This window comes from Pseudomonas sp. GW821-FHT07E12 (genome assembly GCF_058986605.1).
Window position 1 is genome coordinate 1 of sequence record NZ_JBYSVX010000012.1, and the last position, 56,059, is coordinate 56,059.

Genomic DNA, 56,059 nt, shown 5'->3' on the forward strand with positions numbered 1-56,059 from the left:
GGCTTCAGCCGCGATGGGGCTTTCCTAGGGAAGCCCCATCGCGGCTGAAGCCGCTCCTACCGAATCACCCATCACGAATCACCCATCACGGCTCCTCCAACGCCCTCGCCACCGCGCGAAACACCCGCCGCATCTCCAGCGGCTTGTGCAGCACATGCACCGGGATGTCGGCCGGGTAGTGCTCGCGTTGCAGCGGGGAGCCGATGTCTTCCAGGACGATCGCCGGGCCCTGGTAGCCCAGTTCCTGCATCGTCAGCAGCAGGCTCACCGCCGACAGCAGGATGATGTCGCTGTCGACGATCACCAGATCCGGCAGCACACGCTGGCGGGTGAACTGCAATGCGGCGGCGCCGTCGATCGCCAGTTGCGGCTGGTAACCCTGGCTCGACAGCGCGTTGCCCAGCAGCGACAACCGCGTGGCCTCGCCGTCCACCAGCAGGATGCGCTGGCCCTTGCCCGGCACCAGCGGCGCGTCGGGCTCCACTTCCGGCGCTGTACCTGCGCGGACCGGCAGCAGCAGATCGAAGCGGGTGCCCTGTCCCGGCGCGCTCTTGACGTGGATGCTGCCGCCGTAGGACTCGACGATGCGCTTGCACGAGACCAGCCCCAACCCGGTGCCGTCGACCTTGGTGGTGAAGAACGGGCTGAACAGGCGTACGCGGGTTTCCTCGCTCATGCCGATGCCGGTGTCGGCCACGTTGATCCGCACGCGGTCATCGCCCTCGGCAACGGCCGACAACGTCAACACACCACCCTTGGGCATCGCCTGCAACGCGTTCAATCCCAGGTTGAGCAGGCACTGCTGCAGCTCGGTGTAGTTCGCCTCCACGCTCAGCGCTTCGTCGACCTCGTCCAACTGCAGCCGCACGCCTTCGGGCAGGCTGCTCTTGAGCAGCATCTGCACCGCCTGGAACAGCTGCGCGATCGCCACTTTCTCGCGTGGCTTGCTCGACCCGCGCACGAACGACAGCATCGACTCGGCCATCTCGTGCCCGCGCCGTCCGCATTCGGCCACGACGCTGGCAAGCTGGCGCAGCTGCGGATCATCGGTACGCCCGGCCAGCAGGTCGGGCACGATCAGCAGTGGCTGCAGGATGTTGCGCAGGTCATGGCTGAGGCCCGCGGCCAGCAGTGCCAGGCTCTCCAGGCGCTGCGCGCGCATCAGCTCGGCCTCGACGCGCCGACGGTCCAGCTCCGCTCGCGCCTCGCGCACTGCCCGCACCACCGCGGTCGGCAGGCGCGTCGGGTTGTGCTTGATGATGTAGTCGTTGGCGCCGTCCTGCAGCGCCTTGATCGCAGTTTCCTCGCCCATGGTGCCGGAGACGAAAACAAACGGCGTCGCCGCATTGTTCTCGCGCACCACGTGCAGCGCCTCGTAGCCGGAGAAGCCCGGCATGCTGAGATCGGACAGCACGATGTCCGGCTCGAACGCCTCCAGCGCCAGGCGCAGCGACTCCTCGTTGTCCACCCGCTCGAACGTGGCCTCCAGGCCGGCTTCGATCAACTGGTCCGACAGCAGCTCGGCATCTTCCGGCGAATCCTCGATCAGCAGGATGCGCAACGTCCCAAGCTTTGCACCTTCGTGCGACATCGCGATCAAGCCTGCTCCGGAGCCTGGTTGATCACCGCCCAGAACGTGCCCAGCGTCTTGACCGCATTGAAGAACTGATCCACGTCCACCGGCTTGACCACGTAGGCGTTCACGCCCAGGTCCCAGCTGCGCGCCAGATCGCGTTCCTCGCGCGAGGACGACAGGATCACCACCGGCAGGCGCTTGAGCTGCTCATCGGCGCGGATCTGCTTGAGCACTTCCAGCCCATCCATGCGCGGCATCTTGATGTCCAGCAACAGCACCGCCGGCAGGCCTTCCTCGCGACCGGCAAAGACGCCGCGGCGCAGCAGGTAATCCATCGCTTCCACGCCATCCTCCACGTGCACGATCGGATTGGCGAGCCGGGCTTCGCGGAGCGCATCGGCGGCCATTTCCGCGTCGGCGAGGCTGTCTTCGGCAAGCAGGATGGTACGGATGGCGGTCATGCTCTGGACTCTCGATGGGGCGCTTCAAGCGCCGTGGGCAGGACGAAATGGAAGGTGGCACCCTGGTCGACGGCGCCCTCGGCCCAGACGCGGCCGCCGTGGCGCGAGAGCACGCGTCGCACGCTGGCCAGGCCGATTCCGGTGCCGGGATACTCGCTGGCCTTGTGCAGTCGCTGGAACACGCCGAACAGCTTGCCAGCGTAATCCATCTCGAAACCGGCGCCGTTATCACGGACGGTGAAATGATGGCTGCCGTCGGGCAGCACCTCGTAGCCGACCTCTATACGCGCCACATCGCGCTTGGCGCTGTACTTGACCGCGTTGCCGAGCAGGTTCGTCCACAACTGCCGCATCATGTTCTCGTCGGCCACCAGGATCGGCAGCGGCGCGATGCGCCAGTCCACGCGATGCCCGGCATCCTCGCTCTGCAGGTTGGCATCCAGGATCGAACGCGTCTCGGCCACCAGCGATTGCATGTCGACCGCCTGCATCCGCAATGCGCTGCGGCCCAGGCGCGAATAGACCAGCAGATCATCGATCAGCGACGCCATCCGCCGCGCCGAACTGCTGATGACCTCCATGTAGTGGCGTGATTTCTCGTCGGCGCTTTCATCCAGATGACGCGAGAGTTTGTCGGCGAAACCGGCGATGTGGCGCAGCGGGGCACGCAGGTCGTGCGAGACCGAGTAGCTGAAGGCCTCCAGCTCGCGGTTGACCTCCGATACCTGCTCGATCTTGCCTTCCAACTGCCGGTTCAGTTCCTGGATGCGCTGCTGCGCGGCTTTCTGCAGGCTGATGTCGCTGACCGTCATCAGCACCACTTCGTCGTCCGCATCCGGCAGCGGCATGCGCCGTGCGTTGAGCAGCATGGTGCGGGGCACGCCGTCGGCGCCGCGCTGCTCGTGTTCGAAGTCCCACAGTTCGCGTCCGCGCAGCAGGATGTCCGACAACCGTTGATGGATCTGTACGTCGTCCCAGGCGCCTTCGCCGATGTCCTTCAACGGCACCTGCGCGGGCGCACCTGGACGTTCGTCCAGCCCATACAGCTCGGCGAACGCCGGGTTGTGCAGGATCACCCGCTGCCTGCCATCGAGCAGCACGATCGGTTCGCGCACGGTGTGCAGCACCGCCGACGCGCGGCCGCTGGCATGCAGGAACGCACGCTCGGCCAGCAGGCGGCGACGGATCTGCCGCTGCAGCAGCCAGATCACCGTGCCCAGCAGCAGCAACTGCACGATCAGCGCGCCCCAGCTGAGCATGCTGTAACGGGTGCGCTGGCGCTGTATTTCGCGCTGCCGCTGCGCCAGCAGGCGTTCCTCTTCCAGTTGCAGGTCGTTGATGAGGTCGCGTATCGGGCTGCCGACCGTCATTTCCTCGAACAACGCACGCACCCGCGCGGGGTCCTGGGTCGCCGCGATCTGCTCGACCATCGCCATCCGCCGCTCGACGGTGGCCTGGGCGCGGCCGATGCGCAGCAACTGGTCGCCATTGTCGCGGGTCAATTCGGCCAGCCGCGCCAGCGCGGCTTCGGTCTGCACGCGTCCCTCGGCCATGCGCTCACGCAGGATCGGCTTGTCGATGCCGTATGAACGCGCCAGCGCGGCCGACTCCAGATCGCGCAACGCTGCTTCCACCCGCTGCGACTGTTCGCGTACTTCCTGGCTGTGGGAGGCCCAGTTGGCCGCGACATTGGCGTTCCTGGCCATCTGCTGCAACAGCAACGAGGGCACGACGACGATCAGGAACACCGCCAACGCCAGCAACGGCAGGCGCCAGCGGTCCCAGACGTCTTCAGTGGTCGTTGCCTGCATCGATTCCTGTTCCGATTGCCCACACGTTCCGTGACGGCGAAGCATTGTCCGCCATCACTTACGCCCCCGGGTGAACGATTAAGTCTCCCCCGCTCATGACATTCCTGAACGGAGTGAAAATCATACGTGGACAGCGTGTGAAGATGGTGCAGAGAGATTACGCGCCAAGCTCCAGAAAATTCGCGGGAAATCTTTTGTCGGCAGTTCTTTGTGGGAGGGACTTCAGTCCCGACGCTTTACCGGTAAAGCCCGTCGGGACTGAAGTCCCGCCCACAGGATCGCCACCCACCGCGACGGAACCAGGAAAAAGGGCGCGTCGATGACGCCCCCTTCACAGCGAACTCCACGAAAGCCGCCTCGTCCCGCCTGCCGGAAGCGAATCGACGGCAGGCGTTACTTCTCGGCCGTCTTGTGCGGCTTACCGGACTTGCCGACCACCTTGAGCTGAGCAGCCTCCACTTTACGCACGCCCTTGATGTGCCTGGCGGTGGAGAGAGCCTGGTCGCGCTGGGCGCGGGTGTTGACCTCACCGGACAGCGTCACCACGCCATTGACGGTATCCACCTTGATATCGCGACCGGGCATGTGCCGTTTCGCCAGCAGCTCGCTCTTCACCTTGGTGGTGATCCAGGTATCGGTCACCGGCTCATCCGATGCCTTCGACCACTCCGGCGGCGGATCGACCGCCAGCACCTGCCCTGCAACCACCAGCAGACCCAGCGACAACGACGCAGCCAGCATCCTGAGAATCAACGGATCGCGCTTGCTCATCCTGGTTCCCCCTTGACGCGTGTCGCGCAGTGTTCCGTGCGCTCCGTGCAACGCGCGTGAGCGGTGCATGCAGGCGCTGTGAACCCTTCGCGCGAAGCCGGCTCGCTTATCATCCAAGGCCCTGTCCACGCTTCGGCAACCGATGACACGCTCCGGACCATTCAACGTCGCCCTGTTGGGCTACGGCTACGCAGGACGCGTGTTCCACGCGCCATTGATCGCCGCCACCGATGGACTGGCGCTGCACAGCATCGTGTCCAGCCAGGCCGCGGCCGCCGTGGATTTCCCCTCCGCGCGCGTGGTCGAGCGGGCGCAGGCGCTGGCCGATCCGGACATCGATGCGATCGTCATCGCCACGCCCAACGACACCCATGCCGCGCTCGCCTGCGAGGCACTGGCCGCAGGCAAGCACGTACTGGTCGACAAGCCGTTCGCGGTGACCGCCGGCGAGGCCCGGCGCATCGTCGCCGCAGCCGAGAACGCAGGCCGCATCGCCAGCGTGTTCCAGAACCGTCGCTGGGATGCCGATTTCCTGACCGTGCGTGGCCTGATCGAAACCGGCGAGCTGGGCCGCATCACGGAGTTCCATTCGCACTTCGACCGCTTTCGTCCGCAGGTGCGCGATCGCTGGCGCGAGAGCGATGCACCCGGTGCCGGGCTGTGGTTCGATCTCGGCCCGCACCTGCTCGATCAGGCGCTGCAATTGTTCGGCACGCCGCAGGCGATCCAGGCCGACATCGCCACGCAACGCGATCACGCCCGCAGCGACGACTGGTTCGACGTGGTCCTGCACTACCCACGCATGCGCGCGGTGCTGCACGCCGGCTCGCTGGTCGCCGATGCACGGCTACGCTTCGCAGTGCATGGCGATCGCGGCAGCTTCGTCAAACAGGGGCTGGATACGCAGGAGGACGCATTGCGTGCCGGGCAGCGCCCAGGCGGAGCTGATTGGGGCCTGGACCCACGGGACGGCAGCCTGACCCGTGTGGACGAGGACGGCCACACCAGCACGATCACCATCACCAGCGAGCGCGGCGACTATCGGCGTTGCTATGCGCAGTGGCGCGATGCGATGGCCGGTATCACGCCGCCGCCGGTCACCGCGGCCCAGGCGTTGCAGCTGATGGAGCTGCTGGAACTGGCGGTAAGCAGCGCACGGCTGGGGCGGCGGCTCGACGTGCCTTCCATCATCTGATCGCTCGACTGCTGACGCAGGAGCGGCTTCAGCCGCGATGGAGCTTTCCCATTTGAATCCCCGCACATGGATGTGCGGGCTTTTGCAGAGGGATCTGCATGAAAGCCCCATCGCGGCTGAAGCCGCTCCTACGCTAAAAACCGACTTATCCGCCGTCGGCCTCGGTCTTCATCACGTGGCCGCCGAACTGGTTGCGCATCGCCGACAACAGCTTGTCGGTCAGCGAGTCCTTGTCGCGCGAACGCAGCCGCTCCAGCAGCGACAAGGTGATCACCGGCGCCGGCACGTCCAGATCGATCGCCTCGGCCACGGTCCAGCGGCCTTCGCCGGAATCGGCCACGTACGGCGCGATGCCATGCATGTCCGGATTGTGCTTGAGCGCCTCGGACGTGAGGTCGAGCAGCCACGAGCGCACCACGCTGCCGTCGCGCCAGATCTCGGCGACCTGGTGCAGGTCGAGGTTGAACTCCTGCTTGCGCTGCATCAGCGCGAAACCCTCGGCATAGGCCTGCATCAGCCCGTACTCGATGCCGTTGTGGACCATCTTGGTGAAATGGCCGGCACCGCTGGGGCCGACACGTCCCCAACCGGCGTCCGCTTTTGGTGCAAGCGTGGACAGGATCGGCGCCAGCTGCGCGACCACCGCCTCCTCGCCGCCGACCATCAGGCTGTAACCCTCCTGCAATCCCCACACGCCGCCGCTGGTGCCGCAGTCGACATAGCTGATGCCCTGCGCACGCATTGCTTCCGCACGCCGCTGCGAATCCTTGTAATACGAATTGCCGCCGTCGATGACGATGTCGCCGGTGCCGAGCAACGGCTGCAGCTTTGCGAGCGTGTCATCGACCACCTGGCCGGCCGGCACCATCAACCAGACCACGCGCGGCGCGGGCAGCGAGCTCACCAGTTCGGCCAGCGAGGCATACGGCGCGATGCCCTTGGCCTGGGCCGCATCACGGGCGGCCTGTCCCAGATCGAAGCCACCGACATGATGACCGCCGCGCACCAGCCGCTCGGCCATGTTCGCGCCCATCCGACCCAGCCCCACCATTCCAAGTTGCATACGTCACCTCGATCCGGTTGTTGTGATTAGGGTGGCACGAACGCGTTGCACTGGCGCTTGCGTGCCGTCAATGATCCGTTCCAGCAGCAGCCTCTTCGCATGCGTCCACGCGGCTGTCGATCCAGCGACGGTACAGCGTCGTGTGCAGGTTGTGCAGCGTCAGGTCGATCGAATACGGCGTACGCGGGTTGCGATCGAGCAGGCGCGCGACGTGATAGCCGATCGGGTGCACGCCCTGTGGATGCACGTAGACCATGAAACCGCGATAGAACGGGTCGTCGAGCAACGCCAGCATCTGCATGACCAGCGCCTGCTGCGCCGGCGGCAGGTTCGCACGCAGCCCGGCATCACGCTCGTAGAGCAAGCGTTCGAAGCGCCGATAGCTCTGCTGCGGCATTTGCCGCGCCAGTTCCCAGATGCGCCGGTTCATCGTGTCGTAGTACGCCAGCCCGCCATGCACGGCCAGCGCATCGGCCGCCTCGGCACTGACATCGACCACGATGAAGTTCTCGGCCTGGTTGTTGATGTCGTCCAGATAGGTTTCATCGAAGACGTGCGCGATGAAACCGGGTGCGCCCATGAACGCCTGTCGGCCCAACGCGGCGGTCTTCTCGGCCTTGCCGTCGGCGAACAGCTCACCGGCATGCCGACCCAGCAGGATGCTGTCGGTGTCGTGCAGGGTCATGAACGTGCCGATCGACAGTTCCGGGGCAGTGAACGCACGGTCGAACGCAGCATCGCCATACAACTCACGCTGCGTAGCGAGCTGGGCCACCTGCCGGCCGACGCCGCAATCGGAGCGCACGTACCCCGAATAGAAGGCCTCCAGCGCGCGCGCATTGCCATCGACGGGCCGGTAACCGCGTCCGAAGCTGCGGAACCGCTCCCAGCCCTGTGCGTGCGCGCCGCGCAGGCCAAATCCGATCCAACCGAGCTGGATCGCGCTGAATCGATACCCCGGGTTTTCCTGCAGGCGCGCAGCGGCATGGCGTGCGGCATCGCCCAGTTTGAACGCGTAGGCGCACTGACTGGCCTGACCGTCGAGCACATCGCGCAGCAGCCGGCGGCGTTCACCGTCATCGATCTTCGCCGGCAGCATCAGACGCAGATCGCCGGCTGCCTGGGCCTGCGCCAACGAATCGCGTCGGCACGGCGATCCTGCTTCGATCCGGACCTGCGTCGCGCGCTCGTCGATACGCCAACCCAACTCGCGCAGCACCGCTTCCAGGCAATGCGAGGACGCATCCTCCAGCGTCGAGGCCTCGACCAGCCCGCCGACCCAGCACAGCATCAGCCATGCCGACATCCGCCAGGCACGGCGCCACCACGCGATCCTGTGCTCATCTGCACGTCGGCCCATCGATACGATTGCCGGAAAGGGAGCGGAAGCATCGCGTCGAGCGCGTTCAGGCCATGCGAATGCAGCAGGCCGCGCGCAGGCCTCTTTCGCTCGTCATCCCCGTGCACGCAGGGGTGACGAAGCCCCTCCCGCTATCGCGCGCGGATCAACGCCGCACACGCTCGCACACGGTCTCGACCACGCGGTCGCCGTTGTTTTCCTGGCGCTGCCCCTGGATATAGCGACCGGTCGCACCGCCGGCCACCGCGCCGCCGACGGTGGCGAGCTTCTTGCCGCTACCACTGCCGAACCGGCTGCCGACCAGCCCACCAACCACCGCACCGGCCACGGTGCCACCCACCCGATTCGGGTCGGAGCTGTTCTTGTGCACTTCTTCTTTGTGGCACTTCACCACCGTGCCATCGTTGAAGCGGCGCCCTTCGTCCTGCGGGCCATAGCTCTGCGCCTGCACGGCGCCCACCATCAGCATCGACAACAACGACGCACCGACAAACGTCTTGCGGATACGCGTATTCATGACCGCACCTCCACACTGCGCCGACGATTCGCCGGCCCGTGTGATCACTGTGCTGGCTCGCCGGCGAATACCCCGTGAAGTGCACGCACCCGGTTAAGCGCACAGCCGGAGGCGTGAACGCCGCCTCACGACCGGCTTGCGTCTGCCGCCGGCGTAACATCCTGTGATGCCGCCGGCGCGGCCACCGGTGCAGGCGCAGCTTCGACCGGAGCAGGTGCCGGTACGGATGCAGGCGCTGGCTTGGCCGGTGCAGGCGGCAGGTATGTCTGCAAGCGCTCGAAGAAACGGTCATAGAACGCCGCATCCTGCACCGTGCTGCTGGCGACCTTGACCAGCGAATCGTCGGTGCTGCCGATCGGCAACGAAACCGAGCCGAGCACGCTCACCCCCACGCTCGCCGAGGTCGGGCTCTTCTTCAGCGCATAGCGATCCTGCAGCGCACTGACGAACACCCACGACTTGCCATCGCCCTGCGCCACGCACGAAACACGCAGATCCAACTGTTCGTGGCTGTCGTCCTTGGGCTGGAAATTCTTGCTGCCCTCCACCGCCGCCGCATCCGCACGCGAGACGATGTAGCCCTGGCTCAGCAGCACGCGCCGCGCCGCTTCGCACACCCCGGCCGGCGTGGCATTGAAGCTGCGCGAATAGGTGTTGTCGGAATTGAACGTCTCGCGCATCAGCATCGTGTCGCCCTTGCCGGCGCAACCGGACAGCCCGGCGGCCAGCAGCAGGCCGAAGGTCACTGACGCTTGGCGGGAAAGACTCATGGCGAACATCCGGTCAGTCGATAACAGAGGCTGGAGATTATCGCGCAACCGCCGTGAGGATGATCCGCCGCCACGACGGCACTTACGCCCCGGTTAGCGAACGCCCACTTGGACACATCCGCGTAAACACGGACATGGCACCCTTGCCGCTTTCGACCATGCAAGGAACCCGGATGTCCGGATACAGGATGGCTTCACGTCTGCCGGCCATGCTGCTGGTGCTGTTCGGTGTACTCGCTGCGGGCCAGGCGATGGCGGCGGATGCACTGCGGGTCATGTCATTCAACGTACGCGTGCCCGTCGATACCGACGGCGACAAGCGCTGGGAAGTCCGCCGCAGTTCGATGGCCGAGCTGATCCGTCAGCAGCGACCCGACATCTTCGGCACCCAGGAACTGGTGAACAAGCAGGCCGACTACCTGGCGGCGCAACTGCCTCACTACCACTGGTTCGGCCGCACCCGCGACGGCAGCGAAGACGGCGAGCGCATGGGCGTGTTCTACGACACCCGTCGCCTGAAACTGTTGGACTCCGGCGACTTCTGGCTGTCGGACACGCCCGAGGTGGCAGGCAGCATCAGCTGGGGGCACCCGCTGCCACGGATGGTGACCTGGGGTCTGTTCGAGCGCGTTTCCGATCATCGCCGCTTCTATCTCTTCAACACCCACCTGCCCTATCGCGGCGAAGACGAGCCGGCACGCACCAAGGGCGCGGCGCTGATCGTCTCGCGACTGAAAGCACTACCCTCCGATATTCCGGTGGTGGTGACCGGCGACTTCAACACCACGCCCGACAGCCCGACCCACCGCACCCTCACCGCGATGCTCACCGATGCACGTGAGCAAGTACCGCACCCGGCCGGCCCGGAAGCGACCTTCCACGATTTCACCGGCCACCCCGATCGACGCATCGACTGGATCCTCAGCCGCGACCTGACCGCAACCCGCTACGCCACGCTCGACGCCCGCCCGGAAGGCCATTGGCCCTCCGACCATTTCCCGGTGATCGCCGAATTTGCGTGGCCATGACGAAGCCATGAACACCGCTGTTGCTGTTGCTGTTGTTCGTGCTTTTGCTTCGGCTGTTTTTGCGGGGACGACGGTAGAGAGATCGCGAAGGTGCCGCCCGCGTGGAAGATAGCGGCTGAACGGGTACGACGGTTGATCGATGCCGTGGAAAGGAAAGTACGCCCCCTTCCACACGAATACGACGAACACGAAAAAAGCCAACTCCCAACCCCAACTAATCACAACCCCTCACCTCAGCCAACCAATCCCGCAACCGCCCCACCGGCGTCCCCCCAACATCCTGCGCCCGAACCACAATCCACAACTGCCGCGGCGCCCAATCGTCACGCAGCTGCACCGTCGCCAATCCCTCACGCACCTGCGAACGGAACGCCGCCGCCTGCGGCAGGATCGCGATGCCGGCACCCCGCGCGACCATCCGGCACACCGCCTCCACGTCCTGCACATGCGCGCGCACCCGCAGCCGCCCACCACCGCGCGCCGCCTGCGCGACCAGATGCCGCTGCAGCGCGCTGTCGCTGGCCAGCCCGATGAAATCCTCGTCCAGCAATTCCATCAGCGACATGGCCGCGCCCGCAGCCAGGCGATGCTCGCGCGATACCACCAGCACCAGCCGATCCTCGCGGAATGGCAGTGCATCCAGGCCATCGAACGCGGCATACCCGGCCACCACCGCCAGATCGGCACGCTCCTCGCGCAATGCCTCCACCGCGGCCTCACTGCCGCGCTCGGCCAGCGCCAGATCGATGCCCGGATGCGCCTTCAGGAAATCCGCCAGCAGTTCCGGCAGCCATTCCGACAGCGCCGCGGTATTGGCCAACATCCGCACCGTCGCCTTGCTGCCACCGGCATGTTCGGCCATTTCCGCCTGCAGGGCATCGACCTGGCGGCGCAGCTGACGCGCCTGACGCAGCAGCGCGCGTCCGGCGCTGGTCAGCTCCACACCACGGCGCCCGCGCTCCAGCAGGCGCACCCCGGCCTGCTGTTCCAGTTCGCGGATACGGGTGCTGGCCGCCGCCAACGACAGCGCCGCGCGCTCGGCACCCGCGGTGATGCTGCCAGCCTCGGCGACGGCGACGAACAGCCGCAGATCGGTCAGATCGAAATGCATGGCATCGCTCCAGCCTTCGCCAATCCGGAAGGCTGGCTCATGATATTCCGCATTGTCCGCCTCCACACCGACGCGGAAGCTAGGCACCATGAACACTGCACTGGCCTCGCACCTGGTTCCGATCCTGCTGGTTTTCCTGCTGGCGGGCACCGTCAAGGGCGTCACCGGGATGGGCCTGCCGACCGTGGCGATGGGTCTGCTGTCGCTATGGCTGGCGCCGGTGGAAGCCGCCGCCCTGCTGGCACTGCCTTCGCTGTTGACGAATCTTCAACAGGCCTGGGGAACCCACACCGGTACGCTGCTGCGTAGGCTCTGGCCGATGCTGGCCGGTATCGCGATCGGGACCTGGGCCGGCGCCGGTCTGCTGACGGGACAGGACCCGACCCCTGCCCGATTCGGCCTGGCGGTGCTGCTGGTGCTGTACGCGCTGCTCGGGCTGGCCCGCTGGCAACCGGTGCTGCCGGCACGCTGGGAACTATGGCTGGGACCGATCGCCGGCACTGCCACCGGCCTGCTGACCGGCGCCACCGGCGTGTTCGTGCTGCCCAGCGTGCCTTATCTCGGCGCATTGCAGCTGAAGCGCGATGCGCTGGTGCAGGCACTGGGGCTGTGCTTCGGTACCGCCACGCTGGCGCTGGCCGCAGCGCTGGCAATGCGCGGTGCAATGTCGCTGGATTCGCTGCCGGCCTCGCTGCTGGCACTGTTGCCGACCGTGGTCGGCGTCGCGCTGGGCACACTGCTGCGCCGTTACCTGTCGCCGCTGATCTTCAGGCGCGTGTTCTTCCTCACCTTGCTCGCACTCGGCCTGCATCTGGGCTGGCAGTCGCTGCGCTGATTGCCAGGATGTTCTCAACTGTAGGAGCGGCTTCAGCCGCGAGAAGCTTTCCCAGGAAAGCCCCTCGCGGCTGACGCCGCTCCTACGCAAGAAAAAAGCGCGCCGCTGGAGGCCAGCGGCGCGCTTTGGGTTCACCCGGAAAAACAGACCTCAGTCGGCCCAACGCCCCGGTGCCGTCGACTGCGGCAGCACCTGCGCCGACAGCGGGTGATCCTGCTCGAGCAGGTTCACCGCATCGGTCAGGATCGCCGCCGACTCATGCAGCAGCGGGTCCGGACGCTTGTCGGCCAGCTTCTCGCGTGCGGTGTCCTTGGCGATGTCGCGCTCGCTGCCGGTCAGGCCGTCGTCGGTGTCGTCAGCCAGCGGGTCCAGCGGCAGGCCCAGCTGCTTGCGGATCTGCTGACGTTCCTTGCGCTGGCCTTCCTGCTTCTCACGCTCGGTGCGGCGATCTGCCTCGTTGAGCGAGACGTACTTCTTGGCCTTTTCCTCGCGGAACTGGTCCACATCCTGCTCCCACCACTGGAACTCCTTGTCCTGGGCGATGCGGGTCTTGTGCAGCGTGTCCAGCTTCGGCAGCAGCGCCGCGAAGTTGCCGTACTGGGTGTGCTGTACCGCGGCGATGCGGGTCCACGGCAGCGCGTTGTCGTAGGTGCTCTCGCCGAACTCGGTGGCGTCCACGCTGGCCGGGAACGCGATGTCGGGCACCACGCCCTTGTGCTGCGTGCTGGAACCGCTGACGCGGAAGAACTGCGCGATGGTCAGCTTGACCTGGCCGAAGCGGTCGCCCTCGCTGGCCGGCCAGCGGTCCAGGTCGACGACGTTCTGCACCGTGCCCTTGCCGAAGCTGGTCTCGCCGATCACCAGGCCACGCCCGTAATCCTGGATCGCGCCAGCAAAGATCTCCGAGGCCGAGGCCGAGCCGCGATTGATCAGCACCGCCAGCGGACCATCCCACGCGACCTTGTCGTTGCGGTCGCCGTTGACCGTGACGCGGCCACCGGACTCACGCACCTGCACCACCGGGCCCTGCTCGATGAACAGCCCGGTCAGCTCGATCGCCTCGTCCAGCGAACCGCCGCCGTTGTTGCGCAGATCCAGCACCACGCCATCGACCTTGTCGGTCTTGAAGCCTGCCAGCAGCTTGGCGACGTCGCGGGTAGCCGAGGCGTAGTCGGTCGCGTTGCGGCGACGGCCTTCGAAGTCCTGGTAGAAACCGGGCAGCTTGACGATACCGATGCGCCGCGCCGGGCCGCCGTCCTCGGCCGGGATGGAAATGGTCTCGCCCTTGGCGGCCTGTTCGGCCAGACGCACCTTCTGCCGGGTCAGCGTCAACGTGCGCGGCGCGCCATCGATGCCCGCCTCGGCCGGGATGTACTCCAGCCGCACCTGGGTGTCCTTGCTGCCGCGGATCTTGCCGACCACATCATCGATGCGCCAGCCGATCACATCCTCCATCGGCCCGTTCTTCTCCTGACCGACGCCGACGATGCGGTCACCGGGCTTGAGCGTGCCGTCCACCGCAGCCGGACCGCCCGGGATGATCTCGCGGATCACCGTCATGTCGTCCTGCTTCTGCAACTGCGCGCCGATGCCTTCCAGCGACAGCGACATCTGCTGGTTGAAGTTCTCGGCGGTGCGCGGGGTGAAGTAATCGGTATGCGGATCAACCGCGCTGGTGTACGCGTTGAGGAAGAACTGGAACACGTCCTCGCCCTTCAGCTCGCCGACCGACTTGGAGAGATTGGCGTAGCGCTTGTCCAGCGTCTTGCGGATATCGTCGGGCTTCTTGCCGGCAAGCTTGAGCCGCAGCCAGTCGTTCATCACCGACTTGCGCCACAGATCGTCAAGCTCCTTGTCGTCCTTGGCCCACGGCACCTTCTCGCGGTCGTACTCGAACTTCTCGTCACCGTTGAATTCGAAGTCCTGCTTGAGCAGCTTGCGCGCATAGGCCACGCGCTGATCGACGCGCTTCTTGTAGACACCGAACACCTCGAACGCCGGTGCCAGGTCGCCATCGCGGATCGCCGAACCCACCCCGGCCTGCGCCGGCGCGAACGCGTCGATGTCGGCCTGGGTGAAGAACTGCTTGCCGCTGTCGAGCGCTTCCAGATAGCGCTTGAACACGTCCTTGGACATCGCATCGTCGAGCGCGCGCGGCCGGTAGGCATAGCGGCTGTCCGAGAGCAGGCCGTACACCAGCTTGCTGGCGGTGGCCTGGTCGGGGGTGGCGGCGGCCGGCAGCGGCACGGCGTTGTCCGCCCATGCCGGCAACATCAGCGGAACCGTCAACGCCAGCGCCAGCACGCTGGAGGTAAGCAGGGTCTTGGCCTTGTATTTCATCAGGATGCTCTCGGCGCCGGGGCCGTGGAAGGTGCGGTGTTGACGTGGGACAACGTGACAGTGCCCAAAGTTGCGGCGCTTGTCATCCGGTTCATGATCCAGCCTACGGGGCGTGGCGTGACCGCGCGTGAACGCAACGGCGGCGGCGCGCCTGCACGCCGCTGGAGACAGCGAGGGTTTATCTGCCAGGCGCGCGTGGCGCTCAGGCGGCGACGCCGGCGCCGGCGGCCTGCTGGTCGGCGTGATAGGACGAACGCACCATCGGACCGGAGGCGACGTGGCTGAAGCCCAGCTCGTAGCCGTAGACCTCCAGCGCCTTGTAGTCCTCGGGCGACCAGTAGTGCATCACCGGGTGGTGATGCGCGGTCGGCTGCAGGTACTGACCGATGGTGATCATGTCAACGTCATGCGCGCGCAGGTCGCGCATGGTCGCCCGGATCTGCTCCATGGTCTCGCCCAGGCCGAGCATGATCCCGGACTTGGTCGGGATCGACGGATGCTGCGCCTTGAACTGCTGCAGCAGGGTCAGCGACCACTGGTAATCCGCGCCCGGACGCACGTTGCGATACAGGTCCGGCACGGTTTCGATGTTGTGGTTGAACACGTCCGGCGGGTTCTGCGCCAGGATCTCCAGCGCGCGCTCCATGCGGCCCTTGCCGCGGAAATCCGGCGTCAGCACCTCGATGCGGGTGCCCGGCGAGCGCTCGCGGATCGCCGCGATGCAATCGACGAAATGCTGGGCGCCACCATCACGCAGGTCGTCGCGGTCGACGCTGGTCACCACCACGTACTTCAGGCCCATGTCGGCGACGGTGTTGCCGAGGTTGGCCGGCTCGTTCGGGTCCGGCGGCTTGGGCCGGCCGTGGGCGACGTCGCAGAACGAGCAGCGGCGGGTGCAGACCTCGCCGAGGATCATGAAGGTGGCGGTGCCGTGGCCGAAGCACTCGTGGATGTTCGGGCAGCTGGCTTCCTCGCACACCGTGACCAGGCGGTTCTCGCGCAGCTTGGCCTTGAGGTTGGCCACCGCATTGCCGGACGGGATGCGCACGCGGATCCACGATGGCTTGCGCAGCACCGGCGCGTCGGCGAACTGCACCGGCGAGCGGTTGATCTTGTCGCCGCCCAGCTGCTTGACGCCGGTCTGCAACGGGGCGGACGGCGCGGTCTCGGTCGAGACAATCTGCAGGGGAATCGAACGGCTGATCGGCTGGTTCATGGCGATATGCGCGGTCAGTCCGCGTCGGAGAGATCGGGGAATTCTGAGAGGGCGCGCAACTCCAGGCCGAACTGGCGACCCAGTTGCTCCAGCAGCACGCGCTGGACGGCTTCCAGCCCGGAAGGCCCGCCCAAGTCTAGCACCGTGGTCACCTGCAGGCCCTGATAGCCGCAGGGGTTGATGCGCTGGAACGGCTCCAGGTCCATCGCCACGTTGAACGACAGGCCATGGAAGGTGCAGCCACGGCGCACACGGATACCGAGCGCGGCGATCTTGGCATCGCCGACGTAGACGCCAGGCGCGCCATCGCGGCGTAGCGCCTCGATGTTCCATTCGGCCAGGGTGTCGATGATCGCCTGCTCGATCCGGCACACGTACTCGCGCACGCCGATCTTGAGCCGGCGCAGGTCGAGCAGCGGGTAGACCACGATCTGGCCGGGCCCGTGATAGGTCACCTGGCCGCCGCGATCGACGTGGATCACCGGGATATCACCCGGCGCCAGCACGTGTTCGGGCTTGCCGGCCTGGCCGAGGGTGAACACCGGCTCGTGCTCGACCACCCAGAGCTCATCCGGCGTGTTCTCGTCGCGGGCATCGGTGAAGCGCTGCATCGCGCGCCAGACCGGTTCGTAGGGCTGGCGACCGAGCTGGCGCACCAGGCCGGGCCACACGACTGCATCGGGCACGGCGGTGTCGCAGGCCGTTGCTACAGCGTCCACTTCACTTCCGGGTGGTCGCGCAGCACCGCGTGGGCTGCGTCGTACTGCTCGCGCGAAGCGGCGCGAAAGCCGATCCGCACCGACACGTATTTGCCATTGCTGGAGTGCTTCCAGCTGATGCTCTCTTCCAGCAGCTCCACGCCGGTGGAGACCAGCAACCGCGGCAGCTCGGTCTCCAGACCCTTGTCGGCGGTACCCATCGCGCTCAGCTCGAACACGCCCGGGAACTGGAAGCCATGCTCGGGATTGTCGGATTTGATTTCCATGCCGGCCATTATCGGGCCGCGAGAAGGCAAACCCAAGCCCGTCTGGTCCACCACGGATTGCAACGGACTGGTGCAGCACGCGAGCTGGCGCACTGGCGCCAAGAGCAAATAAACTCCATAGTTCAATAATTAATTTCCATATTTGGCTGGCACGGTTGCAGGCGGCCTTGCCCTCCTTCCCCCAGGATCCCCCATGCCCCCACTGCGCACGTTGCCGCTTCTGCTGGCAATCGCCCTGTCGAGCACCACCACGTCGGCCCTGGCCGCCGAGCAATGCCGCCAAAGCACCCTCAGCCAGACCCCGCCAGCGGTCAATTTCCGGGTCGACAATGATCTGTTCGGCGGCGAGCACCAGGACCAGGGCTATACCAGCGGCGCGGTGCTGACCTTCGTCTCGCCGAATCTGGTCGACTACACCAGCGACCCCTGCCTGCCGGCGGCGGCGCGCTGGATCAACCGGTACCTGGAAAGGCTGCATCCGGGCGAGTTCGAGCAACAGAACATGGTGTTCTCGATCGGCCAGGGGCTGTACACGCCCACGGACTACACCCGCCACGACGTGATCCCGGACGACCGTCCGTATGCCGGCATCGTGATGGCCAGCTTCGGCTACAACGCCCGCAACGCCGACCACTTGCGCACCACCCAGCTGCAGTTGGGCCTGATCGGCCCCTGGGCGCTTGGCGAGGAGACCCAGAACGCGGTGCACAAGGTGCTCGACGACAACAAGTTCGAAGGCTGGAGCCACCAATTGCACAACGAGCCGCTGATCGGGCTGGTGCACGAGCGCATGCGGCGCTGGCCACGCGATGCCAGCCTCAATGCCGGCGGCTGGGGTTGGGATGCGATCAGCCACTGGGGCGGCGCCCTGGGCAATCGCGCCACGTATGCCAACGTCGGTGGCGAAGTGCGCTTCGGCTGGAAGCTGCCGGACGATTTCGGCAGCACCCCGACCCGCCCGGCCGGCGAGAACACCGCACCGAGCGGCAGCGCCCGGCCACGCGGCTGGTCCGCGCACATGTTCGTGACCACCGACGGGCGCTGGGTACTGCGCGACATCACCCTGGATGGCAATACCTTCCGCGACAGCCACAGCGTGGACAAGCGTCCGTTCGTGGCCGACATCGGCTACGGCATCGCGGTGATGCGCGGCCGCTGGAAATTCGCGGTCGCCCGCTTCCACCGCACCCGCGAGTTCGACGGGCAGCGGCACACACCGGCCTTCGGCAGCTTCACGATCAGTCGGATGTTGTGAGGTAGGGAATGGGGGAAACGGGAATGGGAGAAGCAGAAGCGTGGCTTCTGCTTCTCCCATTCCCTGTTCCCGTCTCCCCTATCCCAACAAAAAAGCCGGCTTGCGCCGGCTTTTCGTGATTACGATTTCCACCACATCCAGAAGCTGTCCCACAGGCGCTTGAAGAAGCCCGCTTCTTCGATCGCCGTGGTCGCCACCAGCGGCGACTCCGCCACGACCTTGCCGTCGAGGGTGACCTTGACCGTACCGATCTGCTGGCCCTGCTTGATCGGTGCGACCAACTGCTTGGGAATCTCGATGCTCGGCTTGAGCGCGTCGTAGCGGCCGCGCGGCACGCTCACCAGCAGCGGCGCGGCCACGCCCAGCTGCACCTGGTCGCTGGTGCCCTTCCATACCTTCTGCTGCGCGACGACCTTGCCCGGCTCGTACAGGCGGTGGGTCTCGTAGAAGCGGAACGCCCAGTTCAACAGCGCCAGCGAGTCGGTGGCACGCTGTGCCTCCGAGGTGTCGCCGAAGATCACGCTGATGATGCGCTGGTCACCGCGGATCGCCGAGTTGACGATGCAGTAGCCGGCCTCGGAGGTGTGGCCGGTCTTGAGGCCGTCCACCGACGGATCACGCCACAGCAGCCGGTTGCGATTGGGCTGGTGGATACCGTTGATCGTCAGTTCCTTGATCTTGTTGTAGGCATAGGTCTCCGGGTAGTCGCGGATCAGCGCGCGTCCCAGCAACGCCATGTCGTAGGCGCTGGAATAATGGCCGGCGGCCGACAGACCGGTGGCGTCCATGAACTGCGAGTCCTTCATGCCGATGCGCTGGGCGTAGCTGTTCATCAGCGCGACGAAGGCCTCCTCGCTGCCGGCGACGTGCTCGGCCAGGGCGATCGCGGCATCGTTGCCGGACTGCACCACCATGCCCTTTTCCATGTCCTCCAGACGCGCGGCCTGGTTGACCGGGAAGCCGCTGTAGCTGCCGTCGGTGCCGGCTCCGCCCTTGCGCCACGCGTTCTCGGTCATGGTCACCTGATCGTCGCGGGTGACCTTGCCGTTCTTCATCTCGGCAGCGATCACGTACGAGGTCAGCACCTTGGTCATGCTGGCCGGGGCCAGCCGCTCATGGATGTTCTCGCCCGCCAGCACCTGGCCGGACGCATAGTCCATCACGATCCAGGACTTGGACACGGCCGGCGCCGGCGCCGGCGGAATCTGGACCTGTGCGGCCGCGGCAGGCGCGGCGGCGACCGGCTGCGGCGTCGGGGTCTGTGCGGAGACCAAGCCGATGGCCAGGGTGGCCATGGCGGCAACGGCAAGAACAAGTCCCCGGCGCAAGGATGCGCCGTGCTGTTGTGAGGGACTCACAAAACGGAATTTCATCGAAGAACAACTCCTGGCGGCCGGGGCGGCCGTGACTGACAGGTGGTGGACCGCGCGGTCCGGCGACGGGAAGCGGGCATTGTAGGCAAGTAAAACGCGATCAGAGTCGCTTTTCCTCTGGCGTCCTGCCGATTTGCTGCGAGTCCAGAGGAAAAGCGGGCCTGGCCCCGGGGTGTTGCGTGCAGGACGATTCAGCGCGTGACGATCTGCGGTTGTCCGAATCCCAGACCCGCAATGCGACTGGCAAGTTCCGAAGCACTCGCATGGTCACGCGCATTCACGCGCAAGCGCCACATCGTGCGACCGCCGCTGGCGATGTCGCTGATCGTGGCGCCGACGATGCCGGCCGAGGCGAGCTGGGCCAGCGCGCGGTTGGCGTTCTCGCGGCTGGCGAAGCTGGCGACCTGCAGCAGGATGCTGCCGAGCGCAGCCTCGGCCATGCTCGGCCTGGCTTCCTCGACGACCGGCTCGACCTTGACCACCGGCTTCTCATCAGCGACGGCAAGCGTCACGACCGGCGCACCCGCAGCGGCGGCAACAGCGGTGCGGGCCGGTGTCGACGGCGCAGATGCCGACGATGCGACTGTGGCCGGCTGGCCGGTCGCCACGTGCACGCCCTGCGCCTTCATCCAGGCATCGAAATTGTCGGCATTGCCCGTCGCCTTGGCATCGGCGACGCGGTAGCGCCAGCGCTCATCGGAGCCGGTAGCCGCCGCTGTTGCGGCAGCGGGCGCGACCGGCTTGGGCGGCAGCTGGCCGACCAGCTTGTCGATCGCGCTGTCCTTCGGCTTCGATTCGATCTTCGCCACGGCAACCGTCGCTGCCGTCGTGCCGCCGCGGTTCTGGCGCCGGGCCAGCAGCGTCGGGTTGTCGGCTTCGGTCAGCCCGCGCACCTCGACGTTGCCGGTGCCACGTGCAGTGATGCCGAGCTTGACCGCCGCGGCATAGCTCAGGTCGATCACCCGCCCGTCGTGGAACGGACCGCGATCGTTGATGCGCACGACCACCGACTCGCCATTGTCGAGATTGGTGACCAGCGCGAAGCTCGGCAGCGGCAGCGTCTTGTGCGCGGCGGTGAAGGCGTACATGTCGTACACCTCCTTGTTCGACGTGAGCCGGCCGTGGAACTTCGAGCCGTAATAGGAAGCGGTGCCGCGTTCGACGTAGCCACCGGGATCGTCCCGCACCACGTAGCGCTTGCCCAGCACCTCGTAAGGCGACTTGTTGCCGACCGCCGAGCGCGGCTCGCGCGTCACCAGCGGCTCGGGGATGCAGGCCACGTTGGGCACGTGGTCGGGCGTGGAATCCTTCACCCCCGGCTTGTACAACCCGCCGGCGACGTAATCGCCACGCGTGGATGGATCCTCCTGCGCCGGTGCGTAGGGCGAGTTCGGCGGGCAGTGGGTGGCCGTGTAGGCCCTGCCCTCCACCTTCACGCCCTTCGATGCGACCGACGATGGCTTCTTCGGCGCACTGCTGCACGCCGCCAGGCCGAGGATCATCAGTACCGGGATCAGCGTTTTGATGTTCATGCCGGAGGTAGCTCCTTGCCGGCGATGGCCTCGGACAGCTGGAACACGGCCATCGCGTACATCTTGGAGATGTTGTAGCGGGTGATCGCGTAGTAGTTCTGGAAGCCCAGCCAGTACTGCTTGCCGGTGCCGTCATCCAGGCTGATCGGCGTGGCCGGTGTGCCGGCCACCACCGGCGCGGCCGGGTGATAGCCACGCTGCGACAGGTCCGCCAACGTCCAGGTCGGGGTCCAGTCGGTCGGATTGAATTCTTCGTGGCCGGGCGCCAACGTCGCCGGGATCGCGACCTGTCCGCCGCGCACCCAACCGCCCTTCTTGACGAAGTAGTTGGCGATCGAGGCGAATACGTCATCGAAGTTGTTGAACAGGTCGCGGCGGCCATCGCCGTTGCCGTCGACCGCGAACTGGCGGTAGCTGGACGGCATGAACTGGCCCATGCCCATCGCGCCGGCGTAGCTGCCGGTCAGCGTGGTGACGTCGAGTTTTTCTTCCTTGCCCAGCGCGAACAGCTGCGCCAACTCGTCGCGGAAAAACAGCTCGCGGCGTACTTCGCGTTCGAGCTTGTCCGGATCGCCACTGCGCGGGTAGCGGAACGCCAGCGTGTACAGCGCATCCAGCACGCGGTACTTGCCGGTGTTGCTGCCGTAGCTGGTCTCCACGCCGATGATCGCCACGATCACCTGCGCCGGCACGCCGGTGGCGGCTTCGACGCGGCTCAGCTCGTCGCGATGGCGGGTCAGGAAATCACGACCGCCGTTGATGCGCGCGGGGGTGATGAACATCGGCCGGTATTCGTTCCACGGCTTGACCCGCTCGGCCGGCCGCGACATCGCCGCGACGATCGCATCCTTGAACTGCGCCTGCGCCAACGTGGCTTCGATCATCGCCGGATCGAGGCCGTACTTGGCGGCGGTATCGCGTACGAAGTTGGCACGCGCGGTCTCGAACGGGACCGGGGTGAGATCGACCGGCGGCAGCGCCGGCGCCTCGGGCGCGGCCTCTGCGGGCGTGGCGACCGGCCGAGCAGAGACGACGGGCGCCACCTGCGGCAAGGACGGAGGCTTGGCCTGGCTGGCGCAGGCCGCCAGGGTGAAGGAGGTCAGGCAGATCAGGGCACGTCGGATCATGGCCCGGAGATTAGCAGGTTGAAGATGAATTACCACCAATAAGACCATGAAACAAAAGAGCTTTAGGTGATACCGGATCCTGAATTCGGGAAACCGGCAAGCATGCATTTGTCACCACGATACCGACGGTATCGCACTGATCCAACGGCTACGCCGCCGCCTCAATAACCATGCACCGGCCGATGCGTGCGTACCGCCATCACCAGGCCGAGGCCGGCCAGCAGCGAGACCGCCGAGGTGCCGCCGTAGCTCATCAGCGGCATCGGTACACCGACCACCGGCAGCAGGCCGGAGATCATGCCGCCGTTGACGATCACGTAGACGAAGAACGACAGGCCGATCGCGCCGGCCAGCAACCGCGAGTAGGTGTCGCGCGCCTGCGCGGCGATCCACAGGCAGCGCCCGATCACCACCAGGTACAGCGCCATCACCGTGGCCACGCCGATCCAGCCGAACTCCTCGCTCAGCACCGAGAACGCGAAGTCGGTGGTCTGCTCGGGGATGAAGTTCAGATGCGACTGCGAACCCAGGCCCCAACCCTTGCCGCTGAACCCGCCCGAGCCGATCGCGATCTTGGACTGGATGATGTTCCAGCCGGCGCCGAGCGCGTCGTTCTCGGGGTTGAGGAACATCATGATGCGGTCCTTCTGGTAGGGCCGCAGCAGCCAGAACCAGGCCACCGGTGCGATCGCGGTCACGCCACTCACGCCGATGCCGACCCACCACCACGGCAGCCCGGCCAGCAGCAGCACGAACACACCGGAGGCGGCGATCAGCACGCCGGTGCCGAAATCCGGCTGCAGCATGATCAACGCGGTCGGCAGGCCGATGATCGTCATGCTGACCAGCACCGTCATGAAGCGTGGCGGCAGCGGCATGCGGTGCAGATACCAGGCCATCATCATCGGCAGGCTGATCTTCAACAGCTCGGCCGGCTGCAGGTAGAACAATTTGAGGTCCAGCCACTGCCGGCCGTACTTGCCGGTGCCGAGCACGAACACCGCCAGCAACGGCAGCATCGACAACGCATACACCAGCGGCGTCCAGGCGCGCAGGCGCAGCACGGAGGTGCGCGAGATCGCCCACATCGCCGCCAGCCCCACCAGGAAGCGCGAGCCCTGTGCGATCACCAGCCGTTCGCTGCCGGTGGTGGCACCGCCGGCGCTGTGCATCACCATCAGGCCGATGGCCATCAGCGCGCCCAGTGCCACGCACAGCGGCCAGTCGAGCGTGCGCGCGAAGCGCATGCCCAGGTCGAGCAGCCAGCGCAGGAAGTCCCTCACCGTCCGTCCTCCGGCAGCGCGTCCGGAATCTGCGGTGCCTCGACCGGCGGCGGCAGGCGCGACGGGTCCAGATGCAGGGTCTGGCTGCCGATGTTCACCGGCAGCAAGTCCAGCTTCAGCGCGGCCTGATCGCCGGCCTGGCGCAGGTTCGGTGCCTCGGCGTCCACCTGCACCACGCCGATCGCGGTGCTGCCGCGCTCGGCATCGAGCGGCTCCAGGCCCTCCGGCAGGCGACCGAGCAGCCAGGCATCGAAGATCTTGCGCGCGATCGGCGCGGCGGTACTGACACCGTAGCCGCCGCCTTCCACCGCGATCGCCACGGCGATGGTCGGGTGATCGGCCGGGGCGAAGCCTTCGAACAACGAGCGGTGACGCAGATGCATCGGCAAGCTGCGCGGATCCACCGCAGCGTTGCCCTTGCGGCTGACTACCTGCGCGGTGCCGGTCTTGCCGGCCATCTGGTAGGGCGCGCCGGCAGTCACCGCAAAGGCACCGCCGCCGGGCCGCATGGTGTCCATCATGCCCTCGCGCACCCACTGCAGGTTGCTGGCGTTGTCGCTGATCGGCTTGCTCGGGCCGCGCACCACCGGCGTCCACGGCTGGTCGAAACCGCTGCGCTGGTCCATCACCAGGTGCGGGGTACGCAACTGGCCGTCGGCCAGACCCGATACCGCGCGCACCAGCTGCAGCGGCGTCACCTTCCAGTCGCCCTGGCCGATGGCGATGTTGACCGTGTCGCCGGGATACCACTGCTCCTTGCGACTTTTCATCTTGTACGCCGGCGACGGCACGATCCCGCCGATCTCGCCGGCCAGATCGATCCCGGTCGGCGAGCCGAAACCGTACTTGTACATGTACTTGTCGACCTGGGTGATGCCCATGTCGATGGCGAGCTTGTAGTAGTAAGTGTTGACCGACTGGGCGATCGACTTGCGCAGGTCGGTCCAGCCATGCCCGCCGCGATGCGAATCGCCCCAGCCGCGGCTCACGCCCGGCAGGTAGAACATGCCGGTGGAGAGGATCTTGTCCTGCGGCCGGCGCGTGCCGCTGTCCAGGCCGGCCAGGCCCATCAGCGGCTTGATCGTCGAGCCCGGCGCGACACCGCCCAGCACCAGCCGGTTGAACTGCGGGCGCGAGGGGTTGTCGTTGAGCGCCTTGAAGTCGGCGTGCGAGATGCCGTTGACGAACAGGTTGGGGTCGTAGGCCGGCAGGCTGACCATCGCCAGGATCTCGCCGGTGCGCGGATCCATCGCCACCGCCGCGCCTTCGTGATCGCCGAATGCGGCAACCATCGCGCGCTGCAGATCGGCATCGATCGACAGCCGCAGGTCGGCACCGGACTGCGCCGGCACCCGGCCCAGGGTGCGGATCGCACGCCCCTGCACGTTGGTCTCGACCTGCTCGTAACCGACCTTGCCGCGCAGCGCCTGCTCGTAATAACGCTCCAGGCCGGACTTGCCGATATGGGTGAGCGCGGCATTGCCCTCGCCCAGTACCTCCAGATCCTTTTCGTCGACGCGGCCGACGTAGCCGATGATGTGCGCGAACAGCTCGCCGAACGGGTAGCGCCGGGTCAGGTAGGGCTCCAGCTCCACGCCCGGAAAACGCCAGCGCTCGACCGCGAAGCGCGCCATTTCCTCATCGCTCATGCGCAGCCGGATCGTCACCGGCAGGAACCGCCGCCGGCCCTTGCGCTCACGGTTGAAGCGCTCCAGGTCGTCCGGGGTGATGTCCACGACCTTGCCGAGCTCGGCCAGCATCGCGTCCATGTCGGCGACCTTGTCCGGGGTCACGTCCAACCGGAACGCCGGCACGTTCTCCGCCAGCAGCCGGCCGTTGCGGTCGTAGATCATCCCGCGCCCGGGCACCACCGGCCGCGGCTTGATCCGGTTGGCCTCCGAACGGGTGGCGTACTCCTCGTGGTCGAGCACCTGCAACTTGAAGTACCAGCCGCCCAGCCCGACCAGGCACAGCAGCACCGCGAGAAAGCCGAGCACCGCACGCCGGCGGAACTGCTCGGCCTCGGCATGCGGGTTCTTGACCGGACGACGGGAGGACATGTGGCAGGCCCTACTTGCCGCGTTTGCCCAGACGCATCGCGTCAAGCAGCACGAACAGCAACGGCCACAGTCCCATGCCCAGCAGCGGCGCCCACCAGTAGCTCCACGGCAGGGTCGGCTCACCGACCGCCAGGTGCACCGCCGCCGAAACGATGCGGTCGTTGACCAGCAGGCCGCCGATCGCCAGCGCCTGCTGCGACATCGGGAAGAACCGCAACCGCGCGCGGAAGCGCTGCAGGATGAAGGTCATGACCAACAGCCGCAGCGCCTGCTCGCCGAGCAACGTGCCGTAGAGCATGTCCGCGGCGATCCCCACCGCGAACGCCAGGCCCAGCCCGGCCCGGTCCGGCTCCTCGATCACCCAGAACGTCAGCACCAGCGCCAGCCAGTACGGCCGCAGCGGCTGCACCAGCGGCGGCAACGGCAGCAAGCCGAGCAGCAGCGCCACCACCAGACTGGCCGGCAACACCCAGCCTTTGCTGCGTGGACGGCTCATTGTGGGGGCTCCTTTGGAGCCGGGATTGGGGATTGGGGATTGGGGATTGGAGGTGCAGGCGCAGCGCTCCTGCTTTTATCGAATCCCGAATCCCGACTCCCCAATCCCACTGCTGCGGAACGCAGCAGCAACACATCCCGCCCACGATCCAGCTTGGCCGCCGGTTTGATCTCGCCGACCAGGAACGCGTGCGAATCGTCCGGACGCAGCGCCGATACCGTGCCGACCGGGAAACCGGCCGGGAAGCGTCCACCCAGCCCGGAAGTGACGATCTGGTCGCCGACCTCGATCCCGGCGCTGAGCGGGATGTCGCGCAGTTCCAGCCTGTCACCCCTCCCGTAGACGATCAGGCGCACGCCGGTGCGGGCGACGCTGACCGGCACCGCGTGGTCCGGGTCGGTCAACAGCAATACGGTCGAGTGCAGCGCGCTGGCTTCGATCACCTGCCCCATCAGGCCGCCGGCGTCGATCACCGCCTGCCCGACCCGCACGCCGTCGCGACTGCCGGCGTCGAGGATCAGCCGCTGCCGGGTCGGGTCCAGGTCCACATCGAGGATCGGCGCCAGCTGTACGTCCAGCCCGCTGCGCTCGGCGACGTTGAGCAGCTCGCGCAACTGCGCGTTGTCGATCGCCGCGGTGCGCATCCGGGTCAGGCGCGCATTGGCGATCAACAATTCATTGCGCAGCGCGCGGTTCTCCTCGACCAGTTGCGCATGCGTGGCCGCACTGTCCTTGACCTGGGTACCGATCCGGCCGGGCAATCCGGCCAATGCCCACACCGGCTGCACCAGCACGTTGGCCTGCGTGCGCAACTGCGTCAGCCAGCCACCACGGCTGTCGAGCGCAATCAGCACGATCGCCACCGCCAGATAGGCAAGCAGGCGGATGGTGCTGGCGGCTTCGCCACGGGTGGCAAGGGGAGGACCGGCGTAGGGAGGCACGGGCTAAGGCCGGGAATAGGGAATCGGGAATGGGGAATCGGACAACAGCAGCGCGCGCCCAGCCCGATCAGACCGGGGCGCAAGCACAGAGCAGGACAGGAAGTCGGCAATGTGATCGATCCGGACAAGCCCCTCGATTCCCCATTCCCGATTCCCCATTCCCGGCTTCATCACTCCGGCGCGAAGAACTCGTTGCCGTGCATGTCGACCAGCTCCAGCGCGCGGCCGCCACCGCGGGCCACGCAGGTCAGCGGATCGTCGGCGACCTGCACGTGCAGGCCGGTTTCCTCGGAGATCAGCCGGTCCAGGTCGCGCAGCAGCGCGCCGCCGCCGGTCAGCACGATGCCGCGCTCGGCGACGTCGGCGCACAGTTCCGGCGGGGTCTGCTCCAGCGCCAGTTTGACCGCGCTGACGATGCCGGACAGCGGCTCGTGCAGCGCCTCCAGCACCTCGTTGGAGTTGATCTTGATCATCTTCGGCACGCCCTCGGCGAGGTTGCGGCCGGAGATCTCCATCTCCTGCACCTCGGTCTGCGGGTAGGCGCAGCCGATTTCCAGCTTGATCCGCTCGGCGGTCGCCTCGCCGATCAGCATGCCGTGGTTACGGCGCACGTAATTGGTGATCGACTCGTCGAAACGGTCGCCGCCGACGCGCACCGACTGCGAGTAGACGATGCCGTTCAGCGAGATCACCGCGACCTCGGTGGTACCGCCGCCGATGTCGATGACCATCGAGCCACGCGCCTCGGTCACCGGCATGCCGGCGCCGATCGCCGCGGCCATCGGCTCTTCGATCAGGTAGACGTCACGCGCGCCGGCCTCCTCGGCCGACTCCTTGATCGCGCGGCGCTCGACCTGAGTGCTGCCGGCCGGCACGCACACCAGCACGCGCGGGCTCGGGCGCAGGAAGCGCGACTTGTGCACCTTCTTGATGAAGTGCTTGAGCATCGCCTCGGTGTAGGTGAAGTCGGCGATGACACCGTCCTTCATCGGGCGGATCGTGGTGATGTGGCCCGGCGTGCGGCCGAGCATCTGCTTGGCCTCCGCGCCGACCGCCGCCACCGAGCGGGTACCGCCGATTGCGCGATCCTGACGCACCGCCACCACCGACGGCTCGTTCAGGACGATGCCCTGGCCGCGCACATAGATCAGAGTATTGGCCGTGCCCAGGTCGATGGACAGGTCGTTGGAGAACATGCCGCGGAGCTTCTTGAACATCGGGGAAGTCGATCCTGAGAAAGGTGCGCGCCCAGACGCCGAATGGCGAAAAAATGGGCAGAAAACGAAGTCGGCTAGCCTAGCAACACCCCCGGGTACGGGCAAGGAAAAATCCGGGCAAATCCCGGGGTTTTCAGGCCCCGCTCACACCCGCACGAACCTGCGGTTCTGGCCCTGGACCGCCCCAGCCGTTAACCTTTGCGCCGCGGCGCGCCCGCCGCCCCCTGGTCAGGTCCGACGATCAGCGGGATTTTCCCTTCGCAAAGGCCTGATTTCGAATGTCCGCACTGATCTGTGGTTCCCTTGCCTATGACACCATCATGGTGTTCCCGGACCAGTTCAAGAACCACATCCTGCCGGACAAGGTGCACATCCTTAACGTCTCGTTCCTGGTGCCGCGGATGCGCCGCGAATTCGGCGGCTGCGCCGGCAACATTGCGTACAACCTACACCTGTTGGGCGGCAAACCGTTGCCGATGGGCACGGTCGGCCAGGATTTCGGTCCGTACCGGGCGCATTTCGAGGCGCTGGGCATCAACCTGTCGCACGTGAAGGTGATCGACGAGCTGTTCACCCCGCAGGCGTTCATCACCACCGACCACGACAACAACCAGATCACCGCCTTCCATCCCGGCGCGATGATGCGCAGCTACGAGAACCACGTGAAGGACGTACCGGGCGTGACGATCGGCCTGGTCGGACCGGACGGACGCGAGGGCATGCTGCAGAACGCGGTCGAGTTCCGCGAGATGGGCGTGCCGTTCATCTTCGACCCCGGCCAGGCGATGCCGCTGTTCAACGGCCCGGAGCTGCGCGAGTTCATCGAGCAGGCCGACTACGTGGTGGTCAACGACTACGAGTCCAACCTGCTGCAGGAGCGCACCGGCTGGTCCGAGCGCGACATCGTGCAACGCGTGCAGGCCTACATCACCACCCAGGGCCCGAAGGGCGCACTGGTGCACACCCCCGAGAAGACCTACGACATCCCGCCGGCGCACGAGCGCCGCGTGGTCGATCCGACCGGCTGCGGCGACGCCTTCCGCGCCGGCCTGCTGTACGGCATCGAGAAGGGCTACGACTGGCTGACCATCGGCCGCATGGGCAATCTGATGGGCGCGCTGAAGGTCGAGCACCCCGGCACCCAGAACCAGCGCTTCGACTTCGCCGAGTTCAACGAGCAGTTCCGTCAGCAGTTCGGGTATGCGCTTTGACGGCGGGGATTCGTAGAAGCGGGATCCCACTGGCGCGGTGACTGAGCGCATTTCGTAGCGTCGAGCTTGCTCGACGTGGGCTTTCCCTGGAGAGCCAAGCGGCGCCAGCTCTGCTCTACGACGGTGACATCGAAACCGATCTTCGCGACGGGGCCGTACCTGACGGCCCCTTATGCTCACCACCCCGGCATCTGCGTGGTATCCAGACCGGCGGTCTCGAACACCGCCGTGCGGGTACCCCCAGCCTTGACCGGGAAGCTGATGCTCAGCGCCCTGGCCTGCTTGGCCAGCGCCCACAACGCCTTGTTGTCGTCGATGAACATCGCGATCGCCTCGTCGGTGTCCGGTCGATGCGCCGGCAGTGCCTTGGGCTTGCCGCCATCGACCGTCACCTGCACCTTGCAGCCGCGATAACAATCGAAGTCGCCGGCCTGCAGCACCAGGTAGGCATGGCGCTTCCACTGCGGGTGGTCACGGAACACCAGTTGCACGCGCTTGGCGCCACTACCGTCCACATCGACCGGTGACTTCGCATCGATCATCGCCGCGCGCTGGGTTCCGCCCTTCACCGATGTCTGGTTGTACTGCCACAACGCCTGCAGACGACGCTGCTCACGCGCCTCCTCGCCCTTGGCCTTGACCTCGGCATAGCCCGATTCGACCCGAGTAGCCGCCTCGGTACCGGGATAGCTCTGCAGCAGGTCGGCCCCGAACGAACGCGCCATGTCCCAGTTCTTCTCCTGCACGGCATGGTCGTAGCGCTGCGCCAGCTCGGCGGCCGCCTGTTCCTTGACCTTGGCCTCGGCGGCCAGTTGCGCCTGACGCTGCGCTTCGCGGTCGGTGCAGGCGGACAACAGCAGCAGGGACAGCACGGCAACGGGCAGGTATCGCATCAGGCACTCCGGTAACGATCGATCTGCCAGCCAAGATAACAGCCACTCCTGCGTCCGGAAACGACGACGGCGGACCGAAGTCCGCCGTCGCGCGTCAAGCACCGTTCAACTTGTGGAAGCGACTTCAGTCGCGACGAGCGGAGCGGCAAGCGTTCCGGCGCCGGACATCGTCGGGACTGAAGTCCCTCCCACACAAACATGCTCACGACTGTCACTTGCCTCCCATCAGGCACCCGGAATGCAGCAGCCGAGTCGCGCAGAGGGAGGCGGGACAAGCCCGGCGTTACGGTTTCTCGGCCTTCGCCAGCATTTCCTCGACCGAAACCGTGGTAATCGGGTGATAACCCGGCTTGGCCTTGGCGAAGGCAGCCTTGGCGAAGGCCAGGCCTTCCGGCGTCTTCACCAGTTCGGCGTAGACCGGCAGGATCAGCTTGCGACGGCCGACGCGCTCGATGAATTCGCCTGCCGCCGGCCATGCCTCGGTGTAACCGCTGCGGATCGCCAGCGGGTACCAGCGCATCGCGATCTCGCCGTTCGGGGTGCCGGTGAAGTGATAGGCGGCATCCAGCTGCTTGAGCTGCTCCGGCTTGAGCGTGGCGCCCATGCCGCTGAGGAAATGCACCCACTGCTGGGTCACCCACTCGCGGGTGATCTGGGCGTTCGGCAAGGTGCCCGAACCCGACCAGGCGATGCGCGCGGTATCGACGATCGTAAAGCCGCGCGAACGCGCCTTCTGCGCGAACGTGGGGATGCCCGGCTGGTTCAGCCATGCGTCCAGCTCGGCCGCGGTGACCGCGTTCGGGTTCTTCGGCAGCAGGTTCTTGCTGAGGTAATCGACGAACTGGTCGGTGGTCGCGCTCTGGAACGCGTGATCGTCGAACCAGCCGCGCAGGAACGGATCGAACACCTCGCGGCCGAAACGCTGCTCCAGGAACTGCAGGAACCAGGCGCCCTTGACGTAGGCCACGCTGCTCAGCGCGTCGTCCGGATCACGCTCGGTCAGCGGCGGCAGTGCCAGCGCCTGGTCGGCCGGGCTCATGTCCTTGACCTCGGCCAGCAGGTCGGTCTGGTCGATCTCGCGCTCCATCTCGGCCATCTCCTGGCCGTACAGCGCTTCGGTGATGCGACCCTGCACGTAGGTGGTGAAGCCTTCGTTGAGCCAGATGTCCTTCCAGCTGGCGTTGGTCACCAGATTGCCGGACCAGCTGTGTGCCAGCTCGTGCGCGACCAGCGACACCAGCGACTTGTCGCCGACGATCACGGTCGGGGTGGCGAAGGTCAGGGTCGGATTCTCCATGCCACCGAACGGGAACGACGGCGGCAGCACCAGCATGTCGTAGCGACCCCAGCGATACGGGCCGTACAGCTGCTCGGCGGTGCCGATCATCTTCTCGGTGTCCTCGAACTCCTTGGCGGCCTTGTCGACCATGGTCGGCTCGGCCCACACGCCCGAGCGCGCCGAGATCGGCTTGAACACCAGGTCACCGGCGGCGATCGCCAGCAGGTAGGACGGGATCGGGTGCTCCATCTTGAAGGTGTAATCGCCGTTGCGCGCGGCCTTCGGGTCGCTGTTGGCGCTCATCAGCACCATCACGTCCGGGCGGCTGCTGACATGCGCGCTGTAGGTGAAACGCACGCTCGGCGTGTCCTGCAGCGGCACCCACGAACGCGCGTGGATCGCCTGCGACTGGCTGAACATGAAGGGCAGTTGCTTGCCCTCGGTCATCGACGGCTCCAGCCACTGCAGGCCCGAGGCCTGCGGCGAGGTGTGGTAGGCGATCTGCAGCTTGGCCGGACGGCTCGGCGCCTGGATCGTCAGCTTGCTGCCGAACACCTTGTCGACCGGGGCCAGCGCGTACTGCAGCGGCGCCAGCGCGCCCTTGCCGTCATCGGCCTGCACGCTCTCGATGGTCAGGTCGCGGGTGTCCAGCACCAGTTCGGTGGCGGCCTTGTCCTTCCAGTCCAGCGTGTAGGTGGCGGTACCGGCGATCACCTTCTTGTCGAAGTCGAGCTTCAGGTCCAGCGCCAGATCCTTGATCACGACCTTGTCCGGCTCGGCGTAGGAGCTTTCGTCGTGGCTGCGGGCGGGGGCCTTCACGGCGGCGGGCTTGGCAGGCTGGGGCTCAGGGGCGGGCACGGGGTCTTTCGAGCAGCCGGCCACGGCGACTGCCATGGCCAGGGACATCAGGAACGGGGAGCGCATGGCGAGACACCAGAGCGGGAAAGCTCGGGATTTTACCGGGCTTTCCTGTGGGAGGGACTTCAGTCCCGGCCGCTTTCCCGGGAAAGCCTGTCGGGACTGAAGTCCCTCCCACAGGAACCCCTTCGTCAGACCTTGTAACCGGAATGAATCGCGACGATGCCGCCGGTCAGGTTCTTGTAGTGGCAGCGCGCGAAGCCGGCCTCGCTCATCATCCCCTTCAGCGTGTCCTGCGGCGGATGCTTGCGGATGCTCTCGGCCAGGTACTGGTAGCTGTCGGAATCCCGCGCGAACAGCTTGCCCAGCTGCGGCAGTATCTTGAACGAGTGGAAGTCGTAGATCGGCTTGAACCAATCCGCGGTGACCTCGGAGAACTCCAGCACCCGTGCCTGGCCGCCGACCTTGAGCACGCGGTACATCTCGCGCAGCGCGGCGTCCTTGTCGGTGACGTTGCGCAGGCCGAACGAGATCGTCACCAGGTCGAAGCTGGCGTCCGGGAACGGCAGCGCCTCGGCGTTGCATTGCACGTAGTCCAGCCCCGACACCAGGCCGCGATTGGTCAGCCGGTCGCGACCGACCGAGAGCATGCCGGCATTGATGTCACCCAGCACGATCGAGCCTTCCGGGCCGACGCGATCGCGCAGCAGCACCGCGATGTCGCCGGTACCACCCGCCAGATCGAGCACGCGGTCGCCCGGCTTCACCTGCGCGGTCGCCACGAAATAGCGCTTCCAGGCCCGGTGCACGCCCAGGCTCATCAGGTCGTTCATCAGGTCGTAGCTGCGCGCGACCGAGGTGAACACCTCGCCGACCAGCTTCTGCTTGTCCTTGGCGGCCACGTCGCGGAAGCCGAAATGGGTGGTGCCGGTCTTGTAGGGGGATTCGCTCATGCCCCCGATTATCGCACCGCCGGCGTGATCGTGGCCGGCCCGGAGCACAATCGATCGGCGCGTCCCACGATCGATGAGACGGCGACGCTATCATGCAGCGATGCCCTCTCCTGCCCCCACTACACTGCACTGGCAGACACTCGCCTTCGATGCGCTCGACGTGCGCCAGCTCTACGCCTTGCTGAAGCTGCGCTCGGAGATCTTCGTCGTCGAGCAGGCCTGCGCCTACCTCGATCCCGACGGCAAGGACACCCATCCGGATGCCCTGCACCTGCTCGGCCACGACGGCGACACGCTGGTCGCCTACCTGCGCATCCTTCCCGCCGGCCTGGGTTATCGCCATCCCAGTATCGGCCGGGTCGTGATCGCCCCGGACCGGCGCGGCAGTGGCGTCGGCCACGCGCTGATGCGCGAAGGCCTGCGCGTGCTGCTGGCACGCTGGCCCGGCAGCGAGATCCGGCTGGGCGCCCAGGCTCATTTGCGCGATTACTACGCCGCGCACGGTTTCGTCCCCGCCTCGCCGATCTACGACGAGGACGGTATTCCCCACATCAACATGCTGCGCCGCGCCGATGCGGTGCCCGAGGACTCCCCATGATCGCCACACCCGACTATCGCGCCCTGCTCGACACCGCCATCGCCGAAGCCCGCCAGGGCCTGGCCGAAGGCGGCATCCCGATCGGCGCGGCGCTGTACCACAACGACGGCCGCCTGCTCGGTTGCGGTCACAACCGCCGCGTGCAGGAAGGCGATCCGTCGGTGCACGGCGAAACCGACGCCTTCCGCAAGGCAGGCCGCCAGCGCCGCTACAAGGACACCATCATGGTCACCACGCTGGCGCCGTGCTGGTACTGCAGCGGGCTGGTGCGGCAGTTCGGCATCGGCACCGTGGTGGTCGGCGAGTCGGTGACGTTCCAGGGGGGCGTCGACTGGCTGCGCGAAAGCGGCGTGGAGGTCATCGACCTGCACAGCCAGGAATGCATCGACCTGCTCGGCGGCTATATCGCCGCCAACCCCGACGTGTGGAACGAGGACATCGGCGAGGACTGAGCTTCGTCAGATCGCCGTGACAGCGGCAGCGGTAGCATCGGTGTGAACCGCGCGGCGCGGACAGGAAAACGGTACGCATCGCGACCAAAGCCACGTCATGCATCCGCCATCCGCCACCATCCACCTCGATGTGATCAGCCTCACCGGCTCGCTGTGGAGCGGCGAGGTCTTCGAAGTCAGCGTGCCCGGCCGCGAAGGCCGGCTCGGGGTGATGCCCCGGCACACACCGCTGCTCAGCCTGCTGCGTGAAGGCATGCTGCACCTGTACCCGGCGCAGGGCGAACCCGAGCAGATCTACGTCTCCGGCGGCTACATCGAGGTGCAACCGGATCACGTATTGGTGATGGCCGACCTGGCCGAACGCAATGCGGATCTGGATGCGGCGCGGGCGCAGGCGGCGCGCGATTGCGCCACTTCGCCGATGGCGGAGAACTTTACCGACACGGGCTATGCGCAGCTGCATCTGGAATTGCTGTTGCGGTATAGCGCGGAGTTGCGCCATCTCAAGGGTGGCTAGGGTGTGTCGTCGATCCTCGGGCAGGTCACACCTCACACTCTCTACCGTCGTCCCCGCGCAGACGGGGACCCAGTGACTTTCGCCATCTCTCCGGTATCCGGTATCCGGTATCCATCTATCGTCATCCCCGCGAACGTGGGGGCGAAGCGCCACGGCTTGCGAGCCACTGGCTCGCGTGGTGCTGAGCGCCATCGGGCTATGCCCGATGGCCGGGGATCGAAGATCCATGGACGTTGATTGTTGGGTTTGACGTTGCAGCAACAGCAGAAGCAAAGGCTTTAGCCGACAGTAAAATCACAAGCAACGACAAAAGCCAAAAGCCTGTCCACGGATATCGATTCGCCAGCGTGACATCCTCAAAAACTCCTTGCCCTGAAACACAACGACCCGCGTTGAGCGGGTCGTTGTACTCACACACCAGAATTCCAGATCAGAGGATGTAACGACTCAGATCCGGGTCCTGCACCAGCTCGCCCAGGTGCGCGTCGACATAGGCGCGATCGACCTTGACCGATTGGCCATCGCGGTCCGGCGCCTCGTAGCTGAGCGTGTCGAGCAGGCGCTCCAGCACGGTGTGCAGGCGACGGGCGCCGATGTTCTCCTGGCGTTCGTTGACCAGGAAGGCGATCTCGGCGAGACGATCGATCGCGTCCTGCTCGAACGTGATGTCCACGCCCTCGGTCTTCAACAGCGCCTGGTACTGGCGGGTCAGAGCGGCCTTCGGCTCGGTCAGGATGCGCACGAAATCGTCCTTGCTCAGCGCGCCCAGCTCGACCCGGATCGGGAAACGGCCCTGCAACTCCGGAATCAGGTCGCTCGGCTTGGCCAGATGGAACGCGCCGGAGGCGATGAACAGGATGTGGTCGGTCTTGATCGTGCCGTACTTGGTCGACACGTTGGAGCCTTCCACCAGCGGCAGCAGGTCGCGCTGCACGCCTTCGCGGCTGACGTCGCCGCCGGACGAGCCGGCTTCGCCACGCTTGGCGACCTTGTCGATCTCGTCGATGAAGACGATGCCGTGCTGCTCGCAGGCTTCGATCGCGGCGCTGCGCACGTCGTCCTCGTTGACCAGCTTGGCCGCCTCTTCCTCGATCAGCAGCGGACGCGCCGCCTTGATCGTCAGCTTGCGCTTCTGCGACTTGCCGCCGCCGAGGTTGGAGAACATCTGCCGCAGCTGCTGGCCCATTTCCTCCATGCCCGGCGGGGTCATGATGTCCATGCTGACGTTGACCGCCACGTCCAGCTCGATCTCGCGCTCGTCCAGCTCGCCATTGCGCAGCATGCGCCGGAACTTGATGCGGGTGTCGTTGTCCTGTGCCGACGGCTCGTTGCGCGCGGCTTCCGGATCGAAACCGATGCCGCCACTGCGGCGCGGCAGCAGCGCGTCGAGGATGCGATCCTCGGCATGCTCCTCGGCCTGGGTGCGCACCCGCACCTTGGCCTGCTCGCGATACAGCTTGACCGAGGTATCAGCCAGATCGCGGATGATCTGCTCGACATCCTTGCCGACGTAGCCGACCTCGGTGAAGCGCGTGGCCTCGACCTTGACGAACGGCGCATTCGCCAGCGTCGCCAGACGCCGCGCGATCTCGGTCTTGCCGACGCCGGTCGGGCCGATCATCAGGATGTTCTTCGGCATCACCTCGTTACGCAGCTCGTCGGGCAACTGCATGCGGCGCCAGCGATTGCGCAGCGCGATGGCGACCGCGCGCTTGGCGTCGTGCTGGCCGACGATGTGGCGATCGAGTTCCTGCACGATCTCGCGCGGGGTCATGGTTGAGGAAGAGCCGTGATTGGTCATGTGTGATTCGTGATTCGCAAAGGGGATTTTTGGAATGATCGAGGAGGTCGGGACTGGTCGTGAATCGCTCTTGCGAATCACGAATCACCAATCACGAATCACAGCTCTTCGACCACCACGTTGCGGTTGGTGTAAATACAGATGTCACCCGCGATGCCGATCGCTTCAGTTGCGATCGTCTTGGCGTCCAGTTCGGTGTGTGCCACCAGTGCACGTGCGGCCGAGAGCGCGTAGCTGCCGCCGGAGCCGATCGCGATGATGCCGTCCTCCGGCTCGATCACATCGCCGGTGCCACTGATGATCAGCGAGGTCTCGCGATCGGCCACGGCAAGCAGTGCTTCGAGCTTGCCGAGGCGGCGTTCGGTGCGCCAATCCTTGGCCAGTTCGACTGCGGCGCGGGTCAGCTGGCCGTGCTTTTCCAGCTTGGCCTCGAACAGCTCGAACAGCGTGAACGCATCGGCGGCGGCACCGGCGAAACCGGCCAGCACCTGACCGTCGCGACCGAGCCTGCGCACCTTGCGCGCATTGCCCTTCATCACGGTGTGGCCGAGCGTGACCTGGCCGTCACCGGCAATGGCCACCTTGTCGCCGCGACGCACGCAGACGATGGTGGTGGCGTGGAAAACATTGGGGTTCTGGCTGGGATCCATGTGCGGCTCCGGAAACGTTCCTCATCAGGTGGGGACGTGGCCGGAAGGTTCAAGCTCCACCATCGCGCCGTGCAGTCAGCGGAGGTTGCCTTTCGCTTGTCAAGCGAAGCGGGGGCGGTGTCCGCCCGCCGCCTCGATTGCCTGGATGAATACGATCCCCGCCGATGCCTGCTGCAGCTCGGCAACCTGACGATGAAGGCTCAGGCGAATGCACGCGCCGCTCAGATCACCAATCGCTTTTGACAGCGCTATCGGCTCAACCAACTTCGCCTACCGGTTGATCCTCAGGCCGCGACCCGGTCTGCCCTGCAGGAATAACAGCCATGCCGCGCATTGTGCAGGTGCACGTATGCGATCCGGGAATCGTCGAACGTCTGCCGCAACCAGGCATCCACGTCGCTGCCCTCACACACTTCGGCGCTGACCATCATGCCGGCCACGTCATAGGCGCGCAGCGAGATCAATCGCTTCGCCACGTAGGGTGGCACCTCTCCATCCGCGGGCTTGGCCGTAGTAGCGCCGCGACGTACGAAAATCGGACCGCTGGCACGGTACGGCGAATCCACCGCGTGATGTTCGAAGGGCAGCAGCAGCACTTCCTCACCGATCTTTGCATCCTCCAGGCTGACCCGGCACGGCGTGCCATGTTCTTCGACAATGCGACGAACGATCCCGAGCGCACCCAGCGCGGCATCGTCAAGCGTGAACAGCGGCGCGAACAGCGCCGCATCGAGTGCGGAAAAACAGAACACGGCCATGCGGGAACTCCTGCGAAAATGAGCCTCATGCTCGCTGTCGCCGCGCGAGCACGCTCGCCATTTCAGGACATTGCATCCGCTACCTGTAGCCCTGAATGCACCCGCCCACCGCGATCAGGGATCGGCTTTCTTCCGCTTCGCACGCGGATGCGTCGCGTCGTAGACCTTCGCCAGATGCTGGAAATCCAGATGCGTGTAGATCTGGGTGGTGGCGATGTCCGCATGCCCGAGCAGTTCCTGCACGCCGCGCAGGTCGCCGGACGATTCGAGAATGTGGCTGGCGAAGCTGTGGCGAAGCATGTGCGGGTGCACGTGCTTGAACAGGCCCTGGCGATTGGCCAGCTGCTTGACCCGGATCTGCACCGCGCGCTGGGTGATCGCCTTGCCACCACGACCGGGGAATACATAACCATCGGGCGTGGCCGCGCTGTCGGCCTTCCACTCCTGCAGCGCGCGCAGCGCATGTGAGCCGACCGGCAGCAGGCGCTGCTTGCTGCCCTTGCCGAGCACCGTCACCATCGCGCTGACCAGATCCAGATCGCTCCAGCGCAGCGCGCACAGCTCGCTCAGGCGCAGCCCGGAGGAATAGAACAGCTCCAGCAGCGCGCGGTCGCGCAGTCCCAGCGGTGCATCGGTCGGCACTTCCACCAGTTGCACCGCCTCGTCGGCATCCAACACCTGCGGCAGCTTGCGCGGCGCCTTGGGCGCGCGCAGCTTGGTGGCAGGATTGGCGACGATGCGCGCTTGTTTCAGCAGCCAGGTGTAGAAACTGCGGCAGGCCGACAAGCGCCGCTGCAGGCTCTTGGCCGACAGCTTGCGCCGATGCTCGGCGCTGATGAACTCGCGCAGGTGCGCGGCATCGAGCGCAGCCACATCCCCTGCCTTCTGCGCGACAGCCCATTCCGCCAGCGCGGTCAGGTCACGCCGATAGGCATCGAGCGTGTGCGCCGACATGGCTCGCTCGATCTTCAGGTAGGTCAGGAATTCCTCGACGGGATCGAGGATGGCGAATGGGGAGTGGGAAATCGGAAGATCATCAGCATGTTCGCCGGAGACCGGAGGCTTTTCCGATTCCCCATCCCCCATTCCCGATTCCCGGCCTTCCATCACTCGAACCGCTGCAGTGCCACCGCCAGCGCCTCGCCCATCATGCGCAGGAACAATGTGCCCATGCCGGGATAGAAACGGTTCGGATCGCGGCTGCCGACCGCGATCAGGCCCACGCCCGGCAGCGGCAGCAACGCGGTCGACTGCACTTCGCCAGCCTGCTCGGCGTACAGCAGCACGTGCTTCTCGGCCTGCAGGCGACCGCAGATCGGCTCGCCGTCCTTCAGGCAGTCGCGGAACGGTGCCAGCCGCGGATCGTCCAGCGCGATCGTCTGCAGCCAGTCCGCACCCTCCAGCCCGGTCACCGGCTGCAGCAGCACGATCCGCACCCGCTCGCCGTTGAAATCCTCGGCCAGTGAGGCCGCCATCGAGCGCAGCGTGTCGGCCGCGTTGGTCTGCTTCATCAGCGCCAGCGTCAGCTGATGCGTGCGCACCGCCAGCCGCTCGTTGACCTGCGCATTGCCGGCCAGCTCGGACAGCCGCCGCGACAGCTCGCGGTTCTTGTCGCGCAGCACTTCCAACTGATAGCTGGCGAGCGAGGCGGTCGGGCCATCGTCGCGCGGCACCACCAGGGTCAACGCCAGATCGGGAAACTGCTTCAGGAAGGTCGGATGCCGCCGCAGCCACACCGCCACTTCGTGCGCACTGATCTTGTCCTTGGTTTCACTCATCCGATCCACTCCCCGTCGAAGACGAATTGTGCCGGCCCGGACATCACCACCTGCGCATCGGGCGCAGGCCAGCGCACCCGCAGCTCACCGCCCGGCAGCGCGATGCGCACGTCGCGTTCGATGTGGCCACGCTGCATCAGCACCACCGCCGCGGCGCACGCGCCGCTGCCGCAGGCCAGGGTCTCGCCCGAACCACGCTCGTACACCCGCAGGCGAATGTGGCCGGCATCCACCACCTGCGCGAAACCGACATTGACCGACTCGGGAAAGGTCACGTTCTGCTGCAGCAGCGGACCCAGCCGTTCGACCGGCGCGGCATCGACCAGCCCGACTTCCAGCACTGCATGCGGATTGCCCATCGAGACCGCACCAAAGCGCACGCTCTCGCCCGGCAACTGGTACTCATCACGCGCATGCGCAAAGCCGGCCAGCGGAATTTTCGCCGGATCGAACTCCGGCACGCCCATCGCCACCGCGTACTCGTGTTCGCCGAGGCGATCCACGCGGTGTGCAGTGACCGGGCTGTCGATCACGAAACTGTCGCCCTGCGCGGTGCCGTCGCGCACCAGCCAGGCCGCTATACAGCGCGCGCCGTTGCCGCATTGCTGCGAGTGCGTGCCATCGGCATTCCAGATCCGGTACGAGGCTACCGCCTGCTCACTGAGCGGCGGCTCGATGGTCAGGATCTGGTCGCAACCGACGCCGAAGTGGCGATCGGCCAGTCGTGCGGCGAGTGCGGCATCCGGCGCGGGCGTGCCGTCGCGCAGGTCCAGCACCACGAAATCGTTGCCGGCGCCCTGCATCTTGGTGAAACGCAGGCGCCCGGCAGAAGTAGGGCCGCTCATTGCCCGTCGTTGTCCTTGGTCGACGACGACTGCGTGCCATCGACAGGCGGCGTGGTCTGGGTGGCCGGCTGGGTCTGCGCGGGCTGCGTCTCGGTGGCGGGTGTGGCTGGATGAGCCTCGACCGGGACCGGCTTCTGCGGCATCACCAGCGGCCCCTTGTTGCCGCAGGCGGCCAACGCGAGGAAGGTCGCACCGACCAGTGCGATACGGAAAATGGAGGGCTTCGTACTCATGCCGCGAGTATAGCCACAAGGCCATGAAACCCGTGTTTTGCCGGGCATGGCAGCTTAACTGCCGTAGAGCCTGGCTTGCTCGGCTGAGCCTTCCCGGGAAAGCTCCGGCCGAGCAAGCCCGGCTCTACGAGGCCTGGTCGTCCTTCGGCGGTGGCTCGGGACGCAACCACAGCCAGATCGCCACCACCACCATCGGCCCGATCGAAACGCACCAGACCCAGGGCTTGCTCACGACCAGCAGCACGATCACCGTGCATGCAGCCATCGCCAGCGAGGCCATCCACTTGCCACGGCGGCTGACCGCGCCGTAGTTCTCCCAATCGGCGATCACCGGACCGAAGCGCGGATGGGTGATCAACCGGTGCCGCAGCTTCTCCGAGCCCCGGGTCGCGGCCCAGGCCGCGATCAGGATGAACACCGTCGTCGGCAGGCCCGGCACGAAGATCCCGACGATGCCGGTGCCCAGACTGGTGTAGGCCAGCAACCACCAAGCCCAGCGGAAGCGCGTCGGTTCTGTCATTGAAAGGCGGGGATTGGGGATTCGGGATGGATTATGGCCTCGATATCTTCTTCGTAGACCCGCTCCTACGAATCACCCATCACCCCTCCCGAATCACGGCTCCTTGACTTCCAGCTGATCGAGCATGAACGCATACGACTCGGCCAGCTCGCGGTAGCGACGGAAACGCCCCGACTTGCCGCCGTGGCCGGCTTCCATGTTGGTGCGGAACACGATCGGGCGCTCGCCGGTGTTGTCATCGCGCAGCTTGGCCACCCACTTGGCCGGCTCCCAATACTGCACCTGCGAATCCCACAGGCCGGTGCCGACGAACAGCGCCGGATAGGCCTGATGCTTGACGTTGTCGTAGGGCGAATAGGTGAGCATGTAGTCGTAGAACTTCTTCTGCTCGGGATTGCCCCACTCGTCGTACTCATTGGTGGTCAACGGGATGCTGGCGTCGAGCATCGTCGTCACCACGTCGACGAACGGCACCTGCGCCACCATCACCCGGTAATCCTGCGGCGCCATGTTCGCCACCGCGCCCATCAGCAGGCCGCCAGCACTGCCGCCCATCGCCGCGACCCGGCCCGGTGCGGCGTAACCGAGCTTCACCAGCGCCTCGGTGACGTCGATGAAATCGGTGAAGGTGTTCTTCTTGTGCAGCAGCTTGCCGTCCTCGTACCACTGCCGGCCCATCTCCTGGCCGCCGCGGATGTGCGCGATCGCGTAGACCACGCCGCGATCGAGCAGGCTCACCACCGGCACGTTGAAGCCCGGATCGGAGGAAATGCCGTAGCTGCCGTAGGCGTACTGATACAGCGCGCCGGTGCCGTCCTTCTTGAAGCCCTTCCTGTAGACCAGCGACACCGGCACCTTGACGCCGTCACGTGCAGTCACCCAGACCCGCTCGGTGACGTACTGCGAGGCGTCGTAGCCGATCACCGGCTGCTGCTTGAGCAGGCGGCGCTCGCCGGTGACTACGTTCAGCTCGTAAGTCGTGGCCGGCGTGGTCAGCGAGGTGTAGCCGTAGCGCAGCCACGCGGTGTCCGGCTCGGCGTTGGTCGACAGCCCCATCGAGTAGGCCGGCTCGTCCGCCTTGACGTACTCGTGGCTGCCATCGGCCTTGAGCAGGCGCACGCGCTCCAGGCCCTGCGAGCGCTCCTCGATCGCGGTGAAGCCGTCGAACAGCTCGTAGCCCTCGATGAACACCGCAGGGTCATGCGCCACCCAGTCGGTCCACTGCTTGCGCGAGGTGGCGTCGCTCGGCGCGGTGACCAGCTTGAAGTTCTTGGCGCCGTCGGCATTGGTGCGGATCACCCAGCGTCCGTCGAAATGTTCGGCGTCGTACTCGACATCGCGCTCACGCGGCGCCAACACCACGAACTTTTCAGGGTTGGCGGCCGGCGCGTAGCGCTCCTCGCTGGACACCGTGCTGTGCACGCCGATGGTGATGTACTTGTCGTCGCGGGTGCGGCCGATGCCCATGTAGAAGCTGTCGTCATGCTCCTCGTAGACCAGCGCATCGTTCCTGGCCGGCGTACCGAGCACGTGCTTCTTCACCCGCACCGTCAGCAGCGTCTCCGGGTCGTTCTCGACGTAGAACAGGGTCTTGTTGTCGTCGGCCCAGACCAGGTTGGGCGATACGCCGTGGATCTCGTCCGCGTAGGTCTCGCCGGTTTCCAGATTCTTGAAACGGATCGTGTACTGGCGCCGGCCAACGTCATCCTCGGCCCAGGCGAGGATGCGGTTGTCCTGGCTGACATCGGCATCGCCAACGCTGAAATAGCCCTTGCCTTCGGCCATCACGTTGACATCGAGCAGCACATCTTCACTGGCGAAATCACCGGCGGCGTTGGCCTGCTGGATCGAGGCCGCATCCACCCCGGTGCCGTCCTTGCGGCGCGCCTGGATCGGATAGTCCTTGCCGGTCTCGAAACGGCTGTAGTACCACCAGCCGCGCTCGCGATACGGCACGCTGGCATCGTCCTGCTTGATGCGCCCGACGATCTCCTCGTAAAGCTTGTCTTCCCGCGGCTTGAGCGGCGCCATCACCTGGTCGGTGTAGGCGTTCTCGGCCTCCAGATAGGCCAGCATCGCCTTGTCCTTGCGGCTGTCGTCGCGCAGCCAGTAATAGTCATCCTCACGGGTGGCACCGAACGGTGTCTTGACGACGTGCGCGCGCTTCTCGGCATCCGGCGGAGTGAGGGTGACGGCGGCGGCGGAACTGGCGGAAAGGGTCATCAGGCTGGCAATCAGAAGCGGAAGGGCGTTTCTCATCTTGGGGATTCCTTGAACGAACGCAATGGCGTCCCTGCCCGCGCAGTCTGTCCACAGCACCCGGCAGACGGCAAGCGGCGAGGGCCTCAGATCAGCTCAGGGCAGTCGGGCATCCGCGCCAATGCCGCCTTGAGGCGCCGCTAGCCCGAAGCAAGCGGAGAAAACCTGCGGACAGGGCGGCCATCGACCAGCACCTCCTCGCAGAACATCGCATGGGGTCGTACCCACAGGCCGCCTTCGCCATACAAGGCCCTGTAGACCACCATTGGCTCCAGTGTCTCGCTGTGTCGGGCGACGGCAACCACTTCGTAGTCGTTGCCCTTGTAATGGCGGTAACGACCAGGTGACAACTCGGGAAGCGGAGGAAGCTCGGACATGGATCAAAACCGGAATCACGATGGAAACGCGAGTATGCGGCTCGCGATGCATGAACGCCCACAGGAACAGCGGCCTATCCGTGAATGGACGACACCCCCTAACATCGACCGCATGGATATCCGCAGCTACCCCAACCCCAACTACAGCCGTCGCAGCCAGGACATCGCCCCTTTCCATGTGATGGCGCTGCTGGCGCGCGCGCAGGCGCTGGAGGCGGCCGGTCACGACGTCATCCATCTGGAGATCGGCGAACCCGACTTCACCACCGCCGCACCGATCGTCGCTGCAGGCCAGGCTGCGCTCGCCGCCGGGCATACGCGCTACACCGCCGCGCGCGGACTGCCGGCGCTGCGCGAGGCGATCGCTGGCTTCTATGCACAGCGCTACGGCGTATCGATCGATCCCGAACGCATCCTGGTCACACCCGGTGGCTCCGGCGCGTTGCTGCTGGCCTCCAGCCTGCTGGTCGATCCCGGCCGCCATTGGCTGCTGGCCGATCCGGGTTATCCGTGTAACCGCCACTTCCTGCGCCTGGTCGAAGGCGCCGCGCAACTGGTGCCGGTCGGTCCGGACAGCGACTATCAGCTCACCCCGGAGCTGGTCGAGCGTCACTGGAACAACGACAGCGTCGGTGCACTCGCCGCCTCGCCCGCCAATCCCACCGGCAGCGTGCTCTCACGCGACCAGTTGGCAGCATTGTCGGCGTCGTTGAAGACACGCGGTGGCCATCTGGTGGTCGACGAGATCTATCACGGCCTGACCTATGGTCTCGACGCATCAAGCGTGCTGGAAGTGGATGACGAAGCCTTCGTGCTGAACAGCTTTTCCAAGTACTTCGGCATGACCGGCTGGCGCCTGGGCTGGCTGGTCGCACCGCCGGCTGCAGTGCCCGAACTGGAGAAGCTGGCGCAGAATCTGTACATCAGTGCGTCCTCGATCGCCCAGCATGCCGCACTGGCCTGCTTCGCACCGGAAACCATCGAGATCTTCGAAGCGCGCCGCCACGAGTTCCAGCAACGCCGCGACTACCTGCTGCCGGCACTGCGCGCGCTCGGCCTCCACATCGAAGTCGAACCACAGGGCGCGTTCTATCTCTACGCCGACGTCAGCGACTTCACCGATGACGCACAGGCGTTCTGCGCGCACTTCCTGGAAACCGAGCACGTCGCGTTCACGCCAGGCCTGGATTTCGGCCACTACCGCGCCAACCAGCACGTGCGTATCGCCTATACCCAGAATCTGCCGCGACTGCAGGAAGCGGTGGAACGGATCGGGCGCGGACTTGAGCGCTGGAAGCGCTGAAACGCGACACCCCACAACGAAGAAGGCCGGCAATCTTGCCGGCCTTCTTCGTTACGCATACCACCATCGATCACTTCGCCAACCGCTCCCACAGGAAGCTGTAGGCCAACGCCGACATATGCGCCGCCTGCGCATTGTCAGCCGCGCCACCGTGCCCACCCTCGATGTTCTCGTAGTAGGTCACATCCTTGCCGGCATCGATCATCTTCGCCGCCATCTTGCGCGCATGGCCTGGATGCACGCGGTCATCGCGCGTGGAGGTCAGGAAGATCACCGGCGGATAGTTCCTGCTCGCATCGAACAGGTGATATGGCGAGAAGGTCTTGATGAACTCCCAGTCCGACGTATCCGGATCGCCGTACTCGGCCATCCACGAAGCACCCGCCAGCAGATGGCTGTAGCGCTTCATGTCCAGCAGCGGCACCTGCACGACCACCGCGCCGAACAGCTCCGGATACTGGGTCAGCATGTTGCCGGTCATCAGGCCACCATTGCTGCCACCCTGTACGCCGAGATGCCGCGGCGAGGTGATCTTGCGTGCGACCAGATCCTTGGCGACCGCGGCCATGTCTTCATAGGCCTTGTGACGATTCTGCTTGAGCGCCGCCTGGTGCCAGCGCGGGCCGTACTCGCCGCCGCCGCGGATGTTGGCGACCACGTAGACACCGCCCTTGTCCAACCACGCGCGGCCGAGGCCGCCCGAATAACTCGGGGTCAGCGAGATTTCGAAACCGCCGTAGCCGTAAAGCAGCGTCGGCGTACTGCCATCGAACGTCAGATTCTTCGGACGCACCAGGAAATACGGCACGCGCGTCCCGTCCTCGCTGGTGGCGAAGTGCTGCTCGATCACATCCTTGCTGGCGTCGAAGAACGCCGGCATGGTCTTCAACGTCTCCGGCGTCTTGCCGATCTCGGCCAGCGCCAGTGTGGTCGGCGTGAGGTAATCGGTGACGGTCAGCCACACCGCGTCGGATTCATCACTGTCCACTGCACCCACCTGCACGGTGCCGAACGCCGGTGCGCCGACGAACGCGCTCTTCTTCCAGCCATCCTTGTTCGGAGTCAGCACGCTCAGGCGACTCTTGACGTCCTCCAGCACGTTCAGCACCAGGTGGTGCCGGGTCCAGCTGAAGCTTGCCAGCGAGGTACTGTCGGTCGGTTCGAACAGCACGTCGAAATCGCGCTTGCCGGCCATGAAATCATCGAAATTCACCGCCAGCAGCGAACCGGCCTGATAGGTCCTGCCACCCACCGTCCACGGATCGCGCAGCTCCAGCGTCAGCCATTCGCGCTTGACGCTCTTGTTGGCCGAGTTCGGCGCATCGACCTTGACCAGCGCACCATCCGCTTTACGCAGATACAGCTCATCGTTGTAGAACGCCAGCGTACGGCTGACGAAGTCGCGCTCGAAACCCGGCGTGTCGTCATGCATCGCCGCGATGTACATGTCACCCGGCTTGCCTTCGTACACGACCTTCGCCGTGTCCAGCGGCGTGCCGCGCTTCCACTGCTTGACGATGCGTGGGTAGCCCGAGCTGGTCATCGAACCGTCGCCGAAATCGGTGTAGACGTAGACGGTGTCCTGGTCGATCCAGCCCAGCCCGCCCTTGGCCTCCGGGCGGAAGAAGCCGTCCTTGATCCACTGCTTGCTGGACAGATCGAACTCACGGGTCACGTCCGCGTCGGCGCCGCCGCGCGAGAGCGCGATCAGGCAGCGCTGGTACTTCGGACGCAGGCAGTCGGCGCCGTGCCACACCCACTTCTCGCCCTCGGCCGTGTTCAGCGCGTCCAGGTCCAGCACGGTTTCCCACCGCGGATCGGCCTTGCGGTATTCGGCCAGCGTGGTGCGGCGCCACAGCCCGCGCAGGTGCTGCTTGTCCTTCCAAAAGTTGTAGTAGTACTCGCCGATCTTCTGTACACCGGGGATCTTGGCGTCCGAATCCAGCACCTCGCGGATGCTCGACTCCATCTGCTTGAACGCCGGCGTGCTGGCCAGACGGGCCTCGGTCTTCGCGTTCTGGGCCTTGACCCATTCCAGCGGTTTTTCGCCGAGGACATCTTCAAGCCACGCGTAGCGGTCGTTCTGCACGGTCTCCTCCGCGGCGACGGCTCCAGTAGTGATCAGACCTGCCACCAGACAGGCCGAAGCGAGTTTCGACATTAACCCTCCAAGGGGCTGAAAACGATCGCCAAACGCTAGCACAGCCCTTGGAAGCAGCCGCCTGCCGAAGGTCAGGCCGCCTTTGCCGGCAAGCTCGGCGTCCCGCGCCGCCAGCGCCGGGCCTGCGGCGCGCGGGTACGGCGACCCGGCGTCGTGCGTACCACTGGCCGGCCCAGACGCGGCAACGGAAAACCGAGCAGCGCCCACCAAGCCACGCCCGGCATGCCGACCAGCCACAACGGCAACCAGCCCAGCCACAGGCTGTGGCCGCGCGCCGCCGGCCAGACCAACACCAGCGCCAGACCGGCCAGCGCGAGCTGGCGGACCGGGCGCAGCACGCGCGGATCGGGACGGCAGGACAGGGAACGGGGCATGGAACGCATGGCAGGACTCCACTGGGAAGGTATGTCACCCTGACCCATCGCCATCTCACCGATTGCGACCTACCATTGCCATGAACTTAACTCCTGCGCAGTCTATGGTGCAGGTTCACCGTCCCTCACCGACACCCGCGATGCGACTGATTGCCCGGATTGCCCTAGCATTACTGTTCGCCACCAGCCTGCCCCTGGCGCAGGCACAGGACTCCACTTCCGCCGCGAAATCGGCGCCACTGGACCTGCAGAAGTTGATGGGCACCTGGTACGTGATCGCCCGGACACCCAACCCGGTCGAGCGCGGCCACGTCGCCAGCCGTGACGAATACACCTTGCGCGAGGACGGCAAGGTCGGCATCCGCTATGTCTATCGCGAGGGCTTCGGCAAGCCGGAACAGGAAACCCATGCCCGCGCCACGGTCGCCGAGGACAGCGACAACCGCGACTGGCGGGTGTGGTTCTACCGGATCGTCCCGACCCGGCAACGCATCCTGGAAGTCGCTCCGGATTACTCCTGGATATTGCTGTCATGGCCGGGCCGCGACCTGGCATGGATCTTCGCCCGCTCGCCCGACATGAGCATCGAGCAGTACCGCACCCTGGTCGCCAAACTGCGCGACGATTACGGCGTGTACACCGACAAGCTGCAGCGCGTGCCACAGCATCCCGACCAGGTCGACAAGCTGGGCTTCGCCTCGCCGAAAGACCCCTGACAGCTCACCCGCGCACCGCATAGCGCGGGGCTTGTGTTTGCATCCCCTTTCGGGGCTCCGCTAGAACCTAATCCCCGATCAGCCAAGCCCGAGGCCCGGCCGTTGCGGTTGCGGTTGCGGTTGCGGTTGCTCGTGATTTTGACTTTGCTCTCCGCCTTTCCGGGGCCCCCATCCACAGCGACGGAGCCAGCGGGAAAAACCCGAAGGGCGACGTGCATGGATGCACGTCGTTTTCTGCCGCGGCATGGATGCCGCGTCAGAAAATCCCGCTGGCGCAGTGGACCCGTAGCGCAGCGAAGGGCGCGAGGACTGGGGCGTGTTTCTTTGGGTTACGTTTCTTTGCACGAGCAAAGAAAGGTAACTCGCTCCGAAGGAGCGAAAGCCTCGGCTGTTGCTGTTGCTGTTGCTGTTGCCTTCAACAGTAAATCAAACGGCAAGAGCAGCAACCCCCGAAAAGGCAATGAAAGCCCCGCCTACTCGTAATTACTCAACGCCAACGACAACAACGCCTTGGCCTGCTCCCGCAACGACTTGGGCTCGACGATCTCCGCATCCGACCCGTAGTGCAGCACATCCATCAACAGCTCACGCGACACGCTGTACGGCACCTTCAGCTCATAACGGCCATCCGGCAAGAAGCGCCCCTGCTGCTTGGAATGCCAATGCTCATCGGCCACCCAACGCGCCGCCTTGGCACTGAACACGATCGTCGCCCAGCCCTTGGGCGCGCCGGAGAAAATGCCGTAGCTGGCAGCCAACTGCTCATCCAGCTCGCTGTCGGGGACATCACGCGCTGTCCCATCGAGCAGCCGCGCATGGTGGATGCGATCCACCGCGAAGCTGCGCACGCCCTCGCGGCCGTGATCCCAGGCATCGAGATACCAGTTGTCGCGATAGTGGGTGATCCGCTGCGGCGAGACCGTGCGCTTGGTCGCCTCGTCGGTCGAACGCGCACGGTAATCGAAGCCCAGCTGCTTGCGCTCCAGCACCGCCGAAGCGACGGTGCGGAAACTGGCTTCATCGAGCTTGCGGCCACGGTGCGGAATCACCCGCACCCGGTCCACCGGCCAACTGGTGACGCCGGCCTGCGCGGCCAGCAATGATTCGATGCGCTGCTGCAGCGGCGCCAACACGCCGGACAGCACCCCGCCACCGGTACGCGCAAGCAGTTGCTGCGAAGCCAGCAGTGCGTGCAATTCCTCGGAGCTGAGCCACAGGCCGGGTAGCTCGAAACGATCGGTCTCGGCGGCGGCATAGCGGAAGCCGGCCTCGCCGTCACCCTCCACCGGCGCCATCAGCGCATCGCGCAGGAACGCCAGGTCGCGGTAGACGGTGGCACGGGAACAGCCAAGCTCCTCTTGCAACCGCGCCACCGTCACCGGGTAGCGGGCCGCCTTGAGATGGCGGTGCAGGGCATTGATGCGTTCGTAGCGGTCCATGCGCCGATTATGTCCGACTCACGCGGCAATGGCGTGCCCGGACCCGACAGAACGCTTCCGTTATCTTGAGCGCCCCTGACCGACCGCCTGCCGATGTCCAACCCTGCCCGCGCCGCCTCGCTTGCCCTGTGCCTCGCCCTCTGCGCCTGTTCGCCCACGCCACCGACTCCGGCGGCCAGCGCGGTGAACCAGACGCCCACTCAGGCAGTGCTCACCTCGATCGACCACTTCCTCGCCGCCCGCAGCTTCCATGCCAGCGTACGGATGGACGGACCACAGCCGCAGCACATGCAGTTGGACTTCGTCGCGCCCGACCGTTACCGGGTGCAGATGCCGCAAGGCACCTCGACCATCATCGGCGACACCCTGTACCTGGGCGACGCCGATAAAAAGGGGCGGGTGCTGCCGCAGCTGGGGCAACAGTTCGCGCAGTGGCGCGATCCGCTGCTCCTGGACGGGCGCCACGACGAGCTGAAGGTGGAGGCGCTGGGCGAGGACAACATCGACGGCCAACCGGCACGCAAGTACCGGGTGCGGCACGCCAATGTCGAGCAGACGGGCATCCTGTACTGGATCGGCCGCGATGGCCTGCCGCGGCGCATCGTACGCACCGGGCCGGCGCAACCTCAGGCCGCCCCGGTCACCGTCACCCTCGACTACTCACGTTTCAACGACCCCACCCTGGTGATCTCTGCGCCCTGAGCATTCCGGTCCGAGGATGTGTCCGTGCTGCGCCTTCGTGCCGGCCGCCGCAACGGAACGGCACATGAAACCGGCCCACGCCCGCGGGCGGACCGACATGAAGGTTCCGTTATGATGGAATCGCTTCCAACCCTTCTTTCCTGAATACCCGGGGAATTACCGCTATGTCACGTCGTGTCCCGCTGTCCGTGCTTTCGCTGCTGCTCGTCGCGCCCGCCGCCTGGTCACAGGCCGTGCCGCCGGCACCGTCGGATCCGGCCGCGGTGGTGATCCCCTCGCCCTGGAGCGGCAGCGCCGGCGAACTCGGCTACGCCTCGGCGCACGGCAACAGCACCACCGACAGCCTCAACGGCAAGATCAAGCTGCGCTACACCGACGGCGACTGGATCCACAGCTTCGACGGCACCGTCCTGCGCTCCAGCGCCGAGTACACCACCACCAACGACGACGGCAGCGTCACCCGCGACCGCCAGACCACGGCCCAGCGTTACACCGCCGCCGCCGGCAGCGCGCTGCAGTTGGGCGAACACCGCCAGCTGACCGCCACCGGCCGTTACGAACACGACGACTTCGCCACCTACGACCGGCTGGCCACCTTCGGTATCGGCTACGGCACGCGTCTGATCGACCTGGAGCGCTTCTATCTGGATGCGCAGATCGGTCCCGGTGTGCGCCGCGCGCACAACCGCGAGGAAGACCAGGAGGAAACCGGCCTGATCGGCCGCAGCCTGATCGACCTCAAGTACATGCTCACCCCCAACACCGACCTGATCAACACGCTGCTGATCGAAGCCGGCAGCTACAACACCTACGCGCAGAACGATTTCGGCGTGCAGGTCAGCATGAACTCGCATTTCGCGCTGAAGGCAGCCTGGCAGCTGCGCCACAACAGCGACGTCAGCGATGACGACAAGAAGACCGATACGCTGACTACGGTCAATCTGGTCTATACCTTCAAGTAAGGCGCTGGTGTGGGTGGGTGTGAGCCATCGCAGCCCTCCAAGAGAACCCCCACCCAAAAAACAACCGTCGTCCCCGCGAAGGCGGGGACCCAGCGACTTTTGCACAGGGAAAGCGAAGGCACTGGATCCCCGCCTTCGCGGGGATGACGTGTTCTGTTAAGCACCAAGGCAAGTATTCATTTGCCCTCTCCAACCTATCGCCACTCAGAACGCAGACCGATCTCAGCCCAGCAGTTCCCCTGCCCCAGCCTCCAGCAACTGCCGGGCGACCTCGCGCCCCAGCCGTTGCGGTTCGGTGTCCAGCGCCTCGGCGCGCACCAGCATGCCATTGCTGGCATCGCCGACCAGGCCTTGCAGCCGCAGCCCATCCGCGTCGGCCTGCGCGAACGCGGCCACCGGCACATGACAGCTGCCGTGCAGCGCGAGGTTCATCGCCCGCTCCGCTTCCACGCATATACGTGTGCCGGCATCGTCCAGTGCCGCCAGCAGCGCTTTGATCGATGCGTCGTCATCGCGGCATTCCACCGCGATCGCCCCCTGCGCCGGCGCCGGCAACCAGTCCGGTGGCGCCAGCCGGGCGCTGATCCGTTGTTCCAGGCCCAGCCGCTGCAGGCCCGCGCAGGCCAGCACGATCGCGTCGTACCCCCCGTCGTCGAGCCTGGCCAGGCGCGTGTTGACGTTGCCGCGCAGGTCCAGCAGATGCAGGTCCGGACGCAACGCGCGCAACTGCGCCTGGCGCCGCAACGATGAGGTCCCCACGCGCGCGCCTGACGGCAGCGCATCCAACGAATGGTAGTGATTGGAAATCAGCGCATCGGCCGGATCGGCACGCTCCAGGATCGCCGGCAGCACGAACGGCGCGTCCAGCTCCATCGGCACGTCCTTCAGCGAATGCACCGCGCAGTCGGCTTCACCGCGCAGCATCGCCAGCTCCAGTTCCTTCAGGAATAGCCCTTTGCCGCCAATCGCCGCCAGCGAACGGTCCAACACCTCGTCGCCGCGCGTGCTCATCGGCACCAGCACGACCTCGATGCCTGGATGAAGCAACCGCAGCCGTGCGGCGACGTGTTCGCTCTGCCACAGGGCGAGCGGACTCTTGCGGGTAGCGATGCGCAGGCTGGTCATGCCGGCATTATCGCTGACCGGCCGCCCCATTGAATCCCCGCATGTGGATATGTGAGCTCTTGCCAGGGAGTCGCCCTTTAAATCCCGGCACATGGATGTGCCGTGCTCTTGCGAGGGACTCGCCTAAATACCGCGTAGCTGCTCACGCAAGCCGGCCACGCAGCGCCGGCTCACTTCCAGCGACTGTGCGACGTTGCGCAGCACCGCGTGGAACTGACCATCGCCATTGCGGCGCAGTTCCACCAGTTCACTGCGTGCCACCAGGCAGTTGCGATGGATGCGCACCAGCTGTTCGTGGAACTCGTCCTCCAGCGCCTTGAGCGATTCCTCGATCAAGTCCTCGCCGCGCGCATGGTGGACCACCACGTACTTTTCCTCGGCCTGCAGGAAGCGGATGTCCCCGATCGGAATCAACCGCAGGCTGCCGCGCAGACGCGCGCACAGATGACTGCGCGCGCGTGCCGATAGGAGCGGCGGCACCTTCGTGCGCCCGGCCACGAAGGTGCTGGCACGCTCCAGCGCCGCCGACAGCCGCTCCGGCCGCACCGGCTTCATCAAGTAATCGATCGCCGCCGCGTCGAAGGCCGACAGTGCGTGTTCGTCATAGGCGGTACAGAACACCACCGCCGGCCGTGGCTGGAAATCCAGTAGATGGCGCGCGGTCTGCAGCCCATCCAGGCCGGGCATCGCGATGTCGAGCAACACCAGATCGGGTTGCTGCTGCTCGCACAGGTGCAGCGCCTGCTCACCGTTCTCCGCTTCGCCGACCACCTGCACACTGGCATGCGTCGCCAACAGCGAGCGCAAACGCTCACGCGCCAACGGTTCATCGTCCGCGATCAGCACCCTCAACGGCTTCCCCTCGTTTCAGCGGCAACACGATCCCCCCAAGCCATAGTAGCCGCGGTTTCGACCGGCCGTCATCTTCGCCTGCGGTCGAAATGGCTGATCCGCCGGTGCGCGATGCTTGCCGGCGCCGGCTCGGCGCACGCCGTTTCGCATTCACTGCGCGCGACATCACACCTATGTGGCAGCGAAACGTCGTCCCATCCACTCACCGAGCGCGTGTATCTCCTCGGCGCAGACCTGATGGGCCATCGGATAGCTGTGCCACTCCACCTCGAAACCCAGCTCGCGCAGCACCTGCGCGCTCTGCACGGCGTAAGGCTGCGCGACCACCGGATCGCTCGCTCCATGTGCCATGAAGACCGGCTGACGCGCGGCCCCCGGCACGCTGCTGGCCGCCGCCGTGGCGGCATCCGGCAGGTAGGTCGACAGCGCGATCAGACCGGCCAGCGGCGTGGTGCGCCGCAACCCGGCGGCAAGCGTGATCGCACCGCCCTGCGAGAACCCGGCCAACAGCACGCGCTCCGGCGGAATCCCGCGTGCCTGCTCGCGCGCGATCAACGCCTCCACTTCGACGATGGAGGCCTCGATACCCCCGGCATCGGCGCGGTTGGCGAAATCCATGCCGACGATGTCGTACCAACCACGCATCCGCACCCCGTTGTTGATCGTGATCGGCCGCACCGGCGCGTGCGGAAACACGAAACGCAACGCCGGCCAATCCGGCCGCACCAACTCCGGCACGATCGGCGCGAAGTCATGCCCATCGGCACCGAGACCGTGCAACCACAACACACTCCACTGCGGCGCAGCCCCGGTTTCGCGTTCAAGCACGTCCAGCATTCGGATTTCCCAGTGATCGATTGAGGCGGATTATGCCTGGGTGGGGGGGATGCCATCGCATCACTGGGGCATTCCGTAGCTGCCGAGCGATCAGTGACCTCTTGATTGGGTCGTAAGTCGCTGGGTCCCCGCCTGCGCGGGAACGACGGGGGAGAGATTGCTGTAGCTGTGGCTGTGGCTGTGGCTGTGGCCGTTGCCGTTGCCGTTGCCGTTGCCGTGATTTTGCTTTTGCTCTGCCTTTGACTTTGGCTTTTTCGGGGCCCCCATCCGCAGCGACGGAGCCAGCGGGAAAAACCCGAAGGGCGACGCACATGGATGTGCGTCGTTTTCTGCCGCGGCATGGATGCCGCGTCAGAAAATCCCGTTGGCGGAGTGAACCCGTAGCGCAGCGAAGGGCGCGAGGACTGGGGCGTGTTTCTTTGGGTTACGTTTCTTTGCACGAGCAAAGAAAGGTAACTCGCTCCGAAGGAGCGAAAGCCTTTGCTGTTGAAGTTGCTGTTGCTGTTCCTTTCAACAGCAAATCAAACGCAAGAGCAGTGGAGCGAGCTCCACTCTACCCCTGCGCGAACGCCCATGGATCTTCGCTCCCGCGTCGCGGGGATGACGGTAGAGAGATGGCTAGGAAGACGCTGGATCCCTGCCTTCGCGGGGATGAAGGTAGAGAGATGGCTAGGAAGTCACTGGATCCCCGCCTTCGCGGGGATGACGGTAGATAGATGGCGTGGGAGTCGCTGGATCCCCGCCTTCGCGGGGACGACGGTAGAGAGGTGCAGTGGACAGCGCCCAATCCCCACGCAATCCGCCATTACCCGCCACGACCATCAAACTGTCATGGAGCGCTTCAACTACCGAAAAACACTCAGCAGCGACGCAAGAAAACCCCCATCAAAACAACGGCGGCAACTGCGCAGCAGCACGACGCAACTCGATCGCCCGCACCAACACCCGCGGCGGCGCAGTCTCCTCCGGAATCCGAAACACCCCCCACCGCGAAAGCGCATCCCCCACACCGCGCTGCGAAGTCAGCGCCACCACCGGAATCGACACCACCATGCCGATGATCACAGGCGCCATCCACGCCGCCAACGACGGCGAAACCTCATACGCCATCCAGCCGGCCATCAACCCGAACAGACTCAATCCACCGTAACCACGAATCAAGGTCGGCCAGGAAATCTTGTCGTCATCGCGCTGCTGTGCGTCCCAGCCGGAGTCCTTGCCGGCCAGCACCTCGGCCACGCCGCGCGACTGCCGGTACATCACCACCGGCGCCATCAGCGCCG

Annotated in this window: 54 protein-coding genes (1 of these 54 cut by a window edge); 13 read left to right on the forward strand and 41 right to left on the reverse strand. The window is 65.9% G+C overall.

All coding sequences use genetic code 11. The annotated features are described in order from the left end of the window. Window positions 1-85: 85 nt before the first annotated feature. From AC3WJE_RS08840 to AC3WJE_RS08855, 4 genes are all read right to left on the reverse strand, one after another. Window positions 86-1,591: an ATP-binding response regulator gene (locus AC3WJE_RS08840; RefSeq protein WP_493730530.1), complete on the reverse strand. Its 1,506-nt coding sequence runs from the start codon at window positions 1,589-1,591 to the stop codon at window positions 86-88. 5 nt (window positions 1,592-1,596) lie between these two features. Continuing rightward, window positions 1,597-2,037, reverse strand: a complete 441-nt coding sequence (locus AC3WJE_RS08845) for a response regulator (RefSeq protein WP_493730415.1) — start codon at window positions 2,035-2,037, stop codon at window positions 1,597-1,599. Beyond that, complete coding sequence (locus tag AC3WJE_RS08850) at window positions 2,034-3,848, reverse strand: sensor histidine kinase (protein ID WP_493730416.1); 1,815 nt, start codon at window positions 3,846-3,848, stop codon at window positions 2,034-2,036. Before AC3WJE_RS08850 ends, AC3WJE_RS08845 begins: the two co-directional genes overlap by 4 nt. A gap of 393 nt (window positions 3,849-4,241) precedes the next feature. Continuing rightward, complete coding sequence (locus AC3WJE_RS08855) at window positions 4,242-4,619, reverse strand: BON domain-containing protein (RefSeq protein ID WP_493730417.1); 378 nt, start codon at window positions 4,617-4,619, stop codon at window positions 4,242-4,244. A 142-nt stretch (window positions 4,620-4,761) separates the two neighbouring features. Here AC3WJE_RS08855 and AC3WJE_RS08860 point away from each other — a divergent pair, with 142 nt between their 5' ends. Further along, a complete protein-coding gene (locus tag AC3WJE_RS08860) occupies window positions 4,762-5,814 on the forward strand; it encodes an oxidoreductase (RefSeq protein ID WP_493730418.1) in 1,053 nt (350 codons plus the stop codon). Between the two features lie 145 nt (window positions 5,815-5,959). On the opposite strand, the gene gnd is transcribed toward AC3WJE_RS08860, so the two are convergent. The 4 genes from gnd to AC3WJE_RS08880 form a co-directional block, all read right to left on the reverse strand. Next, the gene (gnd, locus tag AC3WJE_RS08865; protein ID WP_493730419.1) at window positions 5,960-6,877 is read right to left on the reverse strand and encodes a phosphogluconate dehydrogenase (NAD(+)-dependent, decarboxylating); all 918 of its coding nucleotides are present in this window, start codon (window positions 6,875-6,877) and stop codon (window positions 5,960-5,962) included. Between the two features lie 67 nt (window positions 6,878-6,944). After that, window positions 6,945-8,237 (reverse strand): hypothetical protein, encoded by a 1,293-nt coding sequence (locus tag AC3WJE_RS08870; RefSeq protein WP_493730420.1) that lies wholly within the window; start codon window positions 8,235-8,237, stop codon window positions 6,945-6,947. 145 nt (window positions 8,238-8,382) lie between these two features. Next, window positions 8,383-8,754, reverse strand: coding sequence for a glycine zipper 2TM domain-containing protein (locus AC3WJE_RS08875; protein WP_493730421.1), 372 nt, complete (start codon window positions 8,752-8,754; stop codon window positions 8,383-8,385). A 125-nt stretch (window positions 8,755-8,879) separates the two neighbouring features. Then, window positions 8,880-9,524: a DUF2242 domain-containing protein gene (locus AC3WJE_RS08880; protein WP_493730422.1), complete on the reverse strand. Its 645-nt coding sequence runs from the start codon at window positions 9,522-9,524 to the stop codon at window positions 8,880-8,882. 188 nt (window positions 9,525-9,712) lie between these two features. Here AC3WJE_RS08880 and AC3WJE_RS08885 point away from each other — a divergent pair, with 188 nt between their 5' ends. After that, the gene (locus AC3WJE_RS08885) at window positions 9,713-10,552 is read left to right on the forward strand and encodes an endonuclease/exonuclease/phosphatase family protein (protein WP_493730423.1); all 840 of its coding nucleotides are present in this window, start codon (window positions 9,713-9,715) and stop codon (window positions 10,550-10,552) included. Between the two features lie 214 nt (window positions 10,553-10,766). On the opposite strand, the gene AC3WJE_RS08890 is transcribed toward AC3WJE_RS08885, so the two are convergent. Further along, window positions 10,767-11,663: a LysR substrate-binding domain-containing protein gene (locus AC3WJE_RS08890; RefSeq protein ID WP_493730424.1), complete on the reverse strand. Its 897-nt coding sequence runs from the start codon at window positions 11,661-11,663 to the stop codon at window positions 10,767-10,769. Window positions 11,664-11,751: 88 nt separating this feature from the next. On the opposite strand from AC3WJE_RS08890, the gene AC3WJE_RS08895 reads away from it, so the two are divergent. After that, window positions 11,752-12,498, forward strand: a complete 747-nt coding sequence (locus AC3WJE_RS08895; RefSeq protein ID WP_493730425.1) for a sulfite exporter TauE/SafE family protein — start codon at window positions 11,752-11,754, stop codon at window positions 12,496-12,498. Between the two features lie 150 nt (window positions 12,499-12,648). Here the strand turns inward: AC3WJE_RS08895 and AC3WJE_RS08900 are convergent, their stop codons facing one another. The 4 genes from AC3WJE_RS08900 to AC3WJE_RS08915 form a co-directional block, all read right to left on the reverse strand. Next, window positions 12,649-14,838: a carboxy terminal-processing peptidase gene (locus AC3WJE_RS08900; RefSeq protein ID WP_493730426.1), complete on the reverse strand. Its 2,190-nt coding sequence runs from the start codon at window positions 14,836-14,838 to the stop codon at window positions 12,649-12,651. A gap of 202 nt (window positions 14,839-15,040) precedes the next feature. Next, window positions 15,041-16,054, reverse strand: coding sequence for a lipoyl synthase (gene lipA / locus AC3WJE_RS08905; RefSeq protein WP_493730427.1), 1,014 nt, complete (start codon window positions 16,052-16,054; stop codon window positions 15,041-15,043). A 14-nt stretch (window positions 16,055-16,068) separates the two neighbouring features. After that, window positions 16,069-16,740: a lipoyl(octanoyl) transferase LipB gene (gene lipB / locus AC3WJE_RS08910; RefSeq protein ID WP_493730531.1), complete on the reverse strand. Its 672-nt coding sequence runs from the start codon at window positions 16,738-16,740 to the stop codon at window positions 16,069-16,071. Window positions 16,741-16,760: 20 nt separating this feature from the next. Next, complete coding sequence (locus AC3WJE_RS08915; RefSeq protein ID WP_493730428.1) at window positions 16,761-17,039, reverse strand: YbeD family protein; 279 nt, start codon at window positions 17,037-17,039, stop codon at window positions 16,761-16,763. Between the two features lie 193 nt (window positions 17,040-17,232). On the opposite strand from AC3WJE_RS08915, the gene AC3WJE_RS08920 reads away from it, so the two are divergent. Next, a complete protein-coding gene (locus AC3WJE_RS08920; protein WP_493730429.1) occupies window positions 17,233-18,294 on the forward strand; it encodes a lipid A deacylase LpxR family protein in 1,062 nt (353 codons plus the stop codon). 119 nt (window positions 18,295-18,413) lie between these two features. Here the strand turns inward: AC3WJE_RS08920 and AC3WJE_RS08925 are convergent, their stop codons facing one another. From AC3WJE_RS08925 to AC3WJE_RS08960, 8 genes are all read right to left on the reverse strand, one after another. Further along, entirely contained in the window at window positions 18,414-19,589 is a 1,176-nt protein-coding gene (locus AC3WJE_RS08925) for a D-alanyl-D-alanine carboxypeptidase family protein (protein WP_493730430.1), read from the reverse strand. 269 nt (window positions 19,590-19,858) lie between these two features. Then, complete coding sequence (locus tag AC3WJE_RS08930; RefSeq protein WP_493730431.1) at window positions 19,859-21,199, reverse strand: septal ring lytic transglycosylase RlpA family protein; 1,341 nt, start codon at window positions 21,197-21,199, stop codon at window positions 19,859-19,861. After that, entirely contained in the window at window positions 21,196-22,326 is a 1,131-nt protein-coding gene (gene mltB, locus AC3WJE_RS08935; RefSeq protein ID WP_493730432.1) for a lytic murein transglycosylase B, read from the reverse strand. Before mltB ends, AC3WJE_RS08930 begins: the two co-directional genes overlap by 4 nt. A gap of 161 nt (window positions 22,327-22,487) precedes the next feature. Beyond that, entirely contained in the window at window positions 22,488-23,609 is a 1,122-nt protein-coding gene (gene rodA, locus AC3WJE_RS08940; RefSeq protein ID WP_493730433.1) for a rod shape-determining protein RodA, read from the reverse strand. Continuing rightward, a complete protein-coding gene (gene mrdA, locus AC3WJE_RS08945; RefSeq protein ID WP_493730434.1) occupies window positions 23,606-25,669 on the reverse strand; it encodes a penicillin-binding protein 2 in 2,064 nt (687 codons plus the stop codon). The genes rodA and mrdA overlap by 4 nt, the downstream gene beginning before the upstream one ends. A gap of 10 nt (window positions 25,670-25,679) precedes the next feature. Next, a complete protein-coding gene (gene mreD / locus AC3WJE_RS08950) occupies window positions 25,680-26,165 on the reverse strand; it encodes a rod shape-determining protein MreD (RefSeq protein WP_493730435.1) in 486 nt (161 codons plus the stop codon). Further along, the gene (gene mreC / locus AC3WJE_RS08955) at window positions 26,162-27,106 is read right to left on the reverse strand and encodes a rod shape-determining protein MreC (RefSeq protein WP_493730436.1); all 945 of its coding nucleotides are present in this window, start codon (window positions 27,104-27,106) and stop codon (window positions 26,162-26,164) included. The genes mreD and mreC overlap by 4 nt, the downstream gene beginning before the upstream one ends. Before the next feature lie 170 nt (window positions 27,107-27,276). Continuing rightward, on the reverse strand, window positions 27,277-28,323 hold the full coding sequence (locus AC3WJE_RS08960) for a rod shape-determining protein (RefSeq protein ID WP_140726779.1): 1,047 nt from the start codon (window positions 28,321-28,323) through the stop codon (window positions 27,277-27,279). Between the two features lie 278 nt (window positions 28,324-28,601). Between AC3WJE_RS08960 and AC3WJE_RS08965 the strand changes: the two genes are divergently transcribed. After that, window positions 28,602-29,534 (forward strand): carbohydrate kinase family protein, encoded by a 933-nt coding sequence (locus AC3WJE_RS08965; protein ID WP_493730437.1) that lies wholly within the window; start codon window positions 28,602-28,604, stop codon window positions 29,532-29,534. Between the two features lie 176 nt (window positions 29,535-29,710). Here AC3WJE_RS08965 and AC3WJE_RS08970 read toward each other — a convergent pair whose 3' ends face one another. The 3 genes from AC3WJE_RS08970 to ubiE all read right to left on the reverse strand — a co-directional run bounded on the left by AC3WJE_RS08970 (window position 29,711) and on the right by ubiE (window position 33,517). Continuing rightward, window positions 29,711-30,427 (reverse strand): hypothetical protein, encoded by a 717-nt coding sequence (locus AC3WJE_RS08970; RefSeq protein ID WP_493730438.1) that lies wholly within the window; start codon window positions 30,425-30,427, stop codon window positions 29,711-29,713. Between the two features lie 283 nt (window positions 30,428-30,710). Next, window positions 30,711-32,525: a M1 family metallopeptidase gene (locus AC3WJE_RS08975; RefSeq protein ID WP_493730439.1), complete on the reverse strand. Its 1,815-nt coding sequence runs from the start codon at window positions 32,523-32,525 to the stop codon at window positions 30,711-30,713. A 230-nt stretch (window positions 32,526-32,755) separates the two neighbouring features. Continuing rightward, window positions 32,756-33,517 carry a bifunctional demethylmenaquinone methyltransferase/2-methoxy-6-polyprenyl-1,4-benzoquinol methylase UbiE gene (ubiE, locus tag AC3WJE_RS08980; RefSeq protein WP_493730440.1) on the reverse strand — a complete coding sequence of 254 codons (762 nt, stop codon included), beginning with the start codon at window positions 33,515-33,517 and terminating at the stop codon, window positions 32,756-32,758. Window positions 33,518-33,617: 100 nt separating this feature from the next. Between ubiE and AC3WJE_RS08985 the strand changes: the two genes are divergently transcribed. From AC3WJE_RS08985 to atpC, 3 genes are all read left to right on the forward strand, one after another. Then, window positions 33,618-34,115 carry a GNAT family N-acetyltransferase gene (locus AC3WJE_RS08985; protein ID WP_493730441.1) on the forward strand — a complete coding sequence of 166 codons (498 nt, stop codon included), beginning with the start codon at window positions 33,618-33,620 and terminating at the stop codon, window positions 34,113-34,115. Continuing rightward, window positions 34,112-34,567 carry a nucleoside deaminase gene (locus AC3WJE_RS08990; protein ID WP_493730442.1) on the forward strand — a complete coding sequence of 152 codons (456 nt, stop codon included), beginning with the start codon at window positions 34,112-34,114 and terminating at the stop codon, window positions 34,565-34,567. The genes AC3WJE_RS08985 and AC3WJE_RS08990 overlap by 4 nt, the downstream gene beginning before the upstream one ends. Before the next feature lie 97 nt (window positions 34,568-34,664). Beyond that, window positions 34,665-35,084, forward strand: a complete 420-nt coding sequence (gene atpC, locus AC3WJE_RS08995) for an ATP synthase F1 subunit epsilon (protein ID WP_493730443.1) — start codon at window positions 34,665-34,667, stop codon at window positions 35,082-35,084. 430 nt (window positions 35,085-35,514) lie between these two features. On the opposite strand, the gene hslU is transcribed toward atpC, so the two are convergent. Further along, entirely contained in the window at window positions 35,515-36,885 is a 1,371-nt protein-coding gene (gene hslU, locus AC3WJE_RS09000) for an ATP-dependent protease ATPase subunit HslU (protein ID WP_493730444.1), read from the reverse strand. Between the two features lie 98 nt (window positions 36,886-36,983). After that, a complete protein-coding gene (gene hslV, locus AC3WJE_RS09005; RefSeq protein WP_493730445.1) occupies window positions 36,984-37,535 on the reverse strand; it encodes an ATP-dependent protease subunit HslV in 552 nt (183 codons plus the stop codon). A gap of 117 nt (window positions 37,536-37,652) precedes the next feature. On the opposite strand from hslV, the gene AC3WJE_RS09010 reads away from it, so the two are divergent. Then, the gene (locus AC3WJE_RS09010; protein ID WP_493730446.1) at window positions 37,653-37,778 is read left to right on the forward strand and encodes a hypothetical protein; all 126 of its coding nucleotides are present in this window, start codon (window positions 37,653-37,655) and stop codon (window positions 37,776-37,778) included. A gap of 41 nt (window positions 37,779-37,819) precedes the next feature. Here AC3WJE_RS09010 and AC3WJE_RS09015 read toward each other — a convergent pair whose 3' ends face one another. The 8 genes from AC3WJE_RS09015 to AC3WJE_RS09050 form a co-directional block, all read right to left on the reverse strand. Then, window positions 37,820-38,293, reverse strand: coding sequence for a DUF1203 domain-containing protein (locus AC3WJE_RS09015; RefSeq protein ID WP_493730447.1), 474 nt, complete (start codon window positions 38,291-38,293; stop codon window positions 37,820-37,822). A gap of 114 nt (window positions 38,294-38,407) precedes the next feature. Beyond that, window positions 38,408-39,298 carry a tyrosine recombinase XerC gene (xerC, locus tag AC3WJE_RS09020; RefSeq protein WP_493730532.1) on the reverse strand — a complete coding sequence of 297 codons (891 nt, stop codon included), beginning with the start codon at window positions 39,296-39,298 and terminating at the stop codon, window positions 38,408-38,410. 101 nt (window positions 39,299-39,399) lie between these two features. After that, window positions 39,400-40,071 (reverse strand): DUF484 family protein, encoded by a 672-nt coding sequence (locus tag AC3WJE_RS09025; protein WP_493730448.1) that lies wholly within the window; start codon window positions 40,069-40,071, stop codon window positions 39,400-39,402. After that, a complete protein-coding gene (gene dapF / locus AC3WJE_RS09030) occupies window positions 40,068-40,916 on the reverse strand; it encodes a diaminopimelate epimerase (protein ID WP_493730449.1) in 849 nt (282 codons plus the stop codon). The genes AC3WJE_RS09025 and dapF overlap by 4 nt, the downstream gene beginning before the upstream one ends. Further along, window positions 40,913-41,149 carry an LPS translocon maturation chaperone LptM gene (lptM, locus tag AC3WJE_RS09035; protein ID WP_493730450.1) on the reverse strand — a complete coding sequence of 79 codons (237 nt, stop codon included), beginning with the start codon at window positions 41,147-41,149 and terminating at the stop codon, window positions 40,913-40,915. Before lptM ends, dapF begins: the two co-directional genes overlap by 4 nt. A gap of 124 nt (window positions 41,150-41,273) precedes the next feature. Next, the gene (locus AC3WJE_RS09040; protein ID WP_493730451.1) at window positions 41,274-41,669 is read right to left on the reverse strand and encodes a YbaN family protein; all 396 of its coding nucleotides are present in this window, start codon (window positions 41,667-41,669) and stop codon (window positions 41,274-41,276) included. Between the two features lie 93 nt (window positions 41,670-41,762). After that, window positions 41,763-43,928 carry a S9 family peptidase gene (locus tag AC3WJE_RS09045; protein WP_493730452.1) on the reverse strand — a complete coding sequence of 722 codons (2,166 nt, stop codon included), beginning with the start codon at window positions 43,926-43,928 and terminating at the stop codon, window positions 41,763-41,765. Window positions 43,929-44,068: 140 nt separating this feature from the next. After that, on the reverse strand, window positions 44,069-44,305 hold the full coding sequence (locus AC3WJE_RS09050; RefSeq protein WP_493730453.1) for a DUF1653 domain-containing protein: 237 nt from the start codon (window positions 44,303-44,305) through the stop codon (window positions 44,069-44,071). A gap of 112 nt (window positions 44,306-44,417) precedes the next feature. Between AC3WJE_RS09050 and AC3WJE_RS09055 the strand changes: the two genes are divergently transcribed. Further along, window positions 44,418-45,608, forward strand: a complete 1,191-nt coding sequence (locus AC3WJE_RS09055) for a pyridoxal phosphate-dependent aminotransferase (protein WP_493730454.1) — start codon at window positions 44,418-44,420, stop codon at window positions 45,606-45,608. 70 nt (window positions 45,609-45,678) lie between these two features. Here AC3WJE_RS09055 and AC3WJE_RS09060 read toward each other — a convergent pair whose 3' ends face one another. Together AC3WJE_RS09060 and AC3WJE_RS09065 are read right to left on the reverse strand one after the other, a co-directional pair. Continuing rightward, the gene (locus AC3WJE_RS09060; protein ID WP_493730455.1) at window positions 45,679-47,769 is read right to left on the reverse strand and encodes a prolyl oligopeptidase family serine peptidase; all 2,091 of its coding nucleotides are present in this window, start codon (window positions 47,767-47,769) and stop codon (window positions 45,679-45,681) included. Window positions 47,770-47,840: 71 nt separating this feature from the next. After that, a complete protein-coding gene (locus AC3WJE_RS09065) occupies window positions 47,841-48,152 on the reverse strand; it encodes a hypothetical protein (RefSeq protein WP_493730456.1) in 312 nt (103 codons plus the stop codon). A gap of 131 nt (window positions 48,153-48,283) precedes the next feature. On the opposite strand from AC3WJE_RS09065, the gene AC3WJE_RS09070 reads away from it, so the two are divergent. Continuing rightward, entirely contained in the window at window positions 48,284-48,859 is a 576-nt protein-coding gene (locus AC3WJE_RS09070) for a lipocalin family protein (protein WP_493730457.1), read from the forward strand. A gap of 473 nt (window positions 48,860-49,332) precedes the next feature. Here the strand turns inward: AC3WJE_RS09070 and AC3WJE_RS09075 are convergent, their stop codons facing one another. Further along, the gene (locus AC3WJE_RS09075) at window positions 49,333-50,298 is read right to left on the reverse strand and encodes a helix-turn-helix transcriptional regulator (RefSeq protein WP_493730458.1); all 966 of its coding nucleotides are present in this window, start codon (window positions 50,296-50,298) and stop codon (window positions 49,333-49,335) included. Between the two features lie 93 nt (window positions 50,299-50,391). Between AC3WJE_RS09075 and AC3WJE_RS09080 the strand changes: the two genes are divergently transcribed. Next, entirely contained in the window at window positions 50,392-51,000 is a 609-nt protein-coding gene (locus AC3WJE_RS09080) for a hypothetical protein (RefSeq protein WP_493730459.1), read from the forward strand. 164 nt (window positions 51,001-51,164) lie between these two features. Beyond that, a complete protein-coding gene (locus AC3WJE_RS09085) occupies window positions 51,165-51,962 on the forward strand; it encodes a DUF481 domain-containing protein (RefSeq protein ID WP_493730460.1) in 798 nt (265 codons plus the stop codon). 222 nt (window positions 51,963-52,184) lie between these two features. Here the strand turns inward: AC3WJE_RS09085 and hemC are convergent, their stop codons facing one another. The 4 genes from hemC to mdoH all read right to left on the reverse strand — a co-directional run. Then, the gene (gene hemC / locus AC3WJE_RS09090) at window positions 52,185-53,087 is read right to left on the reverse strand and encodes a hydroxymethylbilane synthase (protein WP_493730461.1); all 903 of its coding nucleotides are present in this window, start codon (window positions 53,085-53,087) and stop codon (window positions 52,185-52,187) included. A 123-nt stretch (window positions 53,088-53,210) separates the two neighbouring features. Further along, on the reverse strand, window positions 53,211-53,939 hold the full coding sequence (locus tag AC3WJE_RS09095) for a LytR/AlgR family response regulator transcription factor (RefSeq protein WP_493730462.1): 729 nt from the start codon (window positions 53,937-53,939) through the stop codon (window positions 53,211-53,213). A gap of 171 nt (window positions 53,940-54,110) precedes the next feature. Next, window positions 54,111-54,776: an alpha/beta hydrolase gene (locus tag AC3WJE_RS09100; RefSeq protein WP_493730463.1), complete on the reverse strand. Its 666-nt coding sequence runs from the start codon at window positions 54,774-54,776 to the stop codon at window positions 54,111-54,113. A gap of 885 nt (window positions 54,777-55,661) precedes the next feature. Next, window positions 55,662-56,059: the 3' portion of a glucans biosynthesis glucosyltransferase MdoH gene (gene mdoH / locus AC3WJE_RS09105; protein WP_493730464.1), read on the reverse strand. Its footprint extends 1,531 nt past the window's final position; the window shows 398 of its 1,929 coding nt (coding positions 1,532-1,929); the start codon falls outside the window, past its right edge — the gene reads right to left on this strand; the stop codon is at window positions 55,662-55,664.

What these genes read in the sequence shown, in the direction of transcription:
- AC3WJE_RS08840 (WP_493730530.1), bottom strand. Translation starts at nt 1,591, where the DNA reads ATGTCGCACGAAGGTGCAAAGCTTGGGACGTTGCGCATCCTGCTGATC.
- AC3WJE_RS08845 (WP_493730415.1), bottom strand. Translation starts at nt 2,037, where the DNA reads ATGACCGCCATCCGTACCATCCTGCTTGCCGAAGACAGCCTCGCCGAC.
- AC3WJE_RS08850 (WP_493730416.1), bottom strand. Translation starts at nt 3,848, where the DNA reads ATGCAGGCAACGACCACTGAAGACGTCTGGGACCGCTGGCGCCTGCCG.
- AC3WJE_RS08855 (WP_493730417.1), bottom strand. Translation starts at nt 4,619, where the DNA reads ATGAGCAAGCGCGATCCGTTGATTCTCAGGATGCTGGCTGCGTCGTTG.
- AC3WJE_RS08860 (WP_493730418.1), top strand. Translation starts at nt 4,762, where the DNA reads ATGACACGCTCCGGACCATTCAACGTCGCCCTGTTGGGCTACGGCTAC.
- gnd (WP_493730419.1), bottom strand. Translation starts at nt 6,877, where the DNA reads ATGCAACTTGGAATGGTGGGGCTGGGTCGGATGGGCGCGAACATGGCC.
- AC3WJE_RS08870 (WP_493730420.1), bottom strand. Translation starts at nt 8,237, where the DNA reads ATGGGCCGACGTGCAGATGAGCACAGGATCGCGTGGTGGCGCCGTGCC.
- AC3WJE_RS08875 (WP_493730421.1), bottom strand. Translation starts at nt 8,754, where the DNA reads ATGAATACGCGTATCCGCAAGACGTTTGTCGGTGCGTCGTTGTTGTCG.
- AC3WJE_RS08880 (WP_493730422.1), bottom strand. Translation starts at nt 9,524, where the DNA reads ATGAGTCTTTCCCGCCAAGCGTCAGTGACCTTCGGCCTGCTGCTGGCC.
- AC3WJE_RS08885 (WP_493730423.1), top strand. Translation starts at nt 9,713, where the DNA reads ATGGCTTCACGTCTGCCGGCCATGCTGCTGGTGCTGTTCGGTGTACTC.
- AC3WJE_RS08890 (WP_493730424.1), bottom strand. Translation starts at nt 11,663, where the DNA reads ATGCATTTCGATCTGACCGATCTGCGGCTGTTCGTCGCCGTCGCCGAG.
- AC3WJE_RS08895 (WP_493730425.1), top strand. Translation starts at nt 11,752, where the DNA reads ATGAACACTGCACTGGCCTCGCACCTGGTTCCGATCCTGCTGGTTTTC.
- AC3WJE_RS08900 (WP_493730426.1), bottom strand. Translation starts at nt 14,838, where the DNA reads ATGAAATACAAGGCCAAGACCCTGCTTACCTCCAGCGTGCTGGCGCTG.
- lipA (WP_493730427.1), bottom strand. Translation starts at nt 16,054, where the DNA reads ATGAACCAGCCGATCAGCCGTTCGATTCCCCTGCAGATTGTCTCGACC.
- AC3WJE_RS08915 (WP_493730428.1), bottom strand. Translation starts at nt 17,039, where the DNA reads ATGGAAATCAAATCCGACAATCCCGAGCATGGCTTCCAGTTCCCGGGC.
- AC3WJE_RS08920 (WP_493730429.1), top strand. Translation starts at nt 17,233, where the DNA reads ATGCCCCCACTGCGCACGTTGCCGCTTCTGCTGGCAATCGCCCTGTCG.
- AC3WJE_RS08925 (WP_493730430.1), bottom strand. Translation starts at nt 19,589, where the DNA reads ATGGCCACCCTGGCCATCGGCTTGGTCTCCGCACAGACCCCGACGCCG.
- AC3WJE_RS08930 (WP_493730431.1), bottom strand. Translation starts at nt 21,199, where the DNA reads ATGAACATCAAAACGCTGATCCCGGTACTGATGATCCTCGGCCTGGCG.
- mltB (WP_493730432.1), bottom strand. Translation starts at nt 22,326, where the DNA reads ATGATCCGACGTGCCCTGATCTGCCTGACCTCCTTCACCCTGGCGGCC.
- mrdA (WP_493730434.1), bottom strand. Translation starts at nt 25,669, where the DNA reads ATGTCCTCCCGTCGTCCGGTCAAGAACCCGCATGCCGAGGCCGAGCAG.
- mreD (WP_493730435.1), bottom strand. Translation starts at nt 26,165, where the DNA reads ATGAGCCGTCCACGCAGCAAAGGCTGGGTGTTGCCGGCCAGTCTGGTG.
- AC3WJE_RS08960 (WP_140726779.1), bottom strand. Translation starts at nt 28,323, where the DNA reads ATGTTCAAGAAGCTCCGCGGCATGTTCTCCAACGACCTGTCCATCGAC.
- AC3WJE_RS08965 (WP_493730437.1), top strand. Translation starts at nt 28,602, where the DNA reads ATGTCCGCACTGATCTGTGGTTCCCTTGCCTATGACACCATCATGGTG.
- AC3WJE_RS08970 (WP_493730438.1), bottom strand. Translation starts at nt 30,427, where the DNA reads ATGCGATACCTGCCCGTTGCCGTGCTGTCCCTGCTGCTGTTGTCCGCC.
- ubiE (WP_493730440.1), bottom strand. Translation starts at nt 33,517, where the DNA reads ATGAGCGAATCCCCCTACAAGACCGGCACCACCCATTTCGGCTTCCGC.
- AC3WJE_RS08985 (WP_493730441.1), top strand. Translation starts at nt 33,618, where the DNA reads ATGCCCTCTCCTGCCCCCACTACACTGCACTGGCAGACACTCGCCTTC.
- AC3WJE_RS08990 (WP_493730442.1), top strand. Translation starts at nt 34,112, where the DNA reads ATGATCGCCACACCCGACTATCGCGCCCTGCTCGACACCGCCATCGCC.
- atpC (WP_493730443.1), top strand. Translation starts at nt 34,665, where the DNA reads ATGCATCCGCCATCCGCCACCATCCACCTCGATGTGATCAGCCTCACC.
- hslU (WP_493730444.1), bottom strand. Translation starts at nt 36,885, where the DNA reads ATGACCAATCACGGCTCTTCCTCAACCATGACCCCGCGCGAGATCGTG.
- hslV (WP_493730445.1), bottom strand. Translation starts at nt 37,535, where the DNA reads ATGGATCCCAGCCAGAACCCCAATGTTTTCCACGCCACCACCATCGTC.
- AC3WJE_RS09015 (WP_493730447.1), bottom strand. Translation starts at nt 38,293, where the DNA reads ATGGCCGTGTTCTGTTTTTCCGCACTCGATGCGGCGCTGTTCGCGCCG.
- AC3WJE_RS09025 (WP_493730448.1), bottom strand. Translation starts at nt 40,071, where the DNA reads ATGAGTGAAACCAAGGACAAGATCAGTGCGCACGAAGTGGCGGTGTGG.
- dapF (WP_493730449.1), bottom strand. Translation starts at nt 40,916, where the DNA reads ATGAGCGGCCCTACTTCTGCCGGGCGCCTGCGTTTCACCAAGATGCAG.
- lptM (WP_493730450.1), bottom strand. Translation starts at nt 41,149, where the DNA reads ATGAGTACGAAGCCCTCCATTTTCCGTATCGCACTGGTCGGTGCGACC.
- AC3WJE_RS09040 (WP_493730451.1), bottom strand. Translation starts at nt 41,669, where the DNA reads ATGACAGAACCGACGCGCTTCCGCTGGGCTTGGTGGTTGCTGGCCTAC.
- AC3WJE_RS09045 (WP_493730452.1), bottom strand. Translation starts at nt 43,928, where the DNA reads ATGAGAAACGCCCTTCCGCTTCTGATTGCCAGCCTGATGACCCTTTCC.
- AC3WJE_RS09050 (WP_493730453.1), bottom strand. Translation starts at nt 44,305, where the DNA reads ATGTCCGAGCTTCCTCCGCTTCCCGAGTTGTCACCTGGTCGTTACCGC.
- AC3WJE_RS09055 (WP_493730454.1), top strand. Translation starts at nt 44,418, where the DNA reads ATGGATATCCGCAGCTACCCCAACCCCAACTACAGCCGTCGCAGCCAG.
- AC3WJE_RS09060 (WP_493730455.1), bottom strand. Translation starts at nt 47,769, where the DNA reads ATGTCGAAACTCGCTTCGGCCTGTCTGGTGGCAGGTCTGATCACTACT.
- AC3WJE_RS09065 (WP_493730456.1), bottom strand. Translation starts at nt 48,152, where the DNA reads ATGCGTTCCATGCCCCGTTCCCTGTCCTGCCGTCCCGATCCGCGCGTG.
- AC3WJE_RS09070 (WP_493730457.1), top strand. Translation starts at nt 48,284, where the DNA reads ATGCGACTGATTGCCCGGATTGCCCTAGCATTACTGTTCGCCACCAGC.
- AC3WJE_RS09075 (WP_493730458.1), bottom strand. Translation starts at nt 50,298, where the DNA reads ATGGACCGCTACGAACGCATCAATGCCCTGCACCGCCATCTCAAGGCG.
- AC3WJE_RS09080 (WP_493730459.1), top strand. Translation starts at nt 50,392, where the DNA reads ATGTCCAACCCTGCCCGCGCCGCCTCGCTTGCCCTGTGCCTCGCCCTC.
- AC3WJE_RS09085 (WP_493730460.1), top strand. Translation starts at nt 51,165, where the DNA reads ATGTCACGTCGTGTCCCGCTGTCCGTGCTTTCGCTGCTGCTCGTCGCG.
- hemC (WP_493730461.1), bottom strand. Translation starts at nt 53,087, where the DNA reads ATGACCAGCCTGCGCATCGCTACCCGCAAGAGTCCGCTCGCCCTGTGG.
- AC3WJE_RS09100 (WP_493730463.1), bottom strand. Translation starts at nt 54,776, where the DNA reads ATGCTGGACGTGCTTGAACGCGAAACCGGGGCTGCGCCGCAGTGGAGT.